The 57,671-nt window shown below is 52.4% G+C and carries 39 protein-coding genes (2 of these 39 running past the window's edge); 16 read left to right on the plus strand and 23 right to left on the minus strand.

Going from position 1 to position 57,671, the window contains the following annotated elements:
• On the plus strand, window positions 1-842 hold the final stretch of the coding sequence (locus tag BLQ88_RS00825; protein WP_090145761.1) for a TonB-dependent receptor domain-containing protein. It extends 1,609 nt beyond the left edge of the window; only the last 842 of its 2,451 coding nucleotides appear in the window; the start codon falls outside the window, past its left edge; its stop codon occupies window positions 840-842.
• A gap of 3 nt (window positions 843-845) precedes the next feature.
• On the opposite strand, the gene BLQ88_RS00830 is transcribed toward BLQ88_RS00825, so the two are convergent.
• From BLQ88_RS00830 to BLQ88_RS00860, 7 genes are all read right to left on the minus strand, one after another.
• The gene (locus BLQ88_RS00830; RefSeq protein WP_090145763.1) at window positions 846-3,065 is read right to left on the minus strand and encodes a S41 family peptidase; all 2,220 of its coding nucleotides are present in this window, start codon (window positions 3,063-3,065) and stop codon (window positions 846-848) included.
• Between the two features lie 138 nt (window positions 3,066-3,203).
• Complete coding sequence (locus BLQ88_RS00835; RefSeq protein WP_090145764.1) at window positions 3,204-3,956, minus strand: SDR family oxidoreductase; 753 nt, start codon at window positions 3,954-3,956, stop codon at window positions 3,204-3,206.
• A 67-nt stretch (window positions 3,957-4,023) separates the two neighbouring features.
• A complete protein-coding gene (locus tag BLQ88_RS00840) occupies window positions 4,024-4,584 on the minus strand; it encodes a TetR/AcrR family transcriptional regulator (protein ID WP_090145766.1) in 561 nt (186 codons plus the stop codon).
• Between the two features lie 157 nt (window positions 4,585-4,741).
• Window positions 4,742-5,953, minus strand: coding sequence for a DUF4374 domain-containing protein (locus BLQ88_RS00845; RefSeq protein ID WP_090145768.1), 1,212 nt, complete (start codon window positions 5,951-5,953; stop codon window positions 4,742-4,744).
• 31 nt (window positions 5,954-5,984) lie between these two features.
• Window positions 5,985-8,381, minus strand: a complete 2,397-nt coding sequence (locus BLQ88_RS00850) for a TonB-dependent receptor (RefSeq protein WP_090145769.1) — start codon at window positions 8,379-8,381, stop codon at window positions 5,985-5,987.
• Window positions 8,382-8,473: 92 nt separating this feature from the next.
• Entirely contained in the window at window positions 8,474-8,878 is a 405-nt protein-coding gene (locus BLQ88_RS00855) for a hypothetical protein (RefSeq protein ID WP_229212515.1), read from the minus strand.
• A 24-nt stretch (window positions 8,879-8,902) separates the two neighbouring features.
• The gene (locus tag BLQ88_RS00860) at window positions 8,903-9,433 is read right to left on the minus strand and encodes a Panacea domain-containing protein (protein ID WP_090145771.1); all 531 of its coding nucleotides are present in this window, start codon (window positions 9,431-9,433) and stop codon (window positions 8,903-8,905) included.
• 223 nt (window positions 9,434-9,656) lie between these two features.
• Here BLQ88_RS00860 and BLQ88_RS00865 point away from each other — a divergent pair, with 223 nt between their 5' ends.
• Both BLQ88_RS00865 and BLQ88_RS00870 read left to right on the plus strand, forming a co-directional pair.
• A complete protein-coding gene (locus BLQ88_RS00865) occupies window positions 9,657-12,185 on the plus strand; it encodes a phosphocholine-specific phospholipase C (protein WP_090145773.1) in 2,529 nt (842 codons plus the stop codon).
• Between the two features lie 58 nt (window positions 12,186-12,243).
• Window positions 12,244-13,149, plus strand: a complete 906-nt coding sequence (locus BLQ88_RS00870) for a sugar phosphate isomerase/epimerase family protein (RefSeq protein ID WP_176884849.1) — start codon at window positions 12,244-12,246, stop codon at window positions 13,147-13,149.
• 240 nt (window positions 13,150-13,389) lie between these two features.
• Here the strand turns inward: BLQ88_RS00870 and BLQ88_RS00875 are convergent, their stop codons facing one another.
• Complete coding sequence (locus tag BLQ88_RS00875) at window positions 13,390-15,741, minus strand: outer membrane beta-barrel family protein (RefSeq protein WP_176884851.1); 2,352 nt, start codon at window positions 15,739-15,741, stop codon at window positions 13,390-13,392.
• A gap of 129 nt (window positions 15,742-15,870) precedes the next feature.
• Window positions 15,871-16,953, minus strand: a complete 1,083-nt coding sequence (locus tag BLQ88_RS00880; RefSeq protein ID WP_090145779.1) for a helix-turn-helix domain-containing protein — start codon at window positions 16,951-16,953, stop codon at window positions 15,871-15,873.
• Window positions 16,954-17,166: 213 nt separating this feature from the next.
• Between BLQ88_RS00880 and BLQ88_RS00885 the strand changes: the two genes are divergently transcribed.
• Together BLQ88_RS00885 and BLQ88_RS00890 are read left to right on the plus strand one after the other, a co-directional pair.
• Window positions 17,167-17,505 carry a helix-turn-helix transcriptional regulator gene (locus BLQ88_RS00885; protein ID WP_090145781.1) on the plus strand — a complete coding sequence of 113 codons (339 nt, stop codon included), beginning with the start codon at window positions 17,167-17,169 and terminating at the stop codon, window positions 17,503-17,505.
• Window position 17,506: 1 nt separating this feature from the next.
• A complete protein-coding gene (locus tag BLQ88_RS00890) occupies window positions 17,507-20,122 on the plus strand; it encodes an ABC transporter permease (RefSeq protein ID WP_218132872.1) in 2,616 nt (871 codons plus the stop codon).
• A 138-nt stretch (window positions 20,123-20,260) separates the two neighbouring features.
• On the opposite strand, the gene BLQ88_RS00895 is transcribed toward BLQ88_RS00890, so the two are convergent.
• Together BLQ88_RS00895 and BLQ88_RS00900 are read right to left on the minus strand one after the other, a co-directional pair.
• Entirely contained in the window at window positions 20,261-25,795 is a 5,535-nt protein-coding gene (locus BLQ88_RS00895; protein WP_143016765.1) for a choice-of-anchor Q domain-containing protein, read from the minus strand.
• A 41-nt stretch (window positions 25,796-25,836) separates the two neighbouring features.
• Window positions 25,837-27,657: a right-handed parallel beta-helix repeat-containing protein gene (locus BLQ88_RS00900; protein ID WP_143016766.1), complete on the minus strand. Its 1,821-nt coding sequence runs from the start codon at window positions 27,655-27,657 to the stop codon at window positions 25,837-25,839.
• 445 nt (window positions 27,658-28,102) lie between these two features.
• Between BLQ88_RS00900 and BLQ88_RS00905 the strand changes: the two genes are divergently transcribed.
• Together BLQ88_RS00905 and BLQ88_RS00910 are read left to right on the plus strand one after the other, a co-directional pair.
• Entirely contained in the window at window positions 28,103-29,140 is a 1,038-nt protein-coding gene (locus BLQ88_RS00905) for an LLM class flavin-dependent oxidoreductase (protein WP_090145787.1), read from the plus strand.
• A gap of 119 nt (window positions 29,141-29,259) precedes the next feature.
• Entirely contained in the window at window positions 29,260-29,679 is a 420-nt protein-coding gene (locus BLQ88_RS00910) for an SRPBCC family protein (protein WP_090145789.1), read from the plus strand.
• 73 nt (window positions 29,680-29,752) lie between these two features.
• On the opposite strand, the gene BLQ88_RS00915 is transcribed toward BLQ88_RS00910, so the two are convergent.
• Entirely contained in the window at window positions 29,753-30,325 is a 573-nt protein-coding gene (locus BLQ88_RS00915) for a cupin domain-containing protein (RefSeq protein WP_090145799.1), read from the minus strand.
• Window positions 30,326-30,745: 420 nt separating this feature from the next.
• Here BLQ88_RS00915 and BLQ88_RS00920 point away from each other — a divergent pair, with 420 nt between their 5' ends.
• The 4 genes from BLQ88_RS00920 to BLQ88_RS00935 all read left to right on the plus strand — a co-directional run bounded on the left by BLQ88_RS00920 (window position 30,746) and on the right by BLQ88_RS00935 (window position 34,666).
• Window positions 30,746-31,756 carry an AraC family transcriptional regulator gene (locus BLQ88_RS00920; protein ID WP_090145801.1) on the plus strand — a complete coding sequence of 337 codons (1,011 nt, stop codon included), beginning with the start codon at window positions 30,746-30,748 and terminating at the stop codon, window positions 31,754-31,756.
• A gap of 66 nt (window positions 31,757-31,822) precedes the next feature.
• Window positions 31,823-32,923 carry a sensor histidine kinase gene (locus BLQ88_RS00925; RefSeq protein WP_090145803.1) on the plus strand — a complete coding sequence of 367 codons (1,101 nt, stop codon included), beginning with the start codon at window positions 31,823-31,825 and terminating at the stop codon, window positions 32,921-32,923.
• Complete coding sequence (locus tag BLQ88_RS00930) at window positions 32,920-33,693, plus strand: LytR/AlgR family response regulator transcription factor (RefSeq protein ID WP_090145805.1); 774 nt, start codon at window positions 32,920-32,922, stop codon at window positions 33,691-33,693. Before BLQ88_RS00925 ends, BLQ88_RS00930 begins: the two co-directional genes overlap by 4 nt.
• Window positions 33,694-33,928: 235 nt before the next feature.
• Complete coding sequence (locus tag BLQ88_RS00935) at window positions 33,929-34,666, plus strand: E3 UFM1-protein ligase 1 family protein (RefSeq protein WP_090145807.1); 738 nt, start codon at window positions 33,929-33,931, stop codon at window positions 34,664-34,666.
• A gap of 10 nt (window positions 34,667-34,676) precedes the next feature.
• Here the strand turns inward: BLQ88_RS00935 and BLQ88_RS00940 are convergent, their stop codons facing one another.
• Window positions 34,677-35,036, minus strand: coding sequence for a winged helix-turn-helix transcriptional regulator (locus tag BLQ88_RS00940; RefSeq protein ID WP_090145810.1), 360 nt, complete (start codon window positions 35,034-35,036; stop codon window positions 34,677-34,679).
• 125 nt (window positions 35,037-35,161) lie between these two features.
• Here BLQ88_RS00940 and BLQ88_RS00945 point away from each other — a divergent pair, with 125 nt between their 5' ends.
• Both BLQ88_RS00945 and BLQ88_RS00950 read left to right on the plus strand, forming a co-directional pair.
• Window positions 35,162-35,755: a DUF8817 family protein gene (locus BLQ88_RS00945; RefSeq protein ID WP_090145811.1), complete on the plus strand. Its 594-nt coding sequence runs from the start codon at window positions 35,162-35,164 to the stop codon at window positions 35,753-35,755.
• A 123-nt stretch (window positions 35,756-35,878) separates the two neighbouring features.
• A complete protein-coding gene (locus BLQ88_RS00950; RefSeq protein ID WP_090145813.1) occupies window positions 35,879-37,669 on the plus strand; it encodes a DUF885 family protein in 1,791 nt (596 codons plus the stop codon).
• Here BLQ88_RS00950 and BLQ88_RS00955 read toward each other — a convergent pair whose 3' ends face one another.
• The 9 genes from BLQ88_RS00955 to BLQ88_RS00990 form a co-directional block, all read right to left on the minus strand.
• Window positions 37,670-37,852 carry a hypothetical protein gene (locus BLQ88_RS00955; protein ID WP_090145815.1) on the minus strand — a complete coding sequence of 61 codons (183 nt, stop codon included), beginning with the start codon at window positions 37,850-37,852 and terminating at the stop codon, window positions 37,670-37,672.
• Window positions 37,822-38,310, minus strand: a complete 489-nt coding sequence (locus tag BLQ88_RS00960) for a DUF6934 family protein (protein ID WP_090145816.1) — start codon at window positions 38,308-38,310, stop codon at window positions 37,822-37,824. The genes BLQ88_RS00955 and BLQ88_RS00960 overlap by 31 nt, the downstream gene beginning before the upstream one ends.
• 404 nt (window positions 38,311-38,714) lie before the next feature.
• Window positions 38,715-38,897, minus strand: coding sequence for a hypothetical protein (locus BLQ88_RS36335; protein ID WP_143016767.1), 183 nt, complete (start codon window positions 38,895-38,897; stop codon window positions 38,715-38,717).
• Between the two features lie 14 nt (window positions 38,898-38,911).
• Window positions 38,912-39,355 carry a DUF6934 family protein gene (locus tag BLQ88_RS00965; protein WP_143016768.1) on the minus strand — a complete coding sequence of 148 codons (444 nt, stop codon included), beginning with the start codon at window positions 39,353-39,355 and terminating at the stop codon, window positions 38,912-38,914.
• A 43-nt stretch (window positions 39,356-39,398) separates the two neighbouring features.
• Window positions 39,399-40,784 carry an aminopeptidase P family protein gene (locus tag BLQ88_RS00970; protein WP_090146287.1) on the minus strand — a complete coding sequence of 462 codons (1,386 nt, stop codon included), beginning with the start codon at window positions 40,782-40,784 and terminating at the stop codon, window positions 39,399-39,401.
• A 106-nt stretch (window positions 40,785-40,890) separates the two neighbouring features.
• Window positions 40,891-42,474 (minus strand): RagB/SusD family nutrient uptake outer membrane protein, encoded by a 1,584-nt coding sequence (locus BLQ88_RS00975; protein WP_090145819.1) that lies wholly within the window; start codon window positions 42,472-42,474, stop codon window positions 40,891-40,893.
• Between the two features lie 18 nt (window positions 42,475-42,492).
• Window positions 42,493-45,492, minus strand: coding sequence for a SusC/RagA family TonB-linked outer membrane protein (locus tag BLQ88_RS00980; RefSeq protein WP_090145821.1), 3,000 nt, complete (start codon window positions 45,490-45,492; stop codon window positions 42,493-42,495).
• 38 nt (window positions 45,493-45,530) lie between these two features.
• Entirely contained in the window at window positions 45,531-49,073 is a 3,543-nt protein-coding gene (locus BLQ88_RS00985) for a PVC-type heme-binding CxxCH protein (protein WP_090146289.1), read from the minus strand.
• Between the two features lie 357 nt (window positions 49,074-49,430).
• Window positions 49,431-51,761 carry a S9 family peptidase gene (locus BLQ88_RS00990; protein ID WP_090145823.1) on the minus strand — a complete coding sequence of 777 codons (2,331 nt, stop codon included), beginning with the start codon at window positions 51,759-51,761 and terminating at the stop codon, window positions 49,431-49,433.
• Window positions 51,762-52,083: 322 nt separating this feature from the next.
• On the opposite strand from BLQ88_RS00990, the gene BLQ88_RS00995 reads away from it, so the two are divergent.
• Window positions 52,084-52,347 (plus strand): CBU_0592 family membrane protein, encoded by a 264-nt coding sequence (locus tag BLQ88_RS00995; protein WP_143016769.1) that lies wholly within the window; start codon window positions 52,084-52,086, stop codon window positions 52,345-52,347.
• On the opposite strand, the gene BLQ88_RS01000 is transcribed toward BLQ88_RS00995, so the two are convergent.
• Window positions 52,330-52,947 carry a TetR family transcriptional regulator gene (locus BLQ88_RS01000; protein WP_090145827.1) on the minus strand — a complete coding sequence of 206 codons (618 nt, stop codon included), beginning with the start codon at window positions 52,945-52,947 and terminating at the stop codon, window positions 52,330-52,332. The two genes, BLQ88_RS00995 and BLQ88_RS01000, sit on opposite strands and share 18 nt — an antisense overlap.
• Before the next feature lie 202 nt (window positions 52,948-53,149).
• On the opposite strand from BLQ88_RS01000, the gene BLQ88_RS01005 reads away from it, so the two are divergent.
• Window positions 53,150-56,425, plus strand: coding sequence for a SusC/RagA family TonB-linked outer membrane protein (locus BLQ88_RS01005; RefSeq protein ID WP_090145829.1), 3,276 nt, complete (start codon window positions 53,150-53,152; stop codon window positions 56,423-56,425).
• A gap of 20 nt (window positions 56,426-56,445) precedes the next feature.
• Window positions 56,446-57,671, plus strand: partial view of a RagB/SusD family nutrient uptake outer membrane protein gene (locus BLQ88_RS01010; protein ID WP_090145831.1) — the 5' portion only. It continues 577 nt past the right edge of the window; only the first 1,226 of its 1,803 coding nucleotides appear in the window; it begins with the start codon at window positions 56,446-56,448; the stop codon falls past the right edge of the window.

Here is a 57,671-nt window from a genome sequence, read left to right on the forward strand (position 1 = left end):
ACCTTTCGAACTTCTTTCCATCGGCCCAGTTGCAATACCAGTTTTCCCAAAGCTGGCGTGGAAAGGCGGGTTACACGCGCCGTGTACAGCGCACGACCAACAACGAGTTGAACCCGTTTCCCGAACGTGAGCATTCCGAAACCCTCGAATCGGGCGACGCCGACATCCTGCCCGAGTTTATCGGTCAGGCGGAAGTGGGTGTGGTGAAGGAGTTTGAAAAGGGGAGTGCTTTTGCAACAATCTATAACCAACGGATCAAAAACGTGGTTAACCGGGTGAACAGCGTGTACAACGACACCATTATCAACCGCATTTACACCAATGCCGGCCTGGCGACTTCCTGGGGCATTGAGCTCGGAGCAAATGCCAACCTGACCAAATGGTGGCAACTTTACGCGGGTGTGAACGTGTACCGGTACGCGATCGAAGGCGGGCTTTTCCGGAATACCGTTGTCGTGAGTACGTCGAGTGTGGTCTATTCTTTGAATGCCAATACTACATTTAAAATCACGCCTACGTTTCAGGTACAATGGGCGATCAGCTACCTCTCCCAAAGGGTGACGGCGCAGGGAGAGGATTCGCGGTTTGTGAATCCGTCGCTATCCGTAAAAAAGACGTTCCTGAAAGGCAAACTCGCCGCGACATTGCAATGGCAGAACATGGATATGGGCATCGTGGGCGCTAATCAGCAGCGTATCTCTACTTGGGGCAGAGACTTTTACACTACTACCAATTACATTCAGGAAACGGATATTTTCTTAGTAAATCTGAGCTATAACCTCAACCAACTCGTCAGAAAAGCAAAACTCCCGGCGAGCGAGTTCGGCGACCGGGAGTTTTGATGGTTACTTTCCGTTGATCAGTTCCAATGCTTTTTCCAGCGGTTCGTCGCGGCCGTCGGCAACCCCCCGGATTGTCGGCTCCACTTTGACTTGCGGCACAATGCCGATTTGCTGGGTTTCGCGGCCGTCGGGGTAGTAAATTCCGATGCCGCTGATGCCGGTATGGAGGCCGCCGGGCAAAGCAATGGGCGACACATTACCGTCCGCGCCCGCAGTGGTGCTGCCGATGACAGTTACATTCGAAGCGGCGGAAAACGCCATAGTCGTGTACTCCGACTGGCTCATGCTGTTTTCATTCACGATCACAATCACTTTGCCTTTGTACGGAGATGGGTTGGTTTTCCCCACTTTCAGTTCTGGCAGCCAGACGAACAGGCCGGGAGTCTGGAACCGGGCATTGGTAAATTTTACGAAAGGTTTGGGTTCCGGCAGAAGCAGTTGCCCGAATGAAAAGACCATGAAATCCGATGGATAACAGCGCATATCCACAATCACGCCCTTGCTTTTCATCAGCTCCGGCGTGATGGCCGGTAAGTAAGCGTTTTTGAATTTCCCCGGGAAAATATAGGCTACGTCCGATCCTATCATTTTAAAGCAGGTGTCTTTTTTATTAAAATTGGCATAAATATTGACCTTAGTGCGCGGGTACAGTGCAATGTTGGCTTTTTGTACTTTTCCGGCCCGCTTGTAAGTAATGGCAAGCGTTGAATCGTTGCTGCGCAGCAGGTTTGGCGCCAGGGTTTTCAGCTGAATGACTGCATTCGAAGCGGGCGTATACGGCTTCTGGTCGTTGATGATCTGTTTGATGTTCCTGCCGTTGATCGTTTCGATTACGTCGCCCGGTTTCAGCCCCGTTTGTTCACCCAATTGCGCATTATAGTAATTGACAACTACCGGTTTGCCTTCTACGAAACTTAGCTCCACTGGCGCAAAATTTTTCCCGAAACGCTTGTCCAGCGCTGCATGATTGCCGTACAGGTTTGCATGGGAATCCTTTACACGTGCTATGAGCGCGAGGGCGGCGAGCTTGTACTCCGTTTCGTCGGCGGCCATCACGAACTTGGGCACAAATTCCTTCAACACCGTGTACCAGTCTTCGCGAATGAGGGGCTTGTAGGGGAAAAAATACTCGATCATATTCCAGTAGCGGAACAACGAAAGGAGCCTGAAACCCGCATCCGGGTAGGCCATTCCCTGATAGGCATTTTCATTTTTAAAATCGGGATTACTAGCACCGGGATTGGCCGCGACGTAATACAGTTCGCCCTTCCGTTCTGCCTGCCGGATCGAATCCAACTTGGCCGACAATGCTTTATCCGACGCATTGATCCAGCTAAAATCCGGTTTCAACGCCGCGTCCGCTGGAATTGTTTGGGCAGTCAATGCCTTGACAGGGCCTAACTTAGCCAGCCAATGCGTGAGCGCCTGCTGTCTTTCAGCGTCGGTTTTGGCGGCGATGTAGGGCGCAGCCACACGGAATAGCTCATAATCCATATTGAAATTCCCGCCAGCCACCGCAGGATGATGGTATTTCAGAAAACCCCAGATCCTGCCCAGTTTCGCGAGATTTTCGGTTTGCTCTTTTGAAAGTGGGTATCCCGGACCAAGCGCGAGTTTTGAGCCGTTGTCAAACTCCGTGTCGAGCTCGGCGGTGGGGATTTTCCTCTGAGGCGCCTCGGCGAACGGCTTGCCGTCGATCAGCAACTCGAACTGATCGATCCAGACCGTGCCGGAGCCGACGAGCAAAGCACCAATGTATACTTTTTCGGCGCGGGAGGGGTAGGTGAATTTGATGGTGTATTGCTTCCAATCAGCGGTTCCATGCAAGTTTTCTGACTGCATGTTGCTCATATTCAGTATTCCGGGCTTTCCGTCGATCCGCAACATCAGTCCGGCCCAGCCTTTCTCCACGTCCTTAAATTTCATATATCCCCGCAGCTCGATTTCCTGACCGCTGTATGAAACCGGGATCATGTAAGCCGCGCAGCCAAATTGGATATTGTCCATCGACGTCGGCGACTGAATGCGTACTGATGCTTTTCCCTGGTATTTTTCCGTGGTGTCGGTGGTGAGCATGTAGCCTTTTCCCCATTCCATCCAGGGGCTGGGCATTTTTTCTGTAAAGGGTGTTTTTTCAAAATTAAAATCTGTCGATGAAGCTTGCTGTGCCAGGGAAATTGTTCCGTAAAGCCCTAGCAGAAGCAATGTCAAAATGTACCGCATGAGTAAGGTTTTTCTTTGTAAAAGAAGAGTTACACATGCTGATACTGTAACCGAATGTGAAAAAAGTGTTACCCGATGATAAATAGAAATCCCCGATGCATAAATGGATGCACCGGGGATTTCGACTGCGCGATGTTCTTACCAGGGAAGCGTATCGTCCAGGAAGAAAAAGCCGCCGGTAGGTCCGTCGGCACCGATGGTGGCCAGGCGTACGCTGGTTGCGGCACCGTCTTCGGGCGTCATAGGGGCTACCGAGCCGCCCAGCGGGGTTTGTACCCAGCCAGGGTGTACCGAGTTCACTTTCACGTTCGTATCTTTCAGTTCATGGGCCAAATGTACGGTGAATGCATTCAGTGCGGTTTTAGACGCGCCATAGGCGAACATTTTCACGGCGTAGGTTTGCGAGGTAGGGTCGGAGTGGAGGCCAAGCGAGCCGAGGGTGCTGGAAAGGTTCACGATCCGGCCGGCGTCCGATTTCTGAATGAGGGGCAAAAGGGCTTGCGTACTGAACACGACCGCGAAGAAATTAGCCTCCATCGTATCCCGCAACGCCTCGCGCGACAGCCCGCTCGTGGCACGCTCCCGTCCGATAGCTGCAAAAGGCTCGCCTTCGCGACTTATCCCCGCATTGTTGATCAGGATGTCGAGCTTGCCGAATTTGCTTTCGAAATAGTCGTGGGCAGTTGCGTAATCGGCCTCGTTAAGTACATCGAACCGGATGGACTCGGCGGCAATGCCTTCGGCTTTCAGTTTTTCCACGGCTTCGCGGCCTGCTGCTTCGTCGCGGGTACCGATGACAGGCAAAATGCCCGATTTGCCCAGTTTGCGGGCTGTTTCAAATCCTATTCCGCGGTTACCGCCGGTAATGAAGGCTACTTTTTGTGTCGACATGGTTGTTTTATTTAAGATATTATAGATTATTATACTTACTGGTAAGTAAGTAATTTGGGCAAAAAAATTATGGTTTGAGTTCCAGTTTCAATTGTGCTACCACGGCCAGGTAATGGTCGTTACCGATGAGCCGCGCATGCTGCAATGCGCCGGCTAATGCGGAAGTCATTAATGCGGCCTTTCCTGCGGCACTACCTTTAAAATGAAATGCACCATCGGCCTTACCGGCTTCCAGCACGCGGGTGAACCAGCCTGTTACCTCGGTAAGATAGGCCGCCGCCTCCTGGCGCATGGAGTCGGGAAGTTGCTTGTAGTCCGACGCGCTCGCGCCGATCATACAAATGCGGTTGCCGTTTTCGAGGTACTGCTGGTAGAGGCTGAGAAAGGCGTCCAATTGTTCCGTGTGGCCTTTGCCCTGCACACTGGCAGCGAATTTTGTAAATACCTCATGGTCACGGCGCACCACGTCCAGTCCAAGATCTTCCTTACTGGGAAAATGGTAATGCACGGCCGCATTCTTCATGCCGAGCTGCGACGAGATCTGCTGGTAGCTCAAAGAAGGGTAGCCTACCTGCTGCACCAGTTCGGTGGCCAGTTCGGCAATTTTATCCTTTGTTTCCGATCTCATAGCGAATGCGTTCAGATGATGGTTCAAAATTACTTACTAGTTAGTAAGTTTTGCAAGCGTTTTGAAAAATTTTTTTTTAAACAAAAAGAAGAAGCCCCGCGGAAATACACCGCAGGGCCTTTCTGATACACCAGACTTGTTCCTGATAATGAGTTAGTTATTTGGTTTTTTCCAAACGAAGGATATAATCGATACCATCCACGAACTCGGCACCCTTGGTCAGCTTGTCGGCCGACGGGTCGTATTCCCAGATGTAATCCTTGTCCACTGCATTGACAGCGATATATGCTTTGCCATCTTCCACCACGACTGCATTCACCATGCGTTCGCCTTTATCGGCGGGGAGATCGAGTTTTTTAATGAATGCACCATTCTTCACGTCGATCACCGAGAACGAATGGTCGGCGTCGATGCTCGTGCCCGCTACACGCGTGCGCACGATGGCTTTTCCGTTTCCGATGTACCACATTGCAGGGCCCATTCCATTGCTGGTTTTGGCCGAAAGATCGAAATAGTAGGCCGGATCGAGCGTGGTAGCGCCTTTTTTGATGCGGTAAACAGACGAGGGCGATTTGTAATCGTACCCGCTCACCGGATCGCTGATGAAATAAATGTCGCCGTTTTCATCCTGGAAAGAAGCCGGCGCATACACGATCGGGCCGCCCGGTGTAGTGGAACGGGTATCGGTAATGGTGCTCTCCGTTTTCATCGAAGGGTAGCTCACAACTGCCACATTGAATTCGTTGTAAACAGGCATGTTGGGGTAAAGCGACCAATCGGACGATGAGAACTGGTAACCTAAGAACAGCTTTCCGTCGCGGTACTCGGCAAAACCGATGCTGTAACCGTCGAATCCTTTCGGTTTCGCTTTCAGGTCGAGTTTACCGGTGGTGACGGTCATATCGGCCACTTTCACAATCGCATAACGGCCTTCGCTTTCACCATCGCCGAAGATCACGACGGTCTGGTCGTCGATCCATGCGTAGGAGCTCCAATTGAGGAAAGTGAAAGGCACTTCCTTATCGATTACCAAAGCTCCATTTTCAACATGGTACTTGCCGAAACGGCCGCTGCCGAAGTTGGCGTGGTAGTAAAATCCGTCCTTCTGAATAATATCCTGGGCATACACTTTGCCGGTCATCTCGGCGCCGTTGCCTTTGAGGCTGATGGTACCGGTGGTGAGCGACGGCACGTCGGCAATGTAATAGGCGGTGTTGGGCCATGAACCTACGCAAAGGATGGCCGAATATTTGCCTTCTTCCTCCACGGGTGTGTTCTGGATGTCTTCGCTATCGGTGCATCCGTTGAGGGCAAGAGCGGTGAGCGCGATGAGCATGGCTTTCGCCGGGTAGCTGAAAAATCTGTTCATTTTCGGGTGTTATTAATAAAATTTGGGTTGCTTAATGGATGAAATAGCGGAGCTTCACCGCGAATGCACGACCGGGTTTTTGAAGCCTGAAATTGTCGTAGGCCAGGTCGTTGGTGAGGTTGCGGCATTCTGCGGATACGTTGTAGCGGCCGTTGGCAAAGGAGTAGCTCAGTGTCGCGTTGTGGATCAGCTGGCTCGGGATCGTGGACTTGCCGTTCACATTGCCGAATGCCTCCCAGGTGAGGTAAAACCAATGCACATACTGCGCAAACCAGCTGAATTGCAGGCGCGAACCTTTCATAAACACATCGTTTTTCCCGATACCGAAATTGGCATTGCCGAAGAACCACGGCTGATTAGGGATCTTGTTCTTGTAAGTCGCTTCCGGCACATTGGAAGCAGTGCTGCCGAATTTGGTCATATTCACCGCACTCTGGTAAGTCGCATTGACATTGAATGAAAGCAGGTCGGCGTAGTCGTACCGCAGTTCCGCCTCGAAGCCCGTCACACGTACATTCGACTTATTTTCGTTTTTCAAAGCTTTGGAACGCTGGTCGGCAACCGGGTAAATGAAGTCGGAAGCATTGCGGTAAAAACCGGCCGCTTCGGCGAAAAAGCGGTGCTTGCCGGTCCGGAAGCCATAATAGGAGCCGAGGTTCACATTGTCGCTGCGCTCGGGTTTGAGGTCGGGGTTAGGCTGGACATTCAATCCATCCCCGAAAACCTCTTCCACTTCCTGCAAACGGAATGTGTGCTCCACGGAGAGCTTCACGCCCAGGTCGGGCAGGATTTTGTAACGGCTGGCAAGGCCGTAGCCGTAGTTGGGAAACTTGTCGGTCAGCACCCGGTAGCCATTGTCGATCCACTTCTTGCGTTCGAGGCCAAGGCCGTAGTATTTGGCAAAAAATGTATTGGTCCAGCGCTTGTCGAGCAACTCCTGCTGGTAGGCCAGGCCGAGGATCTGCTTGGTCATAATGCCCGGCATATCGTCGCCGGAGACGAGCAGTTCATTGTAATTCTCGTTTTTAAGCCGATCGATCGTGTAATTCAGGTTGAAGGAATGCCGTTCGTTCAGCGTATAGCTCGCATTCGCACGCAGGAACGCACGCGGGCGGATAATGTGCGAAAGCGATTTGATACCGCCCATTTCGGTAGCGCCCTTGGTCGTCCACGAGCCATCCCAGTAATATTGGCGGAGCAATGTATCGGCAGTCAGATATTTGTCTGTCGAGAGTGAAGCAAACAGGTTCACATCCAGCCCGTTCACAAGCAGGTTGCTTTTTTTGTACCGCAATGTTCCCGTCGACGATTTGCCTTTCCGCTCCACATTACCATACACAATGGCCTGTTCGAAACCCGTTTGCTGGTCCTGGCGGCTCTCTGAATAACCGAAACCGGCATACAGCACATCCGCCCAGCTTTTATTGGTAATCCCCACTTCCACCTGGCCCATACCTGAGCGGTAATGGTCATGAAAGCGCTTCACGTCGGTATTGACGAAGTTCGCGCCATTGAGGTCGGTGATCTGGTCGCCCACGCGGGTGCCGCCTTCGAGGATCTCGACGCCCTTCATGGTGTAGTTGTTGTCGGAATAATTGAAAAACCCGCTTGCTTTCACCGTAATGCCCGTCGGCTTGTGGACGTACTGCGCCGTAAGCGCCGAACGGTGGGTGTTAAACGAGCCGTAGCTGTGGCTTAGGTCGAGGTAGTTGGTTTGCTTCTGGTTGGTGATCACATTCACCGCGCCGCCCATCGCATCCGAGCCGAGCTGTACCGGCACCACGCCTTTGTACACCTCGATCCGCTCCGAAAGGTTCACCGGAATGTTGTTCAGCGACATCGCGCTGCCCATCACTTCCATTGGAACACCATCGATAAAGTATTTGACCGCCTTACCCGAAAGGCCATTGATCGAAAAGTTGAAGTTCGATCCAAGCCCGCCCTGCTCGCGGATGCGGACGCCCGCGCTGCGGTTCAGTACCTGGTTAAGGTCTGCTGTTGTGTTCTGGAACTGCTTCGTTTCGATCGCATTCACCGTAAACGGCTGTTCCTTCACCACCTGCGTTTCCGTTTTGCCGTAAACGCTTACTTCGTTGAGATTCTGCTGGGTTTCTTTGAGTTGAAAATTAATGGTAGCTGTCTTTCCGGGCTGAATGCTCACCGTTTCCGAAAATGCTTTGTAACCCATCAATGTGGCCTGTACCGTGTAGGAGCCCGCTTTTACGGCCGGAAGCGAAAAAAAGCCGTTCGCATCGGTCGTCACCCCGTGAGGAGTTTTCAAAATCGAAACCGTAGCGCCGGGCAGCGCCTCGCCGGCTTCTGTTTTAACATAACCGGTCACCGAAGGCACCTTCTGGGCGAACCCATCGAGCCCGTAAAAACTGATTGTAATCAGGAGGAATAAACGTGTAAATAAACTGCGTGGCATGAGGTGTTGAATCATATATCACCTTTTAGTAGCCCCAACGCACCACGACCGAAGGTCGGTTTTGAAAATTTTATTAAAATTTGATGAGAGCGTTAATCGTAGAGGCCGTAGCGTTTTTTGATTTTGCCTTTGATCGTCGGAGAGCAGCATAGCTGGCGTCTCACTACTTCGAAATCGTCTTGATTAAGCCTGCCAATGATGACTGCCGGTCGGTTTTGAATGATCGTGGAGAGCTCGGCTCGTTCGATGATTTTTAGTTTAGAGCAATCGACGAACGAGGTATGGTCGAGATAATCCCTGCCAGCGGCCTGGAATTCAATATGCTGGCATTGAAGGTCGAGATTGTAATTGACCTTCATATTGAGTTCGGTATTAATGTAAACCGATGCCAGTGTCAAGCAATCCTCAGACTCGCCGACAATGATGAAACGCTTGATTTTGGGCGGATTGGTATCTTTGACCATCATGCGAAGGACGGTCCCGATCAATGAAGCCATTGGAATGATAGCAGCTCTGAATTATCATTCAAACTTCGCCGAATGAATCAGCAACTGATCTTCAATGTATTTGACCATATGGCTATCCGCACCGCCGGCGCGGGCAATGGCAATGGGACTGATTTCTTTATCCCGGGGCGTATCGTTCCAGGCCTCGTCATGCGATTTGTCGGTCAGGGCATTAAAGCTGAGGTTTTTGTTTTCCTGTATGGACTCATCGATGCATTTCATTTCGGATTCCGAAAGAAAATCATGATCGGGATCGGCAATTCCTTCGATCGAAAAGCGGTCCATTGGTAGAAAATAAGAAGCGTATTTGACCTCGCCCTCTTTCACGCTCTTGTAAATGTCATAGGCAATCGAAGGAACCGGCCCGTTTTTCATCGCATGATAGTGATCCTGTGAAATGGCTGCGCCATACCTTACCAAATGCTTTTGCTCAGCAAAGTAGAGAATCTTGAAAAGCTTGTGAATGTCGGAGCGACCTCCCAGCTTTCGGAGAATGTAAAGTAGTAAATGGATTGTCCCTTCGATTTTTTCGTCCAATACGTTCATAGCTCAAAATAGGTTTTCCCTGTTTAATGGTGACCTGAGTGCAGAATGAATGAAGGAACATTTGAGTAGTGACACAAAAATACAAATAGTTTTGGAATTTTTACAATTTATCTGGATTTTTTCCAAAATTTCTTAACACTCCCATAACCCCACTCGGGTCTCCGCATCAGTAATTTTGCCGCTCGTTTTACTTGTACATTTAACAACCACCCAAACTAAACCCATGGATTCAAGAAGAGATTTTATTAAAAAGGCGGCGATGCTGGCCGGGGGCGCGGGGGCGGCGAGTTTGTTCCCCGAGTCGGTGCAACGGGCGATGGCGATTAGTCCCGACCCGAATACGACGTATCTTGATGCCGAACACGTCGTAATCCTGATGCAGGAAAACAGGTCGTTCGACCATACCTACGGCAAATTGCAGGGCGTGCGCGGTTTCAACGACCCGCGGGCGATCGACCTGCCGAACAAGAACAAGGTATGGCTGCAAACGGACCGGAAAGGCGATACTTATGCGCCCTTCCGCCTCGATATTAAAAACACCAAAGCCACCTGGATGCACGACCTCCCGCATTCACGCGAGTCGCAGGTGGATGCGTACAATGGCGGCAAGTATGATAAATGGCTCACTTCCAAGCGTTCGGGGCATAAGGAATATGCCGAAATGCCGCTCACGCTGGGGTATTACGACCGCGAGGATATCCCGTTCTACTACGCGCTGGCCGATGCATTCACCATTTGCGACCAGAATTTCTGCTCGTCGATGACGCCCACGCATCCCAACCGCTACTACCTCTGGTCGGGCACGATCCGGGAAAAGCCGGAAATGGATTCGCTGGCGGTCGTGCGCAACAGCTATTTTTCCATCAACAAGCCCGTGAAATGGAAGACGTTCCCCGAACGTATGCAGGAGGCCGGTATCAGCTGGAAATTTTACCAGAATGAAGTGGGCGCAGTGGTGCAGTTCCACCCGGGCGTGGGCTCGTGGCTGAGTAATTTTGGCTGTAACCCATTGGAGCGTTATGCGCAGTATGGTGTGAAGTATTCCAAAGATTTTATCCATTACGCGACTTTGGAAGTGGATAAGACGAAGAAAGACCTTCCTGCATTGAAAGAAAAAATGGACGCGGCGGCGGGTGCGGAAAAAGACAAACTGACCAAATCCTGGGAGCAGCGCCACGCATTGCTCGAACGCCTCGAAGCGGATCTGGCGGAGTTCAGCGAGGAGAATTTTAAAAAATTGTCGGTATTCCAGCAGGAGCTGCACCGAAATGCATTCGTGACGAACCGTAATGATCCGGATTACCTGAAATTGTCATCGATTTCTTACACGGAAGGCGGCGAAACGCGCAATATCAGTGTGCCGAAGAGCGATATTTTCTACCAGTTCCGCAAGGATGTGAATGAGGGCAAGTTACCGGCGGTTTCGTACCTGGCTGCGCCGCAGAACTTCTCGGATCATCCGTCGGCGCCGTGGTATGGTGCATGGTACATTTCCGAGACGCTCGATATCCTCACCAAAAATCCGGATGTTTGGAAGAAGACGATCTTCATTCTTTGTTATGATGAAAATGATGGCTACTACGACCATATTCCGCCGTTTTCGATCCCTGATCCGACCAAGCCGAACTCCGGAAAGGTATCCGCCGGCATCGATGTCAAGGCCGAGTATGTACCATTGGAACAGGACGAAACCCAGGTGCCGAAGGCGAATGCACGGGGCGGGGCGATAGGCCTGGGCTTCCGGGTACCGTTGGTGGTGGCATCGCCGTGGTCGCGGGGCGGGAAGGTGTGCTCGCAGGTGTTCGACCATACCTCCATTATCCAGTTCCTGGAAGAGTTTACAAGCCATAAATCGAAGAAGCAGGTCCGCGAGACCAACATTACCGAATGGCGCCGGACGGTTTGCGGCAATATGAGCACGGTTTTCCAGCCATTCGACGCGTCGGCCTACAAAAAGCCGCAGCCCGTGAACCGCGACGAAATCCTGACGACCATTCACAAGGCGCAATTCAAAGAGGCACCTGCGAATTTCAAGGCATTGAATGCCGAGGAAGTAGGTAAAATCAATGCAAATCCGGTGGGATCGCCGTTTTTGCCTAAACAAGAACCGGGTACCAGGCCGTCGGTAGCGCTGCCCTACGAGTTGTATGTGAATGGGGCGCTTGCTGCGGATAAGGCCGCATTTGAAATTACAATGCATGCGGGGAATAAGGTATTTGGCCCAAAATCGGCCGGGGCGCCGTTTATCATTTATGCCATGAATACCTATGAAGGGGAGGCGCTGCGGGTTTGGAACTATGCCGTGAAAGCGGGTGATAAATTGACGGAATCCTTCAAACTGGCCGGTTTTGAAAACGGACAATACCATTTGCGTGTGTATGGCCCGAACGGCTATTTCCGCGAGTTCGCGGGGAATGCGCAAGAGTCCGGCGTTGCGATCTCCTGCGGTTATGTGCTGGATAACAAAGGTAAACCGACGGGCGATATCGAGCTGGTGGCGGTTAACCATAGTAAAAAGGCAGCGGCGCTTCAAGTGGCGGACAATGCCTATCAGCAGAAAAACATAGCTGTAAATGTACCGGCGGAAGGAACTGCAAAAGCGCTCATTCCGACTTCCAAAAGCCATCAATGGTACGATTTCAATGTGCAGGGAGGCGGAAAGGTTATGACAATGCGTTTTGCCGGACGTGTGGAAACGGGTAAGGAAAGTATCAGCGATCCGTTTATGGCCAACTCGGCACGCAAAATTTAGTCGAAAACATAAAGAAATCGCCGGGTCGGGCCTTATGCATTAAAACACCGATCCGGCGATGCTTCAAAAACCAGTTGCAATTTGCGCGTTACTAATGATGCTCCTGTCGTGCAGGACAGTTTCAGCACAAAAAAATAAGGGTACCGACAACATTTACGCCCGGCAAAACCTCATTGCCTGGTGCATTGTCCCGTTCGATTCCAAAGAACGTAATCCCGAACAGCGGGCCGAAATGCTCAACAAGCTCGGCTTCACGATGCTCGCGTACGACTGGCGCGAAAAGCACATTCCCGAGTTCGATGCCGAGCTGGAAGCCTTGAAAAAGCATCACATCAAATTGCAGGCATTCTGGCTGTATTCCGGCCCTAACCCTGAAAATGACAAGAACCTTCCCATTATCCTCGATTTGCTGAAAAGGCACAATGTCAAAACTGAGATCTGGTGCATGATCGGCGGGATCAAGGACCTGGACAAAATGACCCAGCAGCAGAAAATTGAAGCGGTGGCGAAACCGGTCGCGTACATTGCCGATAAGGCCGCGGAAATCGGCTGTACAGTAGGGCTTTACAACCACGGCGGCTGGTATGGAATGCCTGAAAACCAGCTGGAAGTCATGGATTATCTCAAAAGACCGAATATTGGCATCGTCTACAACCTGCACCACGCCGAGGAGGATATCGAGCGGTTCCCGAAGTTCTTCCCGAAAATCCTGCCGCATTTGATGGCCGTCAATTTAATGGGGCTTAGAAAGGGCAATCCTGTAAAAGTGGTGCCCGTCGGCGAAGGGGATGCGGAGGCTGCAATGATCCGCATTATCCGCGATAGCAATTACCGCGGGCCAATCGGCATTATCAACGAGGAAACCGCGCCGGATGCGGAGGTAGGGCTGACGATGAATGTGGGTGGCTTGAAGAAAATATTGAAAGAGCAGGGGGATCGTGGGGCGTTGGAAACTTATCGGTAGGGAGGATGGAGGAAAGGGAGGAAGGGGAGGATGGAGGAATGGGAGGAAGGGAGGAAACACGCTGGCGCGCTGGCACAAATCTCTGGATTTGTGCTTACTATTCGCAGGCCTCTGGCCGGTCGGTACCGCAATGTCGATTTTCCGTTATGACCGGCCGGAGGCCTGCGAATAAGGAGCACGAAGGTTGACCTTCGCGCCATTTTTTGTTTCCTCCTTTCCTCCATCCTCCCTTTCCTCCCTTTAACGCGCCCTATTCTGCTCCGTTTCCCCGGTTGAACGACTGTTAAAAGCAATCTTTCCGGCCCGGCCGAACTGGTAAACGGCGCTGATGCCGAAAAATGCGGTGGAATATGTCCGGTGGTAGTAAATGTTGGTCTGTCCAACGCTGTACTTGCCGTGAACGTGGCTTTGGTGAAAAATGTCGTTGGCCGTAAGCCTGATTTTCAATGCGTTTTTCCAGAAATCCTTTTCCACACCCACTGTCACCGTCGACCGGCTGAAATCGTTGTAAAGTCCCTGCGACCTTTCGCTGAGATACCAGGCCATCAGCTGGATTTTAAACAGGTGATTCACATCGAAAGTATTGTTCGAATAAGCGTAAAGCTGCGGCTTGGGTTTCAGGATTTCGAAACCATATTCATTGTCGATCAGCTTGTTGCGGCTCACGGTGAACGTGTTGGTGGTGCTCCACCACGCAATATTGAATGTAGCCGAGGCTGTGAGGAAAAAGAGGTGTTCTTTGGCGAGGTTGATGCCTTTGAGAATGTAGCTGTTTGGCGAACCGCCCCGTAATGCGGCGCCGCTGATCTTGTCCTTCGTATACGTGTAACCCGCGCGGACGTCGAGCTGCTTGTATTGCAGGCCGGTTTCAAAAGTGTGGATTTTCTCGGGCTGCATATTCGGGTTACCCTCGATGGTGGTGAACGGGTCCTGGTAAATCACAAACGGGTTCAGCGCCTGGTACCGTGGCCGGGTGATTTTAGAAATGTAGGAAATACGGCTTTGCAGGCCATTAGCGTAGTTTTTACTGACAAATAGATTTGGAAATACATTGAAATACCTGTCCCCGATAACTTGCCCGCCGCGCGCCGTAGTGTTGAGCGAATAGGTGGTGTATTCACCCCTTAAACCGGCCCCGAAACGCACATTACCTTCGAGATTACCCTGATAATTCACATGGGCAGCCGGTACTTTCTCCCGGTAGCGGAAATTGCTGCTCAGTGTCGGGTCGGGCTGGAATGGGCTGTCCCCGGCTGACACCAGGAAATCGGTTCCTGAACCATTGTCGGCATAGCTGAATTTCGCGCCGGTTTCGAGTTTGTGCCCATTGCGGAAAGCTTTGGTGTAATCGAACTGGGAACTTGAAATCTGAATGCGGATGAGCACGTCGTTCAATAGGTTCCGCAGGCTGGTACTGTCGCCAGCTACGCTGGTTTCGGCGATCCGGTCGTGCTGGTCTGTCGTAAACCGCGCATATTGGGTGCCGACAAACAATGCGGAGCCCAGCGTATCCAGTGCCTGCTGGAAATTGAGGGTGACAGCGTGGTTCCAGCGTTCCTCGTCCTTGGCTATCCGACTTTCATAAAAGCTGCTGCCCGACTTGTCCGTGAGCGCATTGCTGCTGTTCTGGCTACCGCCAAGGCTGTATAGATTTCCCTTGTAACTTAATGATATATAGCTGTTTGTGTTCAGGTTCCATTGTGCCCCTGCGCCAAAATTGGAATAGTTACGCATTTTACGCTGCCAGTCGGTCGTGAGGTCGGAATGCAGGAAATCGGTGGGCGAGGGGCGGGTGCGTGTGGTGTGCAACACCTCGCGGCTGTTGCCGGTTTGCAGGGCATAATTGGCTTGCAGCGAAAGCCTGTTGTGCGTGTATTGGGCATCGGCAAGCGTATTGAGCTCGCCGCCCGCGAATCGGGTGTAGGCATATTGCTGGGTCACGGAGCCGGTCATACCACCTTCGCTCAGCGATTTTGTGACAATATTGATCACCGCCTTGCCCTCGGCATCGTACCGGGCGGAGGGGTTTGGGATCACTTCCACGCGGGCAATGCGGCTCACCGGAATGGCCGCCATTTGTTCGTAAGTAATGGCCTGCCCGTTCAGGAATATCAATGCCTCGCCACGTCCTGCGACGCCCGCGCGGCCTTCGGCGAAGATAATGCCCGGTGACCTCCCAAGCAGCTCCGTGGCCGATATGCTACCGGCCAGAATGCTGCCCGTGACCTGGATTTCGGTAGTTCCGTTCGTGCCCTGGCGCACGAGCGGTGCCTGCCCGCGGACCGTCACATCCGCGAGCGCCTGTACATGCTCGTGCATGAGGATGGTACCTAGGTCGATTTGGGTGCGGCCGTTTGCATTGATCAGAATTAATGTGTCGGAAAGGCCGATACTGCTGAGCCGCAATGCCACTTGCGCGCGGTCGATGCCCGTGAAAGTAATGCGGCCGTCTTCGAACGGTGCACCTTGTAGCAATGCCGAGTCGGGTAGGGAAAGCAGGCGGGCGTACACTGCGACGGGTTGGCGGTTTACATCAACGACATTGCCCGAAACCGTATAGCGGTTTTGGGCAATGGTTATTTGGGTTAACAAAAAAAGGATGGAGAATAGGATGCCGGAAAGCTTCATGGCTGGGACAATGGATCTGGTTTGAAGCAAAAATCCAAAGCCGGCCGTTCCCGGAGGTATTTAAAAGACAAATCAGGAGTACGGATTTATAAATCAGTACTTTGGCTGGTCTGCAATGGGTTGATTGATAGTTTGTTGGAATGAGGAAGGGGTAGCGCCTTTCACCTTTTTGAATGCTGCGAAAAACGTGGATTTTGAATTAAAACCTACCTCGTAACCGATCGCTTCCAGGGTAAGATGCTGCTCGGTGGCGATCATTTTGCAGGCTTCGGCAATGCGCCATTCATTGATATAGGTCGTGAAATTCTTGCCAAGACGGTCGTTCAGCAATGCCGACAGCTGGTGGCCCGAAACCTGTATTTCCCGCGAAAGATCATGCAGTTTCAAATCCGGGTTTTTGTAAACGGCTTTTTCGGCCATCACCTTTTCCAGCTTGCCGAGCCATATTTCGGCATCGTTTTCACTGAGCTTCTTCGCCACAGGTTTATCGGGGAAAAGCAAAAACAGTTCGTCGGTTTTCTTCTTGTAAATCACCAGCGTGATCATCAGGTAAAGGATCAGCGAGAATGCAATAGAGCCGCTGATGTAGGAAGCGAACGGCGCGTTGATCAAAGAAGAAAAATACAAAAGGAAGATCAGTACATTACCGAGGAAGATCATCGAAATCCATGTTTCAGCTGGTTTCATAATGTACGAACGGCGAAATAGTTTCCGCAGCAGATCCCGGATCAGAATGCCCGACGCGAGCAAAAAGCCGAACCATTGCACGTAAATCATCCTCGCAATCACCTTGTTCCACAACACCGGATATTCGGAATAGGGTAGGGCAATGCCTACAACCAGCGTGAGTACTGCCAGGCCGACGAGCGTCCAGATCCAGCTTTTCGGTGTTTTTTCGAGTGGTGTCACAGCTGACCGCACGAAATAGTACAAAAACGGCCCGATGAAAAAGCAAGCGGAAAGGCCGACTTGCAAATAGATTTTAGGCAATCCGCCATCGAAATAGAGGCACACCGATTTCGCGATCCTTACACTCGATGCGAGCAGCATGCCGCCGAGGAAGTTGTTGGCGAGGTATTTCTTTTTGGTAAAAAACAGGAGGAATATGCCGAGCAGCAGGCCGTTAAATGCCCCCAGCGCGCTGAAAAAGAACAGGATCTCTTTGCCAATATCCATAAAACAAAACCGATTGTAACCCAAATGTAACTGTTTGGCAACCGGTTTTCAAGCTGTATTTGCGACTTGTCCGGTTTGAAGGCTGGGATGTTCGGAATCGGACAAGCAACGACCGGCTTTAATGCGTAAAAACCTATTTTTGAATGGTTAACAGCCTGTTTTAAAATTTGGCACGGCATTTGCCCGACATTATCGGAATAAATACTTTTAGCCATGAAAAGAACATTTTTAGGGGAGCTGGAAGAGGTCGTGTTGCTGACGGTGGCGGTACTGGCGGAAGACGCCTACGCCGTGACCGTCGCGCAGGAGCTCGACCAGAAAACCGGCCGGGCCGTGGGGTTCAGTACCGTGCACACCACTTTGCAGCGGCTGGAAGAGAAAGGGTACCTGTCGTCCGAAATGGGTGGGGCCACGGCGGAGCGGGGCGGTCGCCGCAAGCGGTTTTTTCGCGTGACGGCATTCGGTCGCAAAGGATTACGCGAGGCCAAAGAGGCGCGGGAGGCATTATGGAACGCCATGTCGCCGCAGACACTTCAATTAATGGGTAACTGATATGGAGCCGCACGCTAATCAACATCCGCCGCGATGGGCTACCGGCCTGCTCGCACGCTGGTCCCACCCCGACGCCCGCGAAGAATTACAGGGCGATATGCTCGAAATGTACGCCTACTGGCTCGAAAGCCTCGGCAAACCGTCCGCCGACCGGAAGTATGCCCTCGCGGCGATCCGGCTCATGCGCCCATTCGCCCGTCCCAAACGGGCCAACGACTATTCCCAAACCTATTCATTCAGCGCAGCCATGATTCAGAATTATTTCAAAATCGCACTCCGTAACCTGCTCAAAAGCAAAACGTTTTCTGCCATTAATGTCCTCGGGCTCGCGCTCGGGATGGCTTGCAGCCTCATGATCATGCTCTGGATCCGCGACGAACTGTCGGTAGATGCGTTTCATGCGAACAAGGACCAGCTCTACCGGATCTATATGCGCGAACATTTCAGCGGCAAGGTGCAGGGCGTGATCTGGACGCCGGGGCCGCTCGCCGAGGAACTGAAAAAATCGGTTCCCGAGATTGAAATGAGCACGCCGTTTTCGTGGACCATTCAGCAGACGTTTTCCGTCGGCAATAAAATACATAAGGAAGCGACGAACTGGGGAAGCGCGGATTTTTTCAAGATGTTCAGCTACAAATTGTTAGAGGGTACTCCCGACGGCGCATTGAGCGACAAGAGCAATATCGCGATCTCGCGGAATATGGCCGAAGCATTTTTCGGTAGTCCCAAAGCAGCCATCGGCAAGGCGATCCGCTACGATAATCGTAAGGAAATGACCGTTTCGGCGGTTTTCGAGAATATCCGGGCGAACAGTTCGCTCCAATTCGATTGCCTTATGACCTGGGACGCGTACATCGATGACAATAGCTGGGCCACGCACTGGGGCAATACCGATCCGGTAACCTTTTTCAAACTGCGCAAAGACGCCGATCCGGCCAAGGTGGAAGCCAAAATGCTCCACTTGCTCGACAAAACCAACCGCGACGGCGACAAGCCCTACAAGACGCAACTCGCCATGCAGCCTTTCCATGAATACTATCTCAACAGCAATATCAAGGATGCCAAAATGGATGGCGGGCGCATCGAATATGTGCGGCTGTTCAGCTTCGTGGCGGTATTTATCCTATTGATTGCCTGCATTAATTTCATGAACCTGGCTACGGCGCGATCGTCGCGGCGGGCGAAGGAAGTGGGTGTGAGAAAGGTCGTTGGGGCGATGCGCTCCATGCTGGCGGGCCAGTTTATGGGTGAGGCATTTTTGATAGCCCTGCTTTCGGCCGTTCTGGCTGTGTTGCTGGTCGCATTGTTACTTCCCGCATTCAACAGCCTCACGAGTAAACAGATCGTGTTACCATTTGCAGAGCCGGTATTCTGGGCGGTTATCGGCGGGCTGCTGGCGGCCACCGGTTTGCTGGCGGGAAGTTACCCAGCGTTTTTCCTCTCGTCCCTCAACCCGGTACGCATTCTCAAAGGCGCCCTGAAATTCGATTCGAGCTCGGTATGGGTGCGGCAAGGGCTGGTGGTGTTCCAGTTCGGGCTGTCGGTGATCCTTATCGTCGGGATGATCATCATTTACAGGCAGGTAGGATTTGTTCAAAACAAAAACCTCGGCTTCGACCGGGAGAACCTCGTCTATTTCCCTATTGAAGGTGAGCTTTTCTCCAAGTTCGACCTTTTAAAAGAACAACTCGCGCACGTTGCAGGTGTAAAGCAGGTCTCGCACATGACTGCCAACCCCGCATCCAACGGTAACGGCACCGACGGCATTACCTGGCCCGGCAGCAATCCTACCGAGCAGGTGCGGTTTACGCCGGTGGGGGTAGGTTATGATTTTACCAAAACCATGAACCTCCAAATGGCCGACGGACGCGATTTCTCGAAGGATTTTCCAACGGATTCGAGCGGTGTGATCGTGAATCAAACGGCTGTGAAGGTGATGGGCCTTAAAAATCCGGTGGGTAGGGAGATCAAATGGGGCCAATCGAAAGTCCGCATTGTGGGGGTTTTGAAAGATTTTCACTTCGAGTCGCTGCACAAAGCTATACGTCCGCTGATCGCCTACCTGGGCGCACGCCAGCCGCAGGGCAGTGTAGTCATCCGCATCCAGGCAGGGAAAACACCCGAAACCCTGGAAGCAATCGGGCGGATATGCAAGAAACTCAATCCTAACGTGCCATTTACCTATGCATTTACGGATCAGGAATATGCGCGCCAATACCAGAGCGAGCAGATCGTGGGTAAGCTGGCGGGCTACTTTGCATTCCTCGCGATATTCATTTCCTGCCTTGGACTATTCGGCCTGGCCGCATTTACCGCGGAGCAGCGTACCAAAGAAATCGGCGTCCGCAAGGTGCTGGGCGCTTCGGTGGTGGGTATCGTGGGATTGCTTTCCAAAGATTTTCTCAAACTCGTGGTCATGGCCATCATACTGGCGTCGCCGGTGGCCTGGTACATTATGAAGCAATGGCTGCAAGGATTCGCCTATCAGATCGCTATCGAATGGTGGATGTTCGCGCTGGCCGGTGTAATCGCCGTGCTCATTGCGGTGTTTACGATTAGCTTTCAGTCGGTGAGGGCAGCGATGGTGAATCCGGTTAGGAGTTTGAAGAGTGAGTAGTTTGACGGCCGACGGCCGACCGCTGACCGCCGATCGGTTGAAAATCAATTAATGACCGCCGACGGCCGACCGCTGACCGCCGATCACTTGAAAATCATCTAGTGATCGGCGGTCGGTCGTCGGCGGTCGGCCGTCACATCATTGCACCACCACCTTCCTCACCACCACAACCCCGTCCGCGGTGATCCGTAGCACGTATGTCCCTGCGGGCAATTTGCTTAGCTGCATTTCAAGTTTGCCGCCCGATTTCGCAGTTACCGACTTCAACTTGTTGCCGCGCGTATCGAGCAGATCGGCACTGAGGTATTTCGTATAAGGCATTTCAACGCTCAGTTTTTTATCGTTTACCAATGGGTTTGGATAAATACTGATATTCTGCGCGTTGTCGGGCCGCACTGATACTACTTTGGAATACGCGAAAGAACCGTCCGTATCGATCATTTTGAGGCGATAATAGAGATTTACGGCGCTGCTGTTTGCTGCACCGGCGTCGGTGAATGCGTAGGATTGCTTTTCATTACTTTCGCCTTTTGCATTTACTTTTCCAATTGCATGGAAGCTGCGGGCATCGGTACTGCGCTGGACCTCAAAGTAATCCGAAGCCGTTTCTTCCGAAGTCTGCCAGTTCAGTTTTACATCATTTTCTTGCTTTTTAGCGTCAAATGCGATCAGCGTTACAGGCAATGCATCTTCGGATTGACCGGAAATAAAGAACCCGCTGAACCCGGTAACCGGGAATCTTACCTCCCAAAGCTGGAAAACCGGGTTGAAAACGACCGCTGTCGGTGTGATGATCATGTGTTCGCCGTAGCTGGCCGGATCACCGTTGGCATTGCCGGCGCCGTGGTATTGCACCACTTTCAGTTTCGAAATATCGTCGCCGTCGATCACAGGCAGAACAGCATTGCCGGAGTTGCCGAAATGGGTGTTGTAATGCTGGAAATCGGCGGGCGTAAAATAGAGGGTGATGTCGCCGGTTGCATTGTCCGCTCCGGTTGAGGGCGTCAGGTCATAATGCCTGCGCACAAAGCGGCCCACGCCGTGCGAGACGATATTGGCCCTAACCCAGGCGCGTGCCGTAACCGTACCGGATACCGGCTGCACGCCCGCCGGGGCGATGCCCGCCAGCAACGAACACGCATCGAAAATGAAATTCTGGCCCGTATGCAGGTAACGGTCAGCCTCCTGCTCGTTCGCGGCCAGCACGAGGGGGCAATCGTGCTCGTACGCACCTAAGTCCACGCGCAGGGTGCCTATGCGTGGGAGGCTGTCGAGATCGCTGCCTAAGTACGCAGGGACGAGGTCATTGAAGCCGGCATTGATCACCGGGCTGCCGTCGCCTGTGCGGTAGTCGCCCAGTGCCGATGGAGCAGTCGTGGGATCTTGCGCACTGACGAAAAGCGGGTCGGTGGCTCCGTCGAGGTTACCGTCGCTTCCGCCGCCCATACCCTGTACGAGGCTGAAACTTACCGTCTGTGTACCCGTTCCATCGTTCTCGATCCCGCTGCTGTTGCCGAATACGACCGAGTTGCGGATTTGTGTTGTGGAGCTGAACTGGCTGAAAATTGCGCTGCCGCCCGCCGCTGAATTTCCCCCGAACGTAGCGTTGACGATGACCGGCGACGCCGACTGGTTACCAATACCGCCGCCAAAAAAGGAAGCTTTGTTACCGGTAAATGCCACGCCGCTGATCGAAGGGGATGCCGACTGGTTGAAAATTGCTCCGCCCATTTCCCCGCTGTTGCCTTTGAATACCGAATTGACAATTTTCGGTGAAGCTCCCGACGCGTTATACACCGCGCCGCCCGAAGGCCCCTGGTTGCTTTCGAACGTACAGCCTGTTATGATGGGTGAAGCATTGTTATTGTTATAAAATGCTCCCGCGTAAACCGTCGCCTTGTTTGATTTGAACGAGTTATTTTGAAACACTGCCGACGACGAGTTGTAAACCGCTCCGCCGAACACGCTGGCCTGATTGTTTGTAAACGTATTGTCGGAGATTTTCGCAGCCGGTGCTTGGGAGGTGTGAAGTGCACCGCCGCTGGACGCCTGGTTCAGCTCGAAGGTGTTACCGAAAATCTGGGAAGCTGACGCATAGTTGTAAACCGCACCTCCAAACGAGCCGTTGTTTGAGCTAAACGAACTGTTGGCGATCACCACCGCTCCGGAAGTGTTAAAAATGGCTGCGCCGTAAGAGCCGCTGTTGCCGGTGAAAGCATTTCGCACCATCGTAAGCTGGTTGAAAGAGCTCGCGATCGCCCCACCGCCGTCCAAGGATTGGTTATCGGTGAAAATACAATCGGAAATGCGGATTTTACCACTGTTTTCATTCCCGTAAACCTGGATACCGCCGCCATAACTGCGTGCAATGTTTTTGGAATTAACTGAAAAATCACCGCTGCCGTTGGCATTCCCGTCGGTAATCGTAAATCCTTCGACAATGACCGAATCCGCCGCCGCATTGAGGCCGGCGATCACCATGATGTGATGCGCATTGTCGGCAGCATCATTCGCCGTGCCGATATCTCCGCTCAAAATGGTCGTGTTCGCCGGAATGTCGCGCGTGCCGCCACCCGCCGGGTAACCTCCTTCGATTTTGAGATTCCCCCGGGTAATAGCAAATGTAGCGTCACGATCGGTACCGGACTGGTTACCGCCGGGATAGTAGGTACCGGCAGCGACACGAATCGTATTGATATCCGGGCAGGTCGCCAAAGCCGCAATCGCCTCGTCCAGCGTTTTGAACGCTTGCGACCAGTCGGAACCGTTGCCGGAGGCACTCACGCTGGCATCCACATACAATACCGTCGCGCTGCACAGCGACTCTCCCTCATATGCCCCCATATCGATGGTGCCCCCCTGTATACGCGCATTACCGAAGAGATCCTGCGTAATGTAGGCGGGAGACTTGCTGTTATCGCCCTTGTCGATGGCCGGACTGGCCGGGGTAATGCTGTAATTGCCACGATAGTTAGGGGCGATCACGTACGGGAACGATTCGACAAATTTCGGATCGGTATTGCCGTCGATGTTGCCGTTAGCGGTGCTGCTTTCGCCCTGCACGAGACTGTGCGAGAGGTTGGCGTTCGAAGTTCCGTCTTTGACTATACCCGCATTGTTGTTGTAAATAATGGTATTGAACACGTTCAGGGTCGAACTGGCTGAGATATTCACCGTAGCGGTTCCTGAATTGTTACCCGCAAGCGTGTTGTTGATCAGCGTCACGGTTGCGCCGGAGGCCATTATCGCCTCGCCGCTGTTAGCGAAAATGTCGTTGCCGATCAGCACGGGAGCCGATTGCTCGACGTACAATCCCGAGCCGTTGCCGATGTTGCCAAACATCCTTATCCGGCGGATCGCTATTTTGTCGGACTGATTGTTGGCAGTCAGGTAAATACCTCCGCCATTCTGTTGGTTAATGCTCTGGCCATGGATAATCGATGGCCCGAAACCGCCCGCATAGCCATACACAATATCGAACCCATCCACTACCACGGAATCTGCACCTGCGGCCAGCCCTGCAATAATGATGATGTGGCGGATATTGTCGTGTGGGGCCGTGGTGCCTATTGCGCCGCTGAGTGTGGTTTTGTGCAACGCGGGGTCCCTGGTTCCACCTCCGGCAGGATAGCCGCCGAGCAGTTTCAGGCCGCCACGGTAAATACCAAAGGTCGCGTCGGCGTCCGTACCGGATTGTTCACCGCCCGGGTAGTAGGTGCCCTCGGCGACGAGGATCTGGCTTACACTCACGCATTCATCCGCCTTGGCGAGCGCTTCTCCCAAGGTTTTGAATGCCTTCGTCCAGCTTCCGCCTTTGCCAGACTGGGCAACGCTGCCGTCCACATATAAAGTGGTGTAAAAACATGGATAAGCTTGCTCAAATGCGCCCATATCCACATTCGTTTCCTGCAAACGAACATTACCGGCAAGGTCGGTGGTAAGGTAAGCTGGTAATGCCGCATTGTCTCCTGCATTAATGGCGAGGCTTTCGACGGAAAGGCCGAAGTTACCCGTGATAAAGGGAGCGGTGTTGAAACCGGGATCGGAAATGAACTCGGCGGCGAGGCTGCCGTCGATATTCCCGTTTGCGGTACCGGTTATGCCCTGTGCCATACTGTGCGCCAGGTTCACCGACGAAGTACCGTCCCAGGACATGTCTGCACTGTTTCCGCTGACGATCGAATTGGTCAGGTTAAACGAAGATCCGTTCCACAGATCGGCCGTGCCGACGCCGCATTTGTTCGAAGCGATGGTAGTATGCAATGCACGCACGGCGGAACCGTCGGCATACAATGCACTACCGTTGCCGGACGCCAGGTTTCCGGCGATGAGGCTGTTCAGCAGGGTGGGCGATGTCTGATAAGTGGCGATGGCCGCACCGTTGCCGGCCTGGTTACCGAGGAGTTTAGCGTTGCGGAACAGGATTTTGTCGTTGCCGTTATTGGCCGTCAGGTTAATGCCGCCGCCCCGTTGCCGGTCCACATTTTGTCCGCGGTAAGTAAAGGTACCTGAGCCGTTTGCATTACCATAAATGACGGAAACACCGTCGATAACCAGCGAGTCCGCCGAAGCATTCAGCCCGGCAATGGTCACGACGTGGTGGCTGTTATCGGAATGGTCCCCGGCTGCCCCGATATCCCCGCTGAGGATTGTCGGGTTTGCGATCCGGTTTCTCGTTCCGCCGCCGGTAGGGTAGCCGCCGATGATTTTCAGTTTGTTTTTGGGTATTACAAAAGACGCGTCACGGTCGGTGCCGCTTTGCGTGCCGGTAGGGAAGTAGGTCCCTTTGGCAATCAGGATCTGGTCTACATTGGTGCAGGACGCGGCCGACAATGCTTCCGATAGTGTCTTGAATGCCGTGCCCCAGCTGTTACCGTTGCCGGAAGCGGCTATGGTACTGTCGACGTACAGCGTACTAGGGCAGGTGTCGTCGTACTCGTACGCGCCCATATCCACCTGACCTCCCAGAAAGCGCGGGCCGCCGTAGAGATCGGTGTTCATCCAGGTCATGTCGGTGGTGCCAATGTTGCCCTTGTTGATCGCCTGGCCCCACGACCCGACCCTGAAATCGCCGGTGGTGATAGGCGTGTTAAAGTTAGGCGCGGGCGCATCGATGAATCCGGGATCGATGTAACCCGGAAGGTTACCCAGCCCGAAGGTGTTTTCTTCCTGAATCAGACAGTAAAGGAACGTCCGGTAGTCGCCGTTGATCAGCTCCACGCCTCCCGTATTGCCGCGGATAATGGTGTTGTAAAAAACCGATTTCGTAGCATTGGTAATGCGCACCGCCTGGCTGTGGGACGCGTCCGTCCCCCGGTTGGAGGCAATCGTGGAGTTCTTCACGTTCAAGGTCGCATTATCGGTGCTGATCGCGCTGCCGGTCTGCGAGAGGTTACCCGCAAAAAGGGAATTGTGGAATGTTACAAAAGCATCTTTGATGCGCACCGCACCGCCCGTTGTACCGGCATAATTTCCCTGAAAACGCCCTGTGATTGTCGCCGAACCGCTCTGTGCGTACCACGCCCCGCCCATGGATGATGCGGAGTTGCGCAGGAATGAGGATAGTTTGACATACAACTCCCCGCTAAGGCTGTAAATAGCGCCGCCGAGCGTGGCCTGGTTGTCGGTAAATGCGCTGTTTTCGACAAAAACATAAGAATTATCCTCATGCAATGCCGCCCCGTTTACCGCGAAATGGTTTGAAAAAGAACAGTTTATAATGTAAATGCCCGGAGACACCCATTGCTTTTCACATACAAGCCGGCCCCGTGGTCGCGTGCCACGGCCTGGCCACCGATCGCATTGGTTCCTGACCCGTCGGCGCGGCCATCTACGAATATAAACCCATCGATCCGGATCGAATCCGTTGTATTTGGTGCTCCGGCGATGGTCATCAGGTGGTAGCTGTTGTCGGTGGCGTCGGCGGGGTTACCGATGTTGCCGCTGAGGATGGTCGGGTTTGCGCTCACATTGCGCACACCGCCGCCGGATGGGTATCCGCCATAAATTTTAATATTGCGGCGCGTAATGGCAAATGTCGCGTCGCGATCGGTACCGCCCTGGTCGCCGGTAGGGTAGTAGGTTCCCCTGGCTACGAAAACGGTTTGCAAATCAATGCAGCCCGCGAGGTCCATGGCTTCTTTCAATGTTTTGAATGCCGTTCCCCAGCTGGTACCGTCGCCTGAGGCGCTCACGCTCGCGTCTACGTACAGGGCCGCGGGTGCGCACGGCTGCGCTTCGTATGCGCCCATGTCCACGGTCGTGCGCACAATGCGCGGGTTGCCTGCCGCGTCCGTAAGCACGCCGGCCGGGATGGCAGCATTGTTACCCGCATTGAGGCAGGCACTGAAATCCAGCAGCCGGTAATTGCCGCCTGTGGTCGGTGCTTCGGTATCGGGTTTGAGAAATAAAAAGGCGGGGTTGGTCGCCAAAGCATTGAGGTTGCCGTTGGCGGTGCTGCTCTCGCCTTGGATCAGGCTGTAACTGGACGTGGTGGTAGAGCTGGAATGGAAAATCCCCTGATTGTTACCATAAACAATGGTGTTCGCGATGGTTTCATTGGAATTGAAAGTATTGTAAATGCTGCCGCCGTCTCCCGCGCTGTTGCCCACGATGACACAGTTCGTGATCGTCGGGGATGCATTATAGTTGTAAATACCACCCCCGAAACCCGCTTTGTTGCCGGTAATGACGCAGCCGGTGATCTTCGGGTTACAGTTCACGCTGAGTATTCCACCGCCGTTGCCGGTCATGTTGTTGCCCGTGAAAAAGCTGTTCCGGATATCCGGCGTGGCATATAAGGCATAAAAGCCGCCGCCATTCTTGCCCGAATTTTCAGATGATACGATGTTTTCCACCAAAGGCGACCCGTTTTCGAGGAATATCCCCGGGCCTCCGTCGTCGGCATTGTTGCTGATAAACTGACAGTTGCGGATTGCGAAAGCGTCCGGGGCGGTGTTGAGAATGGCCCGCGCGTAGAGGCCGCCGCCGTAATTACGATGAATGTCGATCCCGTTGAACTGCGGTGTGCCTGTTCCGTTGGCGTTTCCTTTGGTAAACGTGAGGCCTTCCAGTACCAGCGGGGCGGCGTCTAGGGCGATTCCCGCTATGACCATCACGTGATAGCTGTTATCGGAAGCATCGTCAGCTGTACCGATGTCGCCACTCAGGGTCGTAGGATTGGCTCCCGGATCGGAAGTTGCTCCGCCGCCGGTGGGGTATCCGCCGCGGATGGTCAACCCGCCGCGCAGAATGGCAAAAGTCGCTTCACGGTCGGTGCCTGATGCGTCGCTTGTGGGATAATAGGTGCCTTGCGCGAGGTAAATCGCATCCACGGAGAGATCGGAAGCGGCAGCGTCCAGGGCTTTCGCCAACGTTTTGTAAGCAGCGCCCCAACTGGCGCCATCGTTGCCGTCGTCGCCGGCAGCAGCGTCCACGTAACGGGTGGACGCGTGGCTTTCTATGGCGAAGAGCCATGCAATAAGAAACAGGAGGCAACGGGTAGATTTGCCCATTACGATGTAAAGGTGTTTCATAAATACCTTATTGATAGAGATTTAAGGGTTAATAACTATCCTGTTGAATTTGTGGGGGACACAAATTTAATTTTCAAGCGGTTAGCAAGCGTTGTTGAGCGGCCCAAATATACGAGAGGTACTTTAAAATCAATTAAACGGTCTATTACCTTATATTTAAGTGAGTGAACGGGGTGGGGTGTACGCTTGTTGACCGCCGACCGCCGACCGCCGACCGCCGACCGCCGACCGCTGCTGGCTACTCTCGATTTACTGTCAAGTACTGACAATGTCACGTTCATAAGATCGGCGGTCAGCGGTCAGCCGTCGGCGGTCACTCTCGCTCACTATACTTTTGGATACTCCCCCCACCCCCTTTTCCCGGAATCAATACAGCCTGATACTGGTTGTTTCTTTGAGTGCAATTTTTAATGCTACAAAGACAAAGACGAAAAACAAACAGGAAATGGAAATAGGAATCAGTATGTTCGGGGATCTGGCATTTGACAATGCTACCCGTTCTTTTCAGTCTCCGCAGGAGCGTTTGCAGGATATGTTGGAAGAAATCAAGCTGGCCGATGAGGTCGGGCTGGATGTGTTCGGAATAGGCGAGCACCACCGGCCGGATTTCGCGGTTTCGACACCCGAGATCATCCTCGCGGCGGCGGCTTCGGTGACCAAAAACATCAAACTTACCAGCTCGGTAACTGTATTGAGCTCCGCGGACCCGGTGCGGGTGTACCAGAATTTCTCGACCGTCGACCTCATTTCAGGTGGCCGGGCGGAGATTACCGTAGGCCGGGGCAGTTTCATCGAGTCGTTTCCGCTTTTTGGTTATGATTTGAATGACTACAACGGGCTGTTCGCTGAAAAACTGCAATTGCTGAAAGAGATCAATGAAAACGACGTCATCACCTGGAAAGGCAAGTTTCGTGCGACGCTCGATCGCCAGGAAGTGCTGCCGCGGGCGGTGGACAATAAACTGGACATCTGGGTGGCCGTGGGTGGCACGCCGCAGTCGGTGGTACGCGCTGCAAGGCTCGGCTTGCCGTTGATTATAGCCATTATCGGTGGTATGCCGTCGCAATTCCAGCCGTTTTTTGAGTTATATAAAACAGAATACCTGGAAGCCGGTCACGATCCTGCCAAGATGCAGCTCGCGACGCATTCGCACGGATTTGTCGGACTGGATGGTAAGGCGCTGAACAATACTTACTTCCCTTCCTATGCCGCACAAATGGACCGCGTCGGCCGCAGCCGCGGGTGGGCGCCTTACACGCGCGGGCAATTCGAAGGCGGGCAGGGCCGCGAGGGAGCATTGTTCATCGGGGAGCCTAATGCGGTGGTGGATAAGATATTGTACCATCAGGAGATGTTCGGCCTCACACGCCTTCTCATGCACACGGACGTGGGTGCGCCTGCGCACAAGGACCTGATGAAGTCGATCGAACTGCTTGGAACGCACGTGGCACCGGCGGTGAAAAAGGCTCTTGCAGTGAAATAGTAGCGTTTTTTAAGCGGGTGACGCAAATGCACCCGCTTTTTGTCGCAACAGGCCTCGCTCCGTTTCGGGGAAACCCGGCAACTTTGTAACATCAATCAATCAACAAAACACAAAGAGAAATGGAAGCGACAACACAACCTGTAACAGTAGAAGCGATTATCAATGCACCGGTAGCGGACGTGTGGAACAAATGGAATGCACCGGAGCACATTACCCAATGGTGTTTCGCATCCGACGACTGGCACGCCCCTTATTCCGAAAACGACGTCCGTGTAGGTGGTAACATTAAAACCACCATGGCCGCGAAGGACGGCAGTTTCAGCTTCGATTTCGGTGGTACTTACACCGAAGTGGAGGAAAACCGCTACCTGGCCTATACATTGGGCGATGGCCGCAAAGTGACGGTCGCATTCGAACAGGACGGCGACGGTACGAAAGTGGTGGAAACATTCGATCCTGAAAACACGCATCCGGTTGATTTCCAGCAAGCAGGCTGGCAGGCGATTCTGGACAATTTCAAGAAGTATGCCGAAAAGTAATTTGCCGATTTACAATCTGTTATAGGCAAGCGGCCCGGTCTGTGAGATCGGGCCGCTTCTTTTTTGTTCAAATTCATATACAATATTTTCTGACCATTTCCAGGTCGTAACCTTTTCGGCAGGCGAGCCGGTAAAGCAATGGGAGAAAAGGATTGATGAACGACTGTTTACCCGCAAGGCGCATATCGCTGATGATCAGGATCACCGCCGCCCGCAACATATCGTCCCAGGTTTTGATTTCCCCCCGGCCGTCGTTGGCGAGTCCGTAAAGCATTCGCAATGAATACTCGAAACCTTCGTGGCCGGGCTCGATCACGACCCGAAAGCGGATAGGCTTGCGGCCAGGATTAGAGAAATTGTGCGGCACACCGATGGGGATTGTATACCGTTCGCCGGGTTCGAGCAAAAGTTTGTTTTTACCCACCTGCACTTCCAGCGCACCTTCGATCGGGATGAATGCCTCGGTGAAATTGAGATGCCGGTGCATACCGTTGCCGCCGCCGGGCCGCAGCTCGATCTCCATGTCGGTCAGCCGGTTACCGCTTTCGGCGGCGGTGGTGATGAAAGTTACTGTGTAGTCCGGGTTGGCAATGACGCGTTGCATCGCCTTCGTTTCGCTGAGTTCCTGTCCGGTAAAAATTTCCATGGCTAATTTGACTAGTTTTGATTAATGGTACAAAATAACCTGGCTGGCCACGGGTAATCGATGACGTTTTGCGACAGGAATATGACACTTTGCGCCAGATGGGTGAATGGGCCGCCGTGGAACGGGGAATGAGTGAATGTGTGAATGAGTGAATGCTTGAATGTGTGAATGATTGAATGACCGAATGATTGAATGATTGAATAGTTAGTCATTAGGTCAGGTGTGGTCAAGTATTGCATTTATCTTGACAACTTCCTGACTATCGCTGACCATACCTGACTTTTATTTAATCATTCAGTCATTCAGTCATTAGGTCAGGTGTGGTCATGTATTGCATTTATCTTGACAACTTCCTGACTACCGCTGACCATACCTAACTTTTATTCAATCATTCAATCATTCAATCATTCAAAATTAGATATGTACGGAACAGCCCGTGTTTTGAGGTATATCGTGTATTCGGCCGTCGAAAAGGGGGCCGACCTGGGCAGGTTGTGCGCGGCGATGGGGATCAGGCCCGGAGAGCTGAATGAGGCCGAAAAGCGGCTCGAAGGCCTTAAACCGATCATAGGCCTGTGGACGGAGGTACTTGCTTCCACGGGCGATCCCGCATTTGGACTGCGTATCGGGCACACCAATAACCCGGCTATCTTCGGGGCGCTGGGGTACCTTATGCAAAGTTGCCGGAACATCCGCGAGGCGTATTCGGAAGTGGTGAAGTTCCAGCAGACGGTTTCGGGGTGGGTCTCGTATGAGGTGGTTTTTGGAAAGGAATTGGAGTTGATTTTTAAAGTACATCCGCTTTGGGAACAAGCTTCTCCCGAAACCGCACGTCAGGCAGTGGAAATGGCTATCGGTGGCGTTTTGAACTACTTTTACATTCTCACGGGCACGAAAAGGTATCCGCTGCGGGCCGAGCTGGCCTACCAAAGCCCTTTGCCAAGAAGCGAATATGAGCAGCTGTTGAAATGCCCCGTCAGTTTTGGAAAAGCACAAAACCGGGTGATCCTGGAAGGGAATCTGGCGGAGATGCCGCTCATCAGCGCCGACGAGTCGTTATACGCTTCGTTTGCCAAAATCCTGCGCGATAAATGCGCTGCCAGCGGACAATCTGCCCGTTTCAGCGAGCAGGTGAAAACGGTGATTACCCGTGATTTTGGTGGTAAAATACCTGCGCTCGAAATCATTGCCGCGCATATGAACTTGAGCGACCGGTCGTTTCAGCGGCGCTTGCAGCAGGACGGCGAGACTTACCGTTCGCTGGGCGCTTCGATGAAGAAAGAGCTTGCGGTGAACCTGCTCCAAAATACCAACGCCACCGTGCACGCCATTTCGGAAGTTTTGGGTTATACCGAGCCCAGCGCATTCCACCGCGCATTCAAAAACTGGACGCAGACGAGCCCCGCCCAGACGAAGCATTTGCCCGGCTGATCCGAAAATAGTAGATCACAGTTAATGCTACTTTATTTACTTTTGGTGTTCAGAATTCAAAAGTAAATGCAATCCCGAATAACATCCCGTCTCACCAACCGCCAAAAATGGGAACTTGGTTTCGGCCTTGCGGTCATATATGTGCCTATCCGCATCTATATGAACGTGTTGCAGATCGATTTGCCCATTTTCTGGCACCGGCTGCCATTGTGGACGATGGAAGTGTTGTTCAGCGTGGCGTTTTTTGTGCTCTGGATCAACGTGATCGAGTGGCTGCAATACCTTATTTCCCGCTTTCTGGGAGAAGATTTTCCGGAACGGTTCTGGGTTATCAACCAGGCGATCATGCTCGTCGCCGCGATAGCCCTTGCGATGGTTTTCAACCATTGGTACCGCTACCTTTGGCATTGGATGGAGGCTGTTTTTGATAAAAAAAGCTTTGACGTGCTGCCGATCACGCTGAACAACTCGCCGGTGCTGAAGCAGCGCGCCAATACGAGCATTACCGTGATGGCGCTGATGGCGGAATATTACCTCGCGGCCAACAAGCGCGTGTACGAACGCCTGCAAAGGGTGGTGATCAATGAGGAGCGTTTGCAAAAGGAGAATGCGACGGCCAATTTCAATGCATTGAAAAACCAGGTAAGCCCGCATTTCCTCTTTAATAATTTCAGCGTGCTCACAACGCTCGTCGAAACGAACCAGGAGCTTTCGGTCAAGTTCATCAACCAGCTTTCGAAGGCTTACCGTTATATTCTGGAAAAATCGGTTTACGATTCGATCAAACTCGCCACCGAAGTTGAGTTTCTGGAAACCTATATGTTTTTGCTGATGATCCGGTTCGAGAACAAGCTTAGCCTGGACGTGCGCATTTCGTGTCAGGAAAAAGAAAAATTCTCGATCGTACCGCTTACTTTACAGCTGCTGGTGGAGAATGCGGTGAAGCATAACCGGATGTCGACGAGCAATCCGCTGCTGATCACGATCGGCGTGGAAGGCGACTACCTGGTGATCAGCAACCCGCTGCAAGTCCGCGAACTGCCCGAATCGTCGACGCGGCTCGGCCTTCAAAATATTGTGAACCGCTATAAATTGCTGATCGACAAGCCGGTCATGGTTGATAAGACCGACGGCTGTTTTACCGTTAAAGTGCCCCTGCTTTCATGAATGTGCTTATTATTGAGGATGAATCGCTGAGTGCCAGCCGCCTGGAAAGTCTGGTAGGTAAATATGATCCCAAAATCAATGTGATGGCCAAGCTGTCGTCGGTGAAGGAAAGTATCCAATGGCTGAGTGATGGTGCCAACGTACAACCCGACCTGATTTTCATGGATTTGCATTTGGAAGATGATCTTGCATTCAAGATCATCGAGGAGCTGAAACTGACCATCCCTATTATTTTCACCACCGCCTATTCCGAATATACGCTCAAAGCATTCAAGGCCAACGGGATCGATTACCTGCTCAAACCGGTCGATAAGGTGGAACTCGGCGCGGCGATCGACAAGTTCGTGACATTGCATTCCCGGGCTGCGGCTAATCCAACTCCCGATTTCGCCACGTTGATGGCCATGTACCAGTCGGGTAATGAGGAAGGTTACAAAGAGCGCTTCCTGGCGTCTGCCGGGCCGAAACTTTTCAGCATCCGCACGACCGATATCGCCTATTTCACCATCGAACAGAAGGCGACATTCCTGCGTACTTTCGACGGCCAGCACCTGGCCATGGATTACAGTCTTGATAAACTGGCACAAATGCTTGATCCCAAGGAGTTTTTCCGCATCAACCGTTCCCTGATCATCGCATTGAACAGCATCCGCTCGATCTACACCGTATCGGCGGGCAGGTTAAAGCTCGAACTCACGCCTGCTACTTCGCAGGAGGTCTTTGTGAGCGGCGACCGCATGGCCGATTTCAAGCAATGGCTAGGCAAGTAACCGTTGTAACCGGCTTTTCCTTCTTCCTCTCAAAGCGGGCATTCGGCTCCTGAAATCCGGCATTGGGCACCTTTCATTTTCTGGTTCGGACATTGGTAAACATCTTTGGTTACTGACTGTGTTTTTGCGAAAACCAACAGTAAGTTGACCATAAACCTAAACCCTGTGTTTCGTGTGCGCCACGAAAGGCGGATACGGGATAAAGGTGACTATTCCTAAACCCTTCTTCAACGTGATGAAAGAACTCAATATCGATCAGACCCTGAACCTGGTAAGCTGCGAAGCCCGCGAGCTTGAACAGTCATCCCGCTACGGCAGCTTGTTTGGTATTGCATTTGTCACGGAAGGGGAGGGGGTACTATCCTGCGACGACGATTCGTGGCACTACGAAGAGCAGGCGATCTTTCTCCTTTCCCCCGGCCACTCAATCCAATTCAAGTCCTTTTACAGGACAAACTTGCTTACTATCTTCTTCGATCCGTTCCGCATAGCCGGGGCGGCGGATCCTCTCAACAGCTTCACGAGCATGTTCCGCGCTGTGCGCGACCTGTTTTCGGTGCCCAATTTCCTGCGCCAGAAAGAGCTCCGCAGCGAAACCGACCGGCTCGCCGTCACGCACCTGGTGCGCCTGATCGAAACCGAGCTGAGCCATTTGCAGGACAGCAGCCGTGACCTTGTGGCTAATTCGGCGGCATTACTCGTGAACCTCGTGAAGCGGAACCTTGCCGAAACGCAGCGTCCCGAGCCTTCCGGACAGTACAGCGAAGAAACCGACCGTGTGCTCAACGACGTTCGGCGGATGGTGCAGCAGAACAGCCACCTGACGATCCAGGAACTTGCCGCAGCGATGAATATGTCGCAGTATAACCTCAATAAACTGGTGATCAAGGGCACCGGCGAGACGTTGAAGGCGATTATCTCGCGCTACCGAGGCGAACTTTCGAAGGGAAAATTGCTGGATTTGCAGGCGTGACCGCTCATTGTCACCCCCGCCGCTCCGTTATCCTCTCCGCCTCCCCGTCCATCAACTCCCGCCCGAACGACTCCAATGCCTGAATGGCCGGGAGCGACCGTAGCGCGCGTTCCGTGAGCCCGTATTCCACCCGCGGGGGTTTTTCGCGGAAAATGGTGCGGGTTACCATTTGTTTTTTTTCAAGCTCGCGGAGCTGGATGTTCAGCATTTTGTCGGTGATGTGCAGGATCGCGGTTTTGAGGTCGCCGTAGCGTAGCGGGCCGTCCGCAAGCGCCAGTATCACGGGGATTTTCCAGGTTCCGCCAATATACGCCATCGCGAATTCTACCGCGCTGTAATAGACCCGTTTGTCGTGGATGAAATCTTGCATAATGCAAATTAAATGAATCGGCTGCTAATCATCCGTTAGCGCGTCCTTTATCGTCAAAAAAGTATATAAAAGGAAATTTAAAACCCAATCCGCTAGGTTTGCCAACTGAACCAAAAACTAGTTTTATGGAACAAACAGATTGGACCACCGTGCCGGTATTGCCCTGCAAAGCGATCGGCGAAACGCTTGAATTCTGGGAAAATATGGGTTTTACAATTACCTACCGGCAGGACAGGCCTTATCAATACGGCGTCGTCGAACGGAACGGGCACCAGCTCCATTTTGTGCGCGTAAAGGGTGTCGAAGCAGGTTATTCAGGATGTTTGATGATGGTACAAGACGTCGAACAGGCGCACGCCGATTTTTGCAATGCATTGAAAACCAGGCTGGGCCGCGTGCCGAACAAAGGTATTCCAAGGATTTCAAGAATGCGGCCCGGGCAATCGCGTTTTACGGTCACCGACGTTTCGGAAAACTCAGTAATCGTGATCCAGATCGGTGAAAAAGACCAGGTTGAATACGAAGACGCCGACCCCGCGACACTCACGCCGTTGCAAAAGTCAATCTCCCTCGCATTACGCCTGCGCGATTTTAAAGAGGATTATCCTGCGGCTTTGAAAGTGATTGAAATGGCTATCGCCAGAGTGGATGATCATGAAACGGAGGTGGACAGAGTCAAAGCAGTAGAGATACGAGATTCACTCGAAAACTTGTTATAACCATTGATCCTCGCGAACAACCCGATTGCTAAAATGTGTCAATTATTGATTAAAACCCGATAGGTTTCAACAGGCATTTTGGACTATTTTTGGTAAAATCCAACCATAAATATCCTGAATCCGATGAGGCATAATTACGTAGGGCGCTTGCATTGCGCTGTTTTCCTTTTCTGTTGGCTCTTAATATCCGCAGCGACTGCACAACCCTCCAAGTCGAAATTTAACCTATATGAACAAACTAGCGAGGTTGCCGGACTGGTGATACAGTATGGGCAGGACTTTCGAGCGGTAAACTACTTTTATGGTCCAATGCCTTCCGAGGGGAGGGGACAGCGCAATGTTCCAGCCCTGAACTCACCGGAGCAACGCAAACGGCTCCGTGAGCTTAGCAATGATTACCTCGCCAAACTGGCAAAAGTGGATTTCAATGCGATGAGCATTTACGGTAAGGTGGATTACCTCTTGCTGAAACGGAACATCGACGATGATTTGCTGACGCTGAGCCAGGAGGATAAGGAGTACGCGCAGATTGAAAAGTACATTCCGTTTGCCCCGGGTATTTACGAACTGGAAAAAGGCCGCCGGCGTGGGGCTACTGTTGATGGCCAGGTAGTTGCGGCAAAGCTGAATGATTTGCAGAAGGAGGTAAAGAAGGCGGAGGAATCTTTCAAAAAGCTGGAATCGATCGATATGCCGCTGTCGCGTATGGGCGCGGAAGCGGTAAGCGGACTGGCAGCGCGCTTGAAAAGCACATTTGAGTTTTATAACGGCTACGACCCGCTATTTACGTGGTGGGTGCCGAAGCCGTATAAAACGCTGGACAGTACATTGGTGGCCTATTCCAAACTGATCCGCAGCAAAGGAAAGCTCAACACGACGCAAAAGGAGGATGCCAGCGGCATCAAAGGCGTGCCGATTGGCCGTGAGGAACTTATACGACAACTGGGGACTGAAATGATCAGCTACACACCCGACGAACTGATCGAACTGGCCAACAAGGAATTCGCATGGTGCGACAAGGAGTTACTGAAAGCGTCAGCCGAAATGGGTTTTGGTAATGATTGGAAAAAAGCACAGGAAAAGGTCAAAAACAGCTATGTCCCAGCAGGTACCCAGCCCGAACTGATCCTGAAACTCTACAACGACGCAAAGGACTTCATTCTCAAAAACAACCTCATCGACTACCCCGAAATAGCCGACGAAACATGGGGAATGCAGATGATGACGCCGGAAAGGCAGCTCATAAACCCGTTTTTCCTCGGCGGCAGGGACATTATCATTTCCTATCCGACCAATACCATGGCGCACGACGACAAACTGATGAGTATGCGCGGCAATAACCCTTATTTTTCCCGCTCCACCGTGCACCACGAGTTGGTACCCGGCCATCATTTGCAATACTACATGAGCAGCCGCTACAAATCGTACCGCAGCGATTTCCGCACGCCGTTCTGGACCGAGGGCTGGGCATTGTATTGGGAGCTGCTTTTGTATGACAAAGGTTTCGCCAAAACGCCAGAGGAACGCATTGGTATGCTTTTCTGGCGTATGCACCGCTGCGCACGCATTATCTTCTCGCTGAACTACCATCTCGGCAAATGGACGCCGCAGGAATGCATCGACTTCCTTGTCGACCGCGTCGGACACGAGCGTGCGAATGCGGAGGGAGAGGTAAGGAGGTCATTCGAAGGCAATTACAGCCCGCTCTACCAGGTAGCGTATCTTATTGGCGGCCTGCAATTATTCAGCCTCAAAAAGGAGCTCGTCGACAGCGGCAAAATGACTTTCAAACAATTCCACGACGCCGTCATGAAGGAGAACAACATGCCCATCGAAATGGTCCGTGCGACCCTGACGAACCAGGCATTGAAGGCTGATTTTAAGACGGGGTGGAAGTTTTATGAGGGTAAGTAGTTATTTGAGATCGGGATCAGAGGGAGTTTGTGCGGCAACCTTCTCCGCACTGAAAAAAGGCGCCAGTATTTCCTGCGCCTTTTTCAGCTTCTCAGGAAACAAAACTCTTCCTTCAAGATAGCTCATGTCCTTGACCGGTATCTGTCCGACCTTTATAGGTCTAGATTTTCTATCTGTTTCCATATTTCGTCTTTGTTTTCCTTTCTCCCAAGCAAAAAGCTGCTGTAATATTTTCCGGTTTCAAATTCTTCCCAGAAGTCAGATTCACCTTTACCAAAAATAACAAAATATTCCTTAATCTCATTCAGATTGCTCACGATCCCAATTCGATAGAGTCTCGTCCGCGCTCCCGTGCTTCCTGTTGCAAAGATCAGTTTGTCGGGGTACCAAAACATAAATTCCCGAACGGTCCAGGCAACAGTTGCAAGTACTTTTAAACAATCGCCATTGTTGGTTACAACCAAATCATTGATTTCATTAGAAACCTCATCATAATCACCGAAACCCAGGTTATACACGTTCTCGAGTCCGGTCCACGCGTATTCGACGATTTTTTTAACGGCTCCCCTTTGTCCCTGACTTACGAACTCATAAACCGAGTGGGTTTCATTTGCAAAGCAAGGGTATGAGTCCAGATTCATCGATTGGAAGGGGTCAGTTAGCTTGCAAAAGAACACAAAGCTTGCCGATATCTTAGCGCTTCAAATCCGCCAAATTTTGATCAATTATTTGATATCAAGAATAACAGGATAACTGACGGCCCTCAGTTACCAAACGGAAATAAAAAAATGGAACGGCACGAAGGGATATTGAAATTCTACCCCCTCAACCCCTCCACATCCCCCACACTTTTCACCAGTTCCTTCCCGAGTATCCTGTTGCCAGTTTCGGTTATCAAAAGGTTATCTTCAATGCTAATGCCGGTGAAATCGCGGAAATCCGGCGGAGAATGCGTCCGTTCAGCGAATCCGGGCTAGAAACGATGTGATTAGCAAGAAATGAAGTTGCGTCGACTGCAATTCGGGATGTTTTGGCCAGGAGATAGTTAGGCGTTGGAATCCGGGGCAGTAAGCCCCTGGCTTTGGTAATACTCTTTAGGAAGACCATGTTTTGAGATAAACTCATTCGTTCTTCTCAATTTTTCTACAACGACTTTACTTTTATGCAGATTATCCAAATTTGGATCTACTGTTACCTTTGGGACAGTCAGGCTGTTGCGACTTTTCATAGTGTTTGATTTTTTTATTTTTGGGTTATCATGAAACTTTCATAATCCCTGTTTAAGGCGAATGATTCCCAGCCTTCCATCTCAACGTAGCCTAAGATAACAAAATTTTTCAGAATAGCCGCCAGACTTCGCGAGATACCCATTCGGTAAAGACGTGTTCTGGACTTTGTGCTGCCTTTTGCAAAGACCCAGGCCTTAGGATGTTTTTTTAAGAAGAATTGAAGGGTGGAGACAACTGTGGCCAGCACTTTTTGTGTGTCACCGTTGTCGCTCACGGTCAAGTCGTCTAAGTCGTCATCACATTCGATATAATTTCCGAATGCCAAATTGTAAATACTCGGAGATTGCGTCGGTGAATAAATTACGATTTTCTTAACATTTCCCTTCGGCCCAATGCTCGTAAATTTATAAACGAGGCTACTCAACCCGGTTGTGTAACGATATTTCGGCTGTTTCAATGTTTGCAGGTTTATGAATTTCACCTGCAAACATATCGAAATTTCACCCCCTCAACCCCTCCACATCCGCCACACTTTTCACCAGTTCCTTCCCGAGCAACCTATTGCCAGTTTCGGTTATCAAAAGGTTGTCTTCAATGCGAATGCCGGTGAAATCGCGGAATAGTTCGAGCTTTTCGTAGTTGATAAACTGCGCGAGTTTGTTTTCGGCTTTCCAGCGGTCGATGAGGGTCGGGATGAGGTAGAGGCCGGGTTCGACGGTAAGGACGAAGCCGGGTTCGAGGGCGCGGCCCAGGCGGAGGGATTTCCAGCCGAATGCGGTGCCTTTGATGAGGTCGTCGGTGTAGCCTACGTATTGCTCGCCCAGGTTTTCCATGTCGTGGACGTCGAGGCCCATCATGTGGCCAAGGCCGCATTGGAAAAACAGGGTATGCACGTCGTGCTCGATCGCTTCGGCTACGTCGCCTTTCACGACGCCCATTTGCTTCATGCCTTCCACGAGTTTGGTCGAGGCGAGCTTGTGGACATCTTTGAATAAAATACCCGGTTTGCAGGCCGCAATGGCCGCTTCCTGCGCGTCGAGGACGATCTGGTACATTTCCTTCTGAATGGTCGTAAATGCGTTACCGACCGGGATGGTACGCGTCAGATCCCCGCAGTAATGCATGGCGGTTTCGGCGCCGGCGTCGCAAAGGGCCATCTGGCCGTCGCGGATAGCGAGGTCGCGGGCGTGGGTGTGAAGGATTTCGCCATTGACGGTCAATATGATAGGGTACGAAATGTCGCCACCCTGACCGATGGCAATGCTTTGGAGCTTGCCGGCGATTTCCTTCTCGGTCATGCCAGCGCGTGTCTCACGCATGAAGGACAAATGCATATCTACCGAAGTGTCGACGGCCTTTTCAATTTCGGCTACCTCTTCCTCCGTTTTGTAAGACCGCATCGAAACGACCGCCTTAATGAAGCTTACGGAAGCTTTTTGCGTTGCTTCCGCGGGATTGATGTGCAGCCATTCCTGCAATTTCAAATAATGCTCGCCGCGGTAGGGTGGCAGGAAATGAACGGTTTGCCCTTTTGACAATGCGTCTTTCAGCAAACTGCCGAGCGCCGAGGCTGGTTTCACTTCGGTAACGCCTACTTTCGCAGCCTTTTCGGAAATGGCTTCTTTCGGGCCGGTCCAGACAATGTCGTCGATCGTGAGCTCGTCGCCGAAAAGGATTTCCTGGTCGTTATCGAGATCGATGACGGCGGTAAGCGATGCCTGGTCAATGCCGAAGTAGTAGAGAAACGTGCTGTCCTGACGGAACGAATATACGTTATCGCGGTAGTTCATGCCGCTTTCCTCATTTCCGAGAAAAAGCAGCAGGCCGCCGCCGAGTTTGGTTTTGAGTGTCAGTCTCCGGTTTAAGTATGTTGATTTTGAAAGCATGGGAATAAAAATGGTTTTGGAATACAACAAAAAATTTGCCCACCGAAACAAATATACTTCGTCCGGTGAGCAAATAGGAACTACCTAACCCAAATTAATAAATGTATTAGTACCCCGGGTTTTGATCCAGATTGGGGTTTTTGTCGATTTCGTTTTGCGGGATCGGGAAGAGCGCGCGCTGGGCAGAGGCAGGACGGTGGTTGAACCACTTTTTAGTCTCGTAAACACCGAAACGGATCAAATCCTGGCGGCGGTGCGCTTCGGCAGCGAATTCCCAGCCCAGCTCGTCGAGCAGCCGGCCGAACTGAATATCGTCGCCTCCCTGGCGCTCGGTAATGCTGCCGTCGGTAGCCTGGTAGCCGTAGTTATAGCGACTGCCTTTTGCAAGATCCGCCGCGGTGACCGTCGCTTTGGCCGGGTTACCTTTAAATGCACGCTGGCGCACCTGGGTAACGAGTTCCGCCGCTTCGGCCGCCTTGCCGGTACGCAGTAATGCTTCGGCTTTGATCATGAGCACGTCCGCGTAGCGCAGGAACGGAAAGTCGTTGTCGAGGCTGCCGGTGGCATTGGGTTTGATTTTGTATTTACCAATGCGGAAGCCGTCCTGCACGGTCGTCCGGTCCATTCCCGGCACGGCCTTGTTGTAAGTAATTACTACGGCGCCGGTGGCGGCACTTTTCTGCGGGCCCATGATCCAGGTGTCCGCCAGGCGGGTGTCCGCAGCGTCATAGGTGTCGATGAATTGCGGTACGGCGCAGTTTCCGCCCCAGGGACCGGCATTCATCGGGTACACCGAGCGGCTCAGCGGGTCGAGGGTTTTCATGTGGATCTGATTGCCGGTACCATAGATCTCGTCATAAGGAATGGCGAAAATGATCTCCTTCGAATTGAAGTTTGTCCAGGTAAAAACATCCGAATAATTGGCATCCAGCACATATTTGCCGCTTTTGATCACATCGTCGGCTTCCTGGATCGCCTTCGCCCATTCAGGCGTGCCGGTGTACACCTGTGCATTCAGGTAAATTTTAGCCAGAAGCGTCTTGGCGCCCCATTTGTTCATCTGGCCGTACGTAGTGGCGGCATTCTCGCTCAGGTTAGGCAGCGATTCCGTCAATTCTTTGACAACAAAATTATAGACCTCCTTGCGCGTGCTTTGCTTGGGAAGTGCAACGTCTTTGAAATCGGTCACAATGGGCACATTGCCGTGGTTATCGAGCAACAGGTAATAGGCAAATGCACGTACGGCGCGGAGTTCGGCAATGGTGGCTTCCTTGGCGTTGGCAATGGGCAGGTCGCCATCCTCGATCTGCGAAAGCACGCGGTTTACGGTGGTAATGCTGGCAAACGCCTGGCGCCAGGCGTTTTCGGGCTGCCATTGGAGCGCTGTCCAGGTGTGCTGGTGCATCCGGCGGTAGGTACCGCCATCGTCCCAGCCATTCGGACGGACCGGCGTGATGATCGCGTCGGCGGCTTCTTCCTGCAAGTCGAAATAGCCCTGCCAGCCGAGCATCAGCGAGCGTAGCGATGAATAAACAGGCGCCACGATGGCCGGAAGGTCTTTTTCGGTAGGCTGGTAGCTGCTTCCAAGTACTTCGGAATACACCTGCTCGTTGAGGTCGGTGCAGGAGTAGAGCGGGGCGCCGGCAAGCAATGCGGCCAGGACGGCGTATTTGATATTTTGATTTTTCATTGTTTCAAAAATTGAGGATCAGAATGTTACGCTGAGGCCGGCTGTGAATGTCCGGGTAGTCGGGTACTTGTCGCGGTAATCGCTGCCGGGCGAGAAGCCGGTGAAAGTCACGCCTTCCGGATCGATGCCGGTGTAGCCGGTAATGGTCGCCAAGTTGAGGCCCGACACAAAAATGCGGGCGTTTTTCAAGCCTTTGATCGTGTTCGCAGGCAGGGTATAGCCGAATGTGACATTGTCGATCTTCCAGTAATCGCCCTTTTCGATGTAGTGCGACACATATACGAGGTCGGTATTAAGTACCTTGCCGTCGATAGGATCGTAGGCGTTTTTGAGCATATTGTAAGCCTTGTTACGCGGGTTGCTGTAAAACATGCTCTGGAAGTTCAGAATGTCGAAGCCAAATGCGCCGCGCATATTCACAGCCAGGTCGAACTGCTTGTAGCGGATGTTGTTGTTCCAGCCCACAATGTGTTTTGGAATACCGTTACCATAATACTGGCGGTCTTCCGGCGTCGCATCGGCGATCGGGATCACCTCGCCGTCCTTGTTTTCGATCAGCCAGGCGCCTTTGTCGTCCACACCGACGCTTTTCCATACGAAGAAACGGCCGATCGGCTCGCCTACTTTCACGCGGTGGGTGCTCACCTGGATAGGTTCACCTGTGTAACCCGCGTCGAAGAAGTCGTTGGCCGCCTGGAACTGGTCGTTGGAGAGGGTCACGAGCTTGTTTCTGTTGGTAGAATAGGTAAATCCGGTGTTCCACTGAAAATCGCCGGTTTGGATCGGCATAATGTTCAGTAACACTTCCACGCCTTTGTTCTGCATTACCCCTGCATTGATGAACATGCTGCCCGTCAGATAAGGCGGAACCGGCACTGGGAAATTGTAAAGCAAATCTTTCACCTTGCGGCTGTAAAAGTCGATCGATCCGTTAATGCGGTTTTTCATAAACCCGAAATCCACACCGGCATTGTATTCCTCTTTCTTCTCCCAGCGCAGGTCGGGGTTGAAGTTACGCGCCGGCACGAAGCCCGGCACCCACTTACCGCCGATGAATGCACCCTGTCCACGGTCGAAATTATAGCTGATCTGCGACATATACGGGTTGTTCGCGATCGTACCCGTTACGCCTATACCCGCGCGGAGTTTAATATCCGAATTGGCGCCTACGCCGCCCATGAAGCGCTCCTTGCTGATGCGCCAGCCGATGGACGCCGCCGGGAATGTACCCCACTGGTTGTTCACCCCGAACCGCGAAGAACCCTCGCGGCGCACGCTCGCCATGAATAAGTACTTGTCGTTCAGGCTGTAAGTCAAGCGGCCGAAGAAACCTGCGAGCTGCCATTTGTTTTTGGTACTGCTCATGCCGGCCTGGCCACGCTGCAATGCACCGCCCGCGCCGAGGTTGTTCCAGTCGTAAGTATCGGTCGGGAAATCCCAGTTGTTGGCAGCGAATGCTTCGTAGGTCGCATCCTGCCAGCTGTACCCGCCAAGTACGGAGAAACGGTGTTTGCCGATGGTTTTGGAATAATTTCCTGTTAATTCCAAAAGATTCTCGTTGTTGGCATAGGTATTCCGGAAAGCGGTCGCATTCTGGTTGCCCAGGCGCGTACTGGTGTGGTTAAATGTGGTAGAGCCGCCTTCGAGGTTGCTGTTCTGTACATTGGAAACCAATAATTTGAAGTTCAGGTCGTCGATCGGCGCATAGTCGAGGCTGCCGGCCATCCGCATTTCCTTGAAAGAACTTTCGAAATTCGATTCGTTCAGGAGCGATACCGGGTTTTCGTAGAAATAACCATCGCGCTCTTGCCATTTGCCGTTATCGCCGATCACGCGGTCGGTAGGGTTGCGGATGATGGCCTGGCGGTAGGCGTAGCCATAAGCCGCGTCGTCATTGGCAGGTGAAACGGCGCCGTTTGAGCGCGTAATGCGGTTGATGAGCTGTAAATTGGTTTTCAGTTTGTTGTTGAACATGGAATGGTTCAAATCCGCGCGACCGGTGAAGCGGTTCTGTCCGGATCTCAAAAATATCCCTTCCCAGTTGCGGTAGTTCACGGAGCCGGTGAGGTTGGTCGTGCTGTTTCCGCCGAAGAAAGTGAGGTTATGGTTATGACTGACGGGCTTTTGCATGATCTCCGAAAGCCAGTCGGTATTGCCGCCGTAGTCGGTGTAATCGATGCCTTCCTTGATTTTCTGGCGGTAATCGTCGCCGGTAAGCAGTTCAGGACGCCGTGCGATCGTCTGGATATTGACATAATTGGAATACTCGATCGTCGACCGCGAAGTGCCCCGGTTTTTCCGTGTGGTAATCAAAATCACCCCTCCGGTAGCCCTTGTGCCATAAATCGCCGCCGCCGAACCATCCTTCAACACATCCACCGACTCGATATCTTCTGGTGCCACGGTATTCAGTCCGCCGGGAATACCGTCGATCAGGATCAGCGGGTTAGCCGTTCCCTCAATGGAATTGATCCCCCGCAAATTGATCTGCGTATTTGAAGTAGGGGAGCCGCTGGGCGTGGTAATGCGCAAGCCGGCCACTTTTCCCTGTACGAGCTGCGCCGCGTCGCGCACGGTTCCCTGTACGAAATCCTCGCGTTTGATACTCGCCACGGAACTGGTAATGTCGCCCTTTTTCTGCGTTCCGTACCCGATCACCACCACTTCCTGCAACTGTTTCTGGTCGGGCGCCAGCTCCACATTTACCTCGCTCTGGTTGCCCACGGCCACTTCCTGGCTCACATAGCCGATGTAGCTCAGAATCAGCGTCGAGCCTTCCGGTACTTCCAGTTTAAATTTCCCCTCGGTATCTGTGGCTGTACCAACGGTATTTTTCCCCTTCACGATGATGGTTACGCCGGGTAGCGGATTCTTGTCCTCGGCGGACACCACTTTGCCGGAAATCTGTCGGTCGGCGGCGAGCGCCAGGGCATTTTCGGTCAGGAAACAGGCTACCGCGGCCGCGATAAGGCAAAAGCGGTGCAGTTCCCGGATCAGGCGGGATAATGGTCTTTTCATACAATTGGAGTTAGATGGTGAAACTTATTTGAGGGTGATCATTGCACTTTCATAATACCGTTCATGATCCGCCAATGGCCGGGTACCGTGCACAGGAACGGGTAGTCGCCGGGCTTGTCGGGGGCGATGAACACCAGCGTCGCGTTGCCTTCGGGGCTCACGAGCTCCGTTGCATGCAGTACTTCGGGCATTTTGGGTACGTAGTTGAGCGCGATCGCATTCGCTTCCCGCGCCAGCAAGTCGGCCGCATTGCCTACTTTTTCCAATGTTCCGGGTTTGACGATGAGCAGGTTATGCTGCATGAAATCCGGGTTTGTAAACTGTATCGTCACTTTCTGGCCGGGTTTTACGGTGAAAGTTTTCTGGTCGAACTTCATTTCGTGTTCGATTACTTTCAGTTTGATGGTGGTGGGGGTGCCTTTGCCCTTGAGGGGTGTCGGTGCGGCCAGGCCTTGAAAGGCCTGGTTAGGGAAGGCCTGGTTATAGGAGGCCTGGTTAGGGGAGGCCTGGTTGGGGGAGGCCTGGTTGAGGTGCAGGGTGCTTTTGATGTCTAGCCAGCCTTTTAGCCTTGCATTGTCGGCGTATTCGCCTACCTGGTTGCCGTCGCGGAGGTCGCGGCCGAGGCGGATGTCGTCGGGCGTGAACGGCTGGTGGAAAAGGCCTGCGGCATTGCCGGTTACCGGCGTCTCGTCCTCGATCGCAAGCGTCATTTTGCCGCCGTCCGAAAGGGTGGCGTAGGCATTGAAGCGTTCGTCGGGGAGTTTTTTGGTGGATGTGATTTGATAAGATTTACCTTCCTGCCGCACCAGCCAATGCAATTTACCGTCCTGCATATACAGGCTGTACCCGTTTTGCCGGTTGCCCTGCGATACCACCACGCCTGAGAGCTCTTCTTGTGCTTTGGTAATAATGGCTTTGATTTTCAATTCTTTATGTGAAATGACCGGTGGGTAAATCGGCGGCGACCAGAGATTGAGCATATAAGTCTCCTCGATCAGTCCACGCTCGATACGTGCCGTCAATGTCGAGTCTTTCAGCTTGGCCGCCGCTGCTTTAAAACCGCTTTCATGTTTAATAACCCCTGAAAAAATAGCCTGCGCGAGGTACTCGTCGGCCGCATTCTGCGAATCCTGACCGGCCAGGTAAAGCATTCGCCCGATTTCTTCGGATGCGGGTAAATCAGTCAATGCGTGGACGGTCGCCAGCCTTACTTTCAAATCCGGGTCATGCAACGAGTTGGTCCATTTCAATGCGGAAAGTGTCTTATCATTGCGTGGGAGCAGTTTTACGGCTGTCTTACGCACGCCCGCGGCCGGGTGGCGCATAGCACGTACGAGGGTATGATAAGCTTCTTCGTTCGGGCCGGTGAATGCATTCAGGCCATCCAGCGTCCATAATGCATGCACTGCGGGGCTGTTCAAGCCGATTTCATCCACCGACTGGTCATTCACTATTTTAATCAGTTCGGGAATGACAGAAGTGTTCTTGGATTCTACGATCAGCCGCTGCGCCGTGGTGCGCCAGAACATATTGTCGTTTTTCAAACCTGCTACCAAGCTCGCCGCGTCGTTTTTGTCGAGTTTCGGATAGGGCGCTTGCTTCGCATTCTTCCAAACGACCCTGTATATACGTCCGTGCTGGTTGTCGCGCAATGGGTTGATGTACGCATTGCCCTTTCCATTCTCAAATCCGCGCGGGGTGGGGTTGTGCTGGATGATGAAACTGTACCAATCTGCCACCCACACGGCCCCGTCCGGGCCCACCTCCGCATGTACGGGCGAGAACCATTCGTCGGCGCTCGCGAGCAGGTTGAAACCGTTTTTTTCTTTGAAGCCGGCACCTTTTGGTTTCAGTAATGCCTGGTAGAGCAGTCGGCCGGTAGGTTCGCAGACGAACGCCGTTGCATTCCAATATGATTTCGGGAAGTTGCGGGCCGTGTAAAGGTTATGCCCGGCGGCAGCCGTAAATCCGCCATGAAAATCCACCTGGCGCAATGCGGGTGTGAGGTAATTCATTTCGTAATGCGAATCGAGTTTATAAACGGTATTGCCCGACCCGTCCGCTACGGAGCGCTTCACGTATTCAAGCGGCATGGCGAAATGCCCGCTGTAATTCCCGTTCGCTGTTGAGATAAACACTTCAAAATCCTCGGAAAAGCCCAGTCCCCAGGTGTTATTCGAGGTCCGTCCGATGTATTCCAAATTTTTCCCATCATGATCAAACCGGTAAATACCCTGACTGAAATTCAGCTGCTTACCTGAATTCGTTCCCCGGAAACCGGCATAGCCCAGCACGCCCCAGATCTTATTATCCAACCCATATTTCAAATTCGACGGCCCGGCGTGGGTATCGCTTTTGCCCCAGCCTGAAATGATATTCTCTCGGACATCGGCCTTGTCATCGCCGTTGGTATCCTTCAAAAAGACGAAATGCGGGGCCTGCGCTACGATAATGCCACCATTTGCAAATACAATACTGGTCGGAATGTTCAGGTTATCGGCGAAAACGGTAAACTTATCGGCCTTACCGTCGCCGTCGGTGTCTTCACATATTTTAATACGGTCTTTTCCGATGCCGTCCTGGTCGCGGACCTCGTTGGGATAGTCCTGTGTTTCAGCTACAAATAGCCGTCCGCGCTCATCCCAGGCCATGGCAATGGGTTTCACAATGTCCGGCTCGGAGGCGAAGAGTTTCAGCTCGAAATCGACCGGTACCTGCGTCAGTTTCTGCGATTCGGCGGGAGATAGCGGCTGCTGGAATTTCGGTGCCGGGTCGCGCTTTTCGTAGTTCGGCACATTGGCGTCGGTGTAAGCCGGTTTGGTCAAATTGAATTTCTTCAAACGCTCCTTAGCGTCGTCGCTGACGGCCCACATAATGCCGTTGGCTACCAGTTCCTGAAATGCGGGTTGTTTCCACGTGCGCTCGTCGTGGCCGTAAGCGGTGTAAAACACGCGGCCTTTGCCTTGCGTGCGCACCCACGTCCACGGCTCGTGATGGTCGCCCTCGACGCGCTCCTGCAACACGACGATGTCCGGGTTCAGCTTCGAATGCACATAAGTTTCATCCCAGGTTTCGAAAGTTTTCCAGCCCTGCATCACCGGATGATCAGCCTTCACGACCGGTGCCGTGAATGTCCCGTACTTATGCGAACTGAACTGCCCGCCCACGGCTTTGATGTACCAATCCGAATTCTGAAAGCAAAACGAGGCCGCGTGAAGCGGAATCAGCGCATGACCACTTTCCACAAAGGTTTTCAATGCATGCTCCTGCGCCGGGGTAATGGTGTTATGGTTGGCATAAATCACCACACCGTCGTAATGCGCGAGGTTTTCGGTATTCAATGCGTTTGGGTCGGAGGTATAGGTGAGGTTAATGCCCTTCTGGAACAGCGGCAGCGAGAGCATCGGGAAGTACTTTTCCGAGAAATGGTGGCGGCTGTCGTGGCCGAGGAAAAGCAGCTCGATCCGGCGGGCGTCGCTCTTAGTTTGGGTCGAAGTAGCTGACAGCTGTGCCGGTCGTTGCTTCTGAGCGCAGCCATGCATCAGTAGGATTGTGAAAATCAGTAGTAATGCTTTTTTCATGGTATCTGGGTTAGCGTAGCATTGAGTGCCCTTTTCGAGCTGAATTTTCAGTGTTTTTAAAAAAATATTGACATAGCAATTCCTGTCAAGCAAAATTTTGCTCACTGCACTATTCTTAGTCCCTTTGATCTTTTTTGATCTGTTGATCTTTTCTGATCTGTTGATCTTTTCTGATCTGTTGATCTTGATCTTTCTGATCTTTTGATCTTGATCTTTTTGATCTTTTGATCTAAATCCCCGGTCTAAAGACCGGGGCAGAGGATTTACTGAATATTAAGATTTTAAACTCTGAACTCTGAACTCTAATCTCTAATCTCTAATCTCCAAACTCCAAACTCTAATCTCTAAACTCTAAAACTACCTCCCCAGCGCCGCCTGCTGTACCGCAGCCACTTTGTTTCTTTTCGGAGGATTTACACCTAGTAATTTCTGTACAAAAAAGTCCCTCTTCTTGCGGCGCCCGTACAAGCCGCCGTCGCTGTGGCCCATGCCGGGGATCACCAGCAGGTCGAACTCCTTGTTGGCCTTGATCAATGCGTCGGCAACGCGGTAGGTGCTTTCGGGCGGTACGTTGGTATCCACTTCGCCGACGATCAGGAGCAAATCGCCCTGCAATTTGGCGGCGTTGGTCACGTTCGATTGCTCGTCGTAATGCTTGCCTACCGGGTAGCCCATCCATTGCTCGTTCCACCATTGCTTATCGACGCGGTTGTCGTGGCAGCCGCATGCCGAAACCGCCGCATCGTAAAAGCCCGGGTGGAAGAGCAATGCCCCCAGCGAGTTCTGCCCGCCGGCGGAGGTCCCGTACACGCCTACGCGCGTCGAATCCACCTGGGGATATTTTTCAGCCAATGCCTTCATCCAAGCAATGCGGTCGGGGAAACCGGCGTCGGCCAGGTTCTGCCAGCACACGTCGTGGAATGCCTTGGAGCGGTTGTAGGTGCCCATGCCATCCATTTGCACTACTATAAAACCCAGCTCGGCCATGCTTTGCATTTCGCCGTAATGCCTGAATGCCTTCTGTACAAACGAATCCTGCGGACCGGCGTAAATATTTTCGATGATCGGGTATTTCTTTTTTGGGTCGAAGTGGCTCGGGCGGTACACGATGCCCCAGATGTCGGTTTGGCCGTCGCGGCCTTTGGCTTTGAAAATTTCGGGTAATTTGAAACCTAATGCGAGGTATTGTGAAATGTCGGCTGTTTCCAGCTTCATTAAGAGCGAGGCGTCGGCGGTTTTGCGGAGTTCCGAAACCGGCGCGCTGGTCATGGTGGAGTAGGTATCGATGTAGTACGTGCGGTCGGGCGAAAATGTGAGCTGGTGCGTCGCTTTGGCATGGTCGGTCAGTTTTACCAGGCCGGTCCCGTCGAACTTAATGCGGTAATAATGAATGTGATAGGGGTCTTCATTCGCATTCATACCGCTGGCTTTAAACCACACTTCACGTTTCTGGGTATCGATGCTGTCGATGTCGCGCACCACCCATTCGCCTTTGGTAACCTGGTTTTTGATCTGGCCGGTTTGCTCGTCGACCAGGTAAATATGCCGCCAGCCGTCTTTTTCCGATACCCAGATAATTTCATGATTTTCAGGCAGGTAATGCGTGTAAATCATGTTCTGGTAAATGAATGTATCGGTCTTTTCGTCGATAATGTGCTTCGTGGCGCCGCTGGTCGCGTCCACTTCGATTACCCTGAAACGCTGATGGCCGCGGTCTACTTTCTCGTAAGTGAAATGCGTGGCATCGCCCGCGCGCCAGCGGATCACGGGCGCATTGAAGAAGTCGATCACCTCCGACTGTACTTTTACCGATTTTCCGCTCTGCACATCGATCACGTGCATTTCATAACTCGTAAATTCATCGCCCGGCTGCGCGTAACCGCGTGTTTTCACCTCGCCGCGGGTCGTGTTGGGCAACGAGGAGAAGATAATGCTCACCTGCCGTTCCTCACGCCGATCGATCCGGTAGCACACCAGGTAGCGCCCATCGGGCGACCAGCTCAACTCGCCGTAGGGTAGCAGCGGGTTGCCGTCGTAAGTGAGCTGCTTACCGGTTTTATCTTCTTTTTTACCCAGATAAATATTGCCGTTACGTACAAATGCCTTGGTTTGCTTATCCGGCGAAATGCTGTCGGCACGGAAACGGCCCCAGCGGCTGAGCTGCTTCGTCCAGCCGGTTTCTTTGGCTTTCGGTAAATTCGGTTTATCGATTTTCTCTGCCGTACCGGCTTCGGTATCGTACGAAAACCATTTCCCTTTGCTTTGCAGGATAATGCTGTGTTTTTCAGGTTCAAAATGAATATCGGTGATCCAAAGCCTTGCGGCCGAGAATGTCGAATCGTAAGCTTTGGAAAGTGCGGAGGCCACTTTCGCCTGGTCGAATGCAGGCGTCCGTTTGTTTTCACCGGGTTTTACTACCAGATATTCAGTCAAACTATCCTTTAATACATTTCTATACCAGAAAGATAGCCCGTCGGCCAGCCAGTTCGGTTGCACCTGCGCTTTCAGTACGCTTCCTTTGGTGAGCGAATCCATTAAAGCCATCCGCTTATACGAAGCCGAAAGTTCGGTCGGATTGGGCTGGTAAGCGGGAAGCGATTTCTGCGCCATGAGCGGCATAGTCAGGCATAATGCGCTGACAGTGTGCAGGTAAAACTTTTTGAACAGGCTTGGGTTAGGGATCTTCATAGCGTCTTCGATGAATGTAAAGGCAATAAAATCCTGGCTGGCTGGTGTACAGGCAGTTGGGGTAATGTGCCTTTCGGCCAGTCGGTTTAGAAAATTATCTATTTGTAAAATTAGCAGGTCGGAAAACCAAAAACTTGATGTGAATTAGCGTCTTTTTTACCGATATTAACTTATTTATCCCCGAAATTCCGCAAATCTGTGAATTTGGGTGATTTTATTTGGTTAATCTTTAAAAATAACGAATAATGGCTGGTTTGACGTCTGGGGCATGATTTGGCCGTCAAGGCGCACCGGATTAATATTGCAGCGTAAAAATTGGAATATGAATACCGCACTAATACTGGAAACTTTGGGCTGGCTCGGCGTGGTCGCGTACGTGCTGGCGTACCTGCTGCTGACAATAGGCATACTCAAACCGAACGGCTACCCGTTCCACATCCTGAATATGGTGGGCGCAGGCACGCTCATCGTCTACTCCCTCGAATACGGCGACAAGCCCAACGTAGCCGTCAACGTGATCTGGCTCATGATCGGGATAGGGGCGGTGGTCCGCAGGCTGGTGCGGAAATCATCCGGCAACCTCTGAAAGTTCCTTTAAATGCAGGATTGATAATGCCTGCTGGCGGTATTTGCTCAGCCGCTGCTCGTATTCTTCCTTGTCGGTTACGAGGCTGAGGTAAAAATAGGCGCCGTCGATGAGCACGAAGATGTTGTCCGCCACAGTTTCCACGTCCTCCACATCCAGCACCCCATCCACACGGCATTGTTCGATATGCCCGATCAGCATTTCCCGGAGCGAATCCAGCAGTTTTTTATACAGGTCGCGCACCTTGGCGTCGTGGAAAGCCATGGCATAGCAGCCGTAGAAGAGCCCGTCGTCGAAGAGCGCATTCCATTTTTTGGAGAAAATGTTGCCGATGATTTCTAGCAGCGCCTTCCTCGAATCCTTCGCATGGGCGGGGCTTACCTTATATATGAGCTTGTACTTGTCGAGAATGTAATCCACCAGCCCGTACACCAGGTCTTCACGCGTCTGGAAATAATGGATTATAAGGCTGGGGTTGATCTCCATCTTCGCCGCGATCTTGGCAATGGAGGTATTTTCGAGGCCATGCTTTTTGGCCAGGCTGTAAAACACTTTAATGATTTCCTTTTTACGGGCTTCTTTTAAGCTCTTTCTTCCCATTGTCGGTTCGGAGTGTAACGTATCGGCAATATACGGTTTTTTACGGAAACCGGAAGTTTGTTATTTGTTCAAAAATTAATTGAACATTCATTCAATTTATAATCACAATCAGATAACTATTTTTTAATATTAGCGTAACTTTTGATTAGGACATTTGCATTCCAAAAATGCCCCAAAAGTGGCTAACCTTTAACTTTTACTTATGATGAAAAGTGTACCCAGACCTTACTACGCAAGGCTGCTGCGAAGCCTGCTGACGGTTGTGATTTTTGCGCTCGGCTGCGTGGCGCCCGCGCTTGCACAAGTGACGCTCAGTGCCGGGAACGGCAAAGTTGCCGGAACCGTCACCGACGGTAAAGACCTGTTGCCGGGCGTGAACGTGGTGATCAAAGGCACCCAGAAAGGGACCATCACCGACCAGAACGGAAAGTACAGCCTCGACGGCGTTTCCGGCACCGACATCCTGGTGTTCTCCTACATTGGCTATAAAACACAGGAAGAACTGATTAAGGGCCGGAGCGAGGTGTTCGTGACCCTGCAGGCCGACCTTGGGAACCTCGAAGAGGTGGTCGTGATCGGCTACGGGGTGGAGAAAAAGGTAAATATCACGGGTGCCGTGGACCAGATTTCGGGTAAGCAGTTCGAGGCGCGCCCGGTGGCCAACGTGATGCAGGGCTTGCAGGGCGTTAGCCCGGGCCTGAACATTACCTACCAGAGCGGTGCGCCCGGGACCGTGCCTAACTTTAACATTCGCGGATTTACATCCATCAACGGCGGCGAGCCGCTGTTTGTGATAGACGGTATCGCCGCGGCCAGCAGCCAGGACCTGCTCCGTTTGAACCCGTCCGACATTGCTACCTTTTCCGTATTGCGCGACGCGGCTTCCGCGGCCATCTACGGCGCACGGGCCGCATTCGGCGTGGTATTGATCACCACCAAGCAAGGAGGGAGAGGAAAGCAATCTATTACCTATAATAATTTCTTCTCCTGGGGCCAGCCTACGGTGCTTCCGAAGCCGGTAACCGATCCCTACATTTTCTCACGGGTGCTGGAAACCTCTACCGATAACACGCCCTGGGATTACGTCAACTATTCCGACGAGTATTACGCCTGGGCCAGGGAGCGTTCGGACAATCCATCCACGCCCGACACGCGTATAGACCCGTCCGACCCTACGAAATGGGCCTACATGGGCGCTAACAACTGGTACGATTACTTTTTTACCAAAAGAAGTTTTTCCCAAAATCACAGCCTCGCATTCACCGGAAGCGCCAAAACCGCCAACGAGCGCACGGTAGGCTATTATATTTCCGCGGATTACAACCGAGAAGGTGGTTTGAACAAGCTGACGGACGATTACTGGAACCGCTATTCGTCGCGCGCCAGGCTGGATTTCTCGCCTTTGAAATGGCTGAAACTGGATAATAACCTGTCAATTTATCGTACGGAGCGCGCGGTGCCTACGGCGGATATCAATGACATTTATACGCTGCAACCAACGCAGGTTGCCGTAAATCCGGATGGTACCTGGGCCAATACCGGCGCGGGGCGCCTCGCTGCAAGACTTACGGACGGGGGCAACAGGAAGCAGGATATGTTCGGTTTCCAGGATATTTTCCGCGGAATCGTGACTGCGTTAAATGGCGACTTGCAGGTGACCGGTTCGGCGAGTTTCAAACGGGAGCAATGGAATACCAAACAGGATGTGCGCAACTACCGGATCGGTTTCGGCCCGAACGACATCCGTACCGAAGGCGGAACCGGCGGGGTGTACGAGACCAATGCGACATTGAACAACAATGTACTGGATTTGTTTGCCAACTATACCAAAACATTGGGCAATCACCGGATCAACCTGCTCGCGGGTTATAACCAGGAGAGTTATGGCTACACCACGACCAAGGCGCAAAAAGTGGGCCTGATTTCCCCTTCTTTGCCTTACATTAACCTGACGAGCGGCAATTCGTTTGCTTACGGGGCCGACACCAGCTATGCGACGCGCAGCTTTTTCGGCCGGATCAACTATACCTTCAAAGAGCGCTACATCGTCGAAGCGAATGGCCGCTACGACGGCTCTTCCCGCTTTCCGAAAGCCAACAGGTGGGGCTTCTTCCCGTCGGTATCGGCGGCGTGGATCGCCAGTTCCGAGTCGTTCGTGAAGGAGGCAATGCCATTTTTCCCTACTCTTAAATTCCGCGCATCGTATGGCGACCTCGGCAACCAGAATGTGGGCTATTACAGCTTCCGCCAGGCACTGCCGGCCGGTTTGTCCAACTATCTGATCGACGGTAGCAAGCAGACTGTTATTACCGCTTCACCTTCCTTGTATGTAGACCCGGCAAACTACACCTGGGAGCGTGTATCGACGCTCAATTTCGGTGCCGACCTCGGCGTGCTGAAAGACCACGTTACCTTCGGTTTCGATTATTATATCCGTGATACAAAAGGGATGCTGACCGAAGGTGAAGAGCTGCCCGGCGTACTGGGTACATCCGTGCCAAGCCAGAACGTGGCCGACCTTCGCACCAAAGGCATTGAGCTTACCGTCAATTACAACGACTCCTATAATGTAGGAGGTAAGCCGTTGTCGCTGAATGCCAAACTGATCCTTTCGGACGCGCGCTCACAGATTACGCGCTTCAAAAACGACCAGGAGCTTTTCTCGAAATACCGCAAGGGACAGCAATTGGGAGAGATCTGGGGGCTTACGAACGACGGTTTGTTCCAAAATGCGGACGAAATCGCGAAACTGGACGAAACGGACATTATCCCGTGGGGAGCGCTGTCGATCGTGCCTGGCTGGCCTAAATACAAAGACCTGGACGGCGACGGCCGCATTACGCAAGGCCTGACCAAAAAAGACCCCAAGGATCTTTCCGTGATCGGAAACAGTACGCCGCGTTACCGCATCGGGTTCAACCTCAATGCCGACTGGAACGGGTTCGATTTCTCCGCCGTATTGCAAGGGGTTTTGAAAGGCGATTTCTATCCCCGCCACTACCTGTACTGGGGGCCTTACCAGCAGCCGTATGCCAACGTGTACTCCTGGAACCTCGACTACTACCGCGGCCAGGCGGATTCGGACCAGCAGCGGGCAAAGCATTCGCAGTCGTACATCGCCGCCGGACTGGCAGATGCGAATACGAACGCCAAATATCCCGTGCTGCAATCGTGGCTTGCAGATAATAATTTCGGTTCGGGCCTCGATATCCCGCAAACGAAATATCTGCTTAGTGCGGCCTACCTGCGCATTAAGAACATAACGATCGGCTATTCACTGCCTTCTTCATTGCTGCAAAAGCACAAGATCAGCCGGGTGCGGGTGTATGCAAGCGGCGAGAACCTTTTTGAGTTCTCACAACTCAAAAAGTACTTCGATCCCGAGGTGGTAACCACTACCGACGCGCTGGTGAGTTCGAAAGGGTTTCAGTATCCTTTCCAGCGGAAGTTTGCGTTCGGTGTCAATGTCGAGTTTTGATTCTAACCCATTCGCTTAAAATGAAAAAGCACATATTGTTACTGGCATTGCTGACGGGTGTGACCGCCTGCAACGAAGATTTTCTCGAAAAGCTTCCCCAGACTTCCATTTCTCCCGAAGCATTCTTCAATACCGAGGGCGATCTCGCATTGTACGTCAACGGGCTGCTGAGCATGCCGGATATGTACGGCACCTACCTCAATGATCAGAGCACGGATAACGCCGCTACTACCGGTGCTGTGGAAATGAAGGTGGTCATGACCGGATCGCCTAGTTCGCAGACCATCACCGGAGGCTGGGATTGGGGCCGTTTGCGGAATATCAATTATTTCCTCGACAACTATAACAAAGCCAATGCGACAGCCGATATAAAGGCGCATTATGCGGGCATTGCGCGTTACTATCGTGCGCAGTTTTACCTGAATAAGGTGGCGCGTTTCTCGGATGTGCCGTGGTTTTCCAAAACCGTGAACCCTGGTGACGAGGCTCTTTATAAAACACAAGACCCGCGGACGATGGTGATGGACAGCGTGATGGCCGACCTGGCTTTTGCGGCAGCGAACGTCAAAGACGGCAAACCGCTGGTATCCGTCGGCACGCCCGGCAAATGGGCCGTGATGACGCAATATGCCCGCACGGCATTGTACGAGGGTACTTTCCGCAAATACCACCCCGAGCTGAACCTGCAAGCGACGGCCAATAAATTCCTGGAAACAGCGGCGACCGTTTCGGCGGAAATCATGGCTTCGAACAAATTCTCGGTCCACAACACCGGCAAACCGAATGCCGATTATGCAGCGCTGTTCAATAGCCAGGATCTCTCGAACAACCCGGAAATGATCCTGTCCAATGCATTCGACCAGACCAAAGACCGCAGCCAGAATATCAACAGTTTTGTATTCGGCGACTACGAGCAGGCTCCATCGCGTGACCTCGTGCAGACGTATCTGATGAAGGACGGCTCGCGTTTCACGGATGTACAGGGTTACCAGCAGCTTGGTTTTGTGAAAGAATTCCAGAACCGCGATCCCCGTCTCGCGCAGACGCTCGTGTACCCGGGCTGGGTGCGCGCAGGCGATCCTTCCCCTTACATCCTGCGCCTGAACAAGAATTTTACGGGTTATCATCAATTGAAAGGTTATGTGAATTCAACCGACAATGTGACCCTGAACAGCATGGATGTGCCGGTGTACCGCTATGCCGAGGTGCTTTTGATTCAGGCCGAAGCCAAGGCGGAATTGGGAAC

This window comes from Dyadobacter soli (genome assembly GCF_900101885.1).
Classification (GTDB): domain Bacteria; phylum Bacteroidota; class Bacteroidia; order Cytophagales; family Spirosomataceae; genus Dyadobacter; species Dyadobacter soli.

Coding starts and splice junctions, on each gene's coding strand:
- BLQ88_RS00870 (WP_176884849.1), top strand. CDS start 12,244: ATGCTTCAAAAACCAGTTGCAATTTGCGCGTTACTAATGATGCTCCTG.
- BLQ88_RS00850 (WP_090145769.1), bottom strand. CDS start 8,381: ATGCCACGCAGTTTATTTACACGTTTATTCCTCCTGATTACAATCAGT.
- BLQ88_RS01005 (WP_090145829.1), top strand. CDS start 53,150: ATGATGAAAAGTGTACCCAGACCTTACTACGCAAGGCTGCTGCGAAGC.
- BLQ88_RS00830 (WP_090145763.1), bottom strand. CDS start 3,065: ATGCGGTACATTTTGACATTGCTTCTGCTAGGGCTTTACGGAACAATT.
- BLQ88_RS00990 (WP_090145823.1), bottom strand. CDS start 51,761: ATGAAGATCCCTAACCCAAGCCTGTTCAAAAAGTTTTACCTGCACACT.
- BLQ88_RS00910 (WP_090145789.1), top strand. CDS start 29,260: ATGGAAGCGACAACACAACCTGTAACAGTAGAAGCGATTATCAATGCA.
- BLQ88_RS00970 (WP_090146287.1), bottom strand. CDS start 40,784: ATGCTTTCAAAATCAACATACTTAAACCGGAGACTGACACTCAAAACC.
- BLQ88_RS00930 (WP_090145805.1), top strand. CDS start 32,920: ATGAATGTGCTTATTATTGAGGATGAATCGCTGAGTGCCAGCCGCCTG.
- BLQ88_RS01000 (WP_090145827.1), bottom strand. CDS start 52,947: ATGGGAAGAAAGAGCTTAAAAGAAGCCCGTAAAAAGGAAATCATTAAA.
- BLQ88_RS00920 (WP_090145801.1), top strand. CDS start 30,746: ATGTACGGAACAGCCCGTGTTTTGAGGTATATCGTGTATTCGGCCGTC.
- BLQ88_RS00865 (WP_090145773.1), top strand. CDS start 9,657: ATGGATTCAAGAAGAGATTTTATTAAAAAGGCGGCGATGCTGGCCGGG.
- BLQ88_RS00950 (WP_090145813.1), top strand. CDS start 35,879: ATGAGGCATAATTACGTAGGGCGCTTGCATTGCGCTGTTTTCCTTTTC.
- BLQ88_RS00935 (WP_090145807.1), top strand. CDS start 33,929: ATGAAAGAACTCAATATCGATCAGACCCTGAACCTGGTAAGCTGCGAA.
- BLQ88_RS00915 (WP_090145799.1), bottom strand. CDS start 30,325: ATGGAAATTTTTACCGGACAGGAACTCAGCGAAACGAAGGCGATGCAA.
- BLQ88_RS00900 (WP_143016766.1), bottom strand. CDS start 27,657: ATGAAACACCTTTACATCGTAATGGGCAAATCTACCCGTTGCCTCCTG.
- BLQ88_RS00835 (WP_090145764.1), bottom strand. CDS start 3,956: ATGTCGACACAAAAAGTAGCCTTCATTACCGGCGGTAACCGCGGAATA.
- BLQ88_RS00925 (WP_090145803.1), top strand. CDS start 31,823: ATGCAATCCCGAATAACATCCCGTCTCACCAACCGCCAAAAATGGGAA.
- BLQ88_RS00840 (WP_090145766.1), bottom strand. CDS start 4,584: ATGAGATCGGAAACAAAGGATAAAATTGCCGAACTGGCCACCGAACTG.
- BLQ88_RS36335 (WP_143016767.1), bottom strand. CDS start 38,897: ATGAAAAGTCGCAACAGCCTGACTGTCCCAAAGGTAACAGTAGATCCA.
- BLQ88_RS00890 (WP_218132872.1), top strand. CDS start 17,507: ATGGAGCCGCACGCTAATCAACATCCGCCGCGATGGGCTACCGGCCTG.
- BLQ88_RS00985 (WP_090146289.1), bottom strand. CDS start 49,073: ATGAAAAAAGCATTACTACTGATTTTCACAATCCTACTGATGCATGGC.
- BLQ88_RS00995 (WP_143016769.1), top strand. CDS start 52,084: ATGAATACCGCACTAATACTGGAAACTTTGGGCTGGCTCGGCGTGGTC.
- BLQ88_RS00855 (WP_229212515.1), bottom strand. CDS start 8,878: ATGGCTTCATTGATCGGGACCGTCCTTCGCATGATGGTCAAAGATACC.
- BLQ88_RS00885 (WP_090145781.1), top strand. CDS start 17,167: ATGAAAAGAACATTTTTAGGGGAGCTGGAAGAGGTCGTGTTGCTGACG.
- BLQ88_RS00860 (WP_090145771.1), bottom strand. CDS start 9,433: ATGAACGTATTGGACGAAAAAATCGAAGGGACAATCCATTTACTACTT.
- BLQ88_RS00980 (WP_090145821.1), bottom strand. CDS start 45,492: ATGAAAAGACCATTATCCCGCCTGATCCGGGAACTGCACCGCTTTTGC.
- BLQ88_RS00940 (WP_090145810.1), bottom strand. CDS start 35,036: ATGCAAGATTTCATCCACGACAAACGGGTCTATTACAGCGCGGTAGAA.
- BLQ88_RS00955 (WP_090145815.1), bottom strand. CDS start 37,852: ATGGAAACAGATAGAAAATCTAGACCTATAAAGGTCGGACAGATACCG.
- BLQ88_RS00945 (WP_090145811.1), top strand. CDS start 35,162: ATGGAACAAACAGATTGGACCACCGTGCCGGTATTGCCCTGCAAAGCG.
- BLQ88_RS00905 (WP_090145787.1), top strand. CDS start 28,103: ATGGAAATAGGAATCAGTATGTTCGGGGATCTGGCATTTGACAATGCT.
- BLQ88_RS00845 (WP_090145768.1), bottom strand. CDS start 5,953: ATGAACAGATTTTTCAGCTACCCGGCGAAAGCCATGCTCATCGCGCTC.
- BLQ88_RS00880 (WP_090145779.1), bottom strand. CDS start 16,953: ATGGATATTGGCAAAGAGATCCTGTTCTTTTTCAGCGCGCTGGGGGCA.
- BLQ88_RS00960 (WP_090145816.1), bottom strand. CDS start 38,310: ATGAATCTGGACTCATACCCTTGCTTTGCAAATGAAACCCACTCGGTT.
- BLQ88_RS00975 (WP_090145819.1), bottom strand. CDS start 42,474: ATGAAAAATCAAAATATCAAATACGCCGTCCTGGCCGCATTGCTTGCC.